The sequence below is a fragment of the Deinococcus aquaticus genome (genome assembly GCF_028622095.1).
In the GTDB taxonomy this organism is placed as follows: Bacteria; Deinococcota; Deinococci; order Deinococcales; family Deinococcaceae; genus Deinococcus; species Deinococcus aquaticus.
Genome location: NZ_CP115165.1, coordinates 111,221 through 166,844 on the forward strand (window position 1 = coordinate 111,221; position 55,624 = coordinate 166,844).

At 69.7% G+C, this 55,624-nt stretch carries 55 protein-coding genes, 1 tRNA gene and 1 riboswitch (2 of these 57 cut by a window edge); of the genes, 28 read left to right on the forward strand and 28 right to left on the reverse strand.

The genetic code is table 11. From position 1 onward, the window contains the following. Positions 1-173, reverse strand: the 5' portion of a protein-coding gene (locus tag M8445_RS00565; RefSeq protein WP_273988938.1) for a pyruvate, water dikinase regulatory protein. The gene continues 679 nt to the left of window position 1, outside the view; 173 of the gene's 852 nt are visible here — the first part of the coding sequence; the start codon lies at positions 171-173; the stop codon falls past the left edge of the window. 331 nt (positions 174-504) lie between these two features. On the opposite strand from M8445_RS00565, the gene ppsA reads away from it, so the two are divergent. Further along, positions 505-2,904, forward strand: a complete 2,400-nt coding sequence (gene ppsA / locus M8445_RS00570) for a phosphoenolpyruvate synthase (protein WP_273988939.1) — start codon at positions 505-507, stop codon at positions 2,902-2,904. 59 nt (positions 2,905-2,963) lie between these two features. On the opposite strand, the gene M8445_RS00575 is transcribed toward ppsA, so the two are convergent. Together M8445_RS00575 and dinB are read right to left on the reverse strand one after the other, a co-directional pair. Continuing rightward, positions 2,964-3,665 (reverse strand): HAD family hydrolase, encoded by a 702-nt coding sequence (locus M8445_RS00575; protein ID WP_273988940.1) that lies wholly within the window; start codon positions 3,663-3,665, stop codon positions 2,964-2,966. A gap of 30 nt (positions 3,666-3,695) precedes the next feature. After that, positions 3,696-4,781: a DNA polymerase IV gene (gene dinB / locus M8445_RS00580; RefSeq protein WP_273988941.1), complete on the reverse strand. Its 1,086-nt coding sequence runs from the start codon at positions 4,779-4,781 to the stop codon at positions 3,696-3,698. A 303-nt stretch (positions 4,782-5,084) separates the two neighbouring features. On the opposite strand from dinB, the gene M8445_RS00585 reads away from it, so the two are divergent. The 4 genes from M8445_RS00585 to M8445_RS00600 are packed head-to-tail and all read left to right on the forward strand — an operon-like array spanning position 5,085 to position 6,987. Further along, on the forward strand, positions 5,085-5,372 hold the full coding sequence (locus M8445_RS00585) for a hypothetical protein (protein ID WP_273988942.1): 288 nt from the start codon (positions 5,085-5,087) through the stop codon (positions 5,370-5,372). Then, on the forward strand, positions 5,372-5,953 hold the full coding sequence (locus tag M8445_RS00590; protein ID WP_273988944.1) for a hypothetical protein: 582 nt from the start codon (positions 5,372-5,374) through the stop codon (positions 5,951-5,953). The genes M8445_RS00585 and M8445_RS00590 overlap by 1 nt, the downstream gene beginning before the upstream one ends. After that, positions 5,946-6,512 (forward strand): YeeE/YedE family protein, encoded by a 567-nt coding sequence (locus tag M8445_RS00595; RefSeq protein ID WP_273988945.1) that lies wholly within the window; start codon positions 5,946-5,948, stop codon positions 6,510-6,512. The genes M8445_RS00590 and M8445_RS00595 overlap by 8 nt, the downstream gene beginning before the upstream one ends. Position 6,513: 1 nt before the next feature. Continuing rightward, positions 6,514-6,987: a DUF6691 family protein gene (locus M8445_RS00600; protein WP_273988946.1), complete on the forward strand. Its 474-nt coding sequence runs from the start codon at positions 6,514-6,516 to the stop codon at positions 6,985-6,987. A 249-nt stretch (positions 6,988-7,236) separates the two neighbouring features. Here M8445_RS00600 and M8445_RS00605 read toward each other — a convergent pair whose 3' ends face one another. The 11 genes from M8445_RS00605 to M8445_RS00655 all read right to left on the reverse strand — a co-directional run bounded on the left by M8445_RS00605 (position 7,237) and on the right by M8445_RS00655 (position 18,563). Then, complete coding sequence (locus M8445_RS00605) at positions 7,237-8,442, reverse strand: 23S rRNA (cytosine(2499)-C(5))-methyltransferase (RefSeq protein ID WP_273988947.1); 1,206 nt, start codon at positions 8,440-8,442, stop codon at positions 7,237-7,239. A gap of 52 nt (positions 8,443-8,494) precedes the next feature. Beyond that, positions 8,495-9,727, reverse strand: a complete 1,233-nt coding sequence (locus M8445_RS00610; RefSeq protein WP_273988949.1) for a cation:proton antiporter — start codon at positions 9,725-9,727, stop codon at positions 8,495-8,497. A gap of 319 nt (positions 9,728-10,046) precedes the next feature. Next, positions 10,047-11,240: a thiolase family protein gene (locus tag M8445_RS00615; RefSeq protein ID WP_273988951.1), complete on the reverse strand. Its 1,194-nt coding sequence runs from the start codon at positions 11,238-11,240 to the stop codon at positions 10,047-10,049. 12 nt (positions 11,241-11,252) lie between these two features. Next, on the reverse strand, positions 11,253-11,741 hold the full coding sequence (locus M8445_RS00620; RefSeq protein ID WP_273988953.1) for a hypothetical protein: 489 nt from the start codon (positions 11,739-11,741) through the stop codon (positions 11,253-11,255). A gap of 2 nt (positions 11,742-11,743) precedes the next feature. Further along, entirely contained in the window at positions 11,744-12,934 is a 1,191-nt protein-coding gene (locus M8445_RS00625; RefSeq protein ID WP_273988954.1) for an alpha/beta hydrolase family protein, read from the reverse strand. Next, complete coding sequence (locus tag M8445_RS00630; RefSeq protein WP_273988955.1) at positions 12,931-13,332, reverse strand: four helix bundle protein; 402 nt, start codon at positions 13,330-13,332, stop codon at positions 12,931-12,933. Before M8445_RS00630 ends, M8445_RS00625 begins: the two co-directional genes overlap by 4 nt. A 17-nt stretch (positions 13,333-13,349) precedes the next feature. Further along, a complete protein-coding gene (locus M8445_RS00635; RefSeq protein WP_273988956.1) occupies positions 13,350-15,695 on the reverse strand; it encodes a 3-hydroxyacyl-CoA dehydrogenase/enoyl-CoA hydratase family protein in 2,346 nt (781 codons plus the stop codon). Between the two features lie 44 nt (positions 15,696-15,739). After that, entirely contained in the window at positions 15,740-16,588 is an 849-nt protein-coding gene (locus M8445_RS00640; protein WP_273988958.1) for a phosphotransferase family protein, read from the reverse strand. A gap of 119 nt (positions 16,589-16,707) precedes the next feature. Then, positions 16,708-16,995 carry a hypothetical protein gene (locus M8445_RS00645; protein WP_273988960.1) on the reverse strand — a complete coding sequence of 96 codons (288 nt, stop codon included), beginning with the start codon at positions 16,993-16,995 and terminating at the stop codon, positions 16,708-16,710. Beyond that, positions 16,992-17,744 carry a sulfite exporter TauE/SafE family protein gene (locus M8445_RS00650; protein WP_380091542.1) on the reverse strand — a complete coding sequence of 251 codons (753 nt, stop codon included), beginning with the start codon at positions 17,742-17,744 and terminating at the stop codon, positions 16,992-16,994. The genes M8445_RS00645 and M8445_RS00650 overlap by 4 nt, the downstream gene beginning before the upstream one ends. A gap of 744 nt (positions 17,745-18,488) precedes the next feature. Beyond that, a tRNA-Ala gene (locus tag M8445_RS00655) sits at positions 18,489-18,563 on the reverse strand. A 94-nt stretch (positions 18,564-18,657) separates the two neighbouring features. On the opposite strand from M8445_RS00655, the gene M8445_RS00660 reads away from it, so the two are divergent. After that, on the forward strand, positions 18,658-19,965 hold the full coding sequence (locus M8445_RS00660; protein ID WP_273988961.1) for an HD domain-containing protein: 1,308 nt from the start codon (positions 18,658-18,660) through the stop codon (positions 19,963-19,965). 59 nt (positions 19,966-20,024) lie between these two features. Then, positions 20,025-21,491, forward strand: a complete 1,467-nt coding sequence (locus M8445_RS00665; protein WP_273988963.1) for a glycoside hydrolase family 13 protein — start codon at positions 20,025-20,027, stop codon at positions 21,489-21,491. Positions 21,492-21,548: 57 nt separating this feature from the next. On the opposite strand, the gene M8445_RS00670 is transcribed toward M8445_RS00665, so the two are convergent. Then, the gene (locus tag M8445_RS00670; RefSeq protein ID WP_273988964.1) at positions 21,549-22,745 is read right to left on the reverse strand and encodes a molybdopterin molybdotransferase MoeA; all 1,197 of its coding nucleotides are present in this window, start codon (positions 22,743-22,745) and stop codon (positions 21,549-21,551) included. Between the two features lie 62 nt (positions 22,746-22,807). Between M8445_RS00670 and M8445_RS00675 the strand changes: the two genes are divergently transcribed. Both M8445_RS00675 and M8445_RS00680 read left to right on the forward strand, forming a co-directional pair. Further along, complete coding sequence (locus tag M8445_RS00675; RefSeq protein ID WP_273988965.1) at positions 22,808-23,908, forward strand: CAP domain-containing protein; 1,101 nt, start codon at positions 22,808-22,810, stop codon at positions 23,906-23,908. Positions 23,909-24,004: 96 nt separating this feature from the next. Beyond that, positions 24,005-24,484 carry an FKBP-type peptidyl-prolyl cis-trans isomerase gene (locus M8445_RS00680; RefSeq protein ID WP_273988966.1) on the forward strand — a complete coding sequence of 160 codons (480 nt, stop codon included), beginning with the start codon at positions 24,005-24,007 and terminating at the stop codon, positions 24,482-24,484. 84 nt (positions 24,485-24,568) lie between these two features. On the opposite strand, the gene M8445_RS00685 is transcribed toward M8445_RS00680, so the two are convergent. The 3 genes from M8445_RS00685 to M8445_RS00695 form a co-directional block, all read right to left on the reverse strand. Further along, complete coding sequence (locus M8445_RS00685; protein ID WP_273988967.1) at positions 24,569-25,084, reverse strand: HDIG domain-containing metalloprotein; 516 nt, start codon at positions 25,082-25,084, stop codon at positions 24,569-24,571. Between the two features lie 99 nt (positions 25,085-25,183). Beyond that, entirely contained in the window at positions 25,184-26,170 is a 987-nt protein-coding gene (gene trxB, locus M8445_RS00690) for a thioredoxin-disulfide reductase (RefSeq protein ID WP_273988968.1), read from the reverse strand. Between the two features lie 57 nt (positions 26,171-26,227). After that, the gene (locus M8445_RS00695; RefSeq protein ID WP_273988969.1) at positions 26,228-26,767 is read right to left on the reverse strand and encodes a hypothetical protein; all 540 of its coding nucleotides are present in this window, start codon (positions 26,765-26,767) and stop codon (positions 26,228-26,230) included. Between the two features lie 31 nt (positions 26,768-26,798). Between M8445_RS00695 and M8445_RS00700 the strand changes: the two genes are divergently transcribed. The 7 genes from M8445_RS00700 to M8445_RS00730 all read left to right on the forward strand — a co-directional run bounded on the left by M8445_RS00700 (position 26,799) and on the right by M8445_RS00730 (position 33,764). Beyond that, complete coding sequence (locus M8445_RS00700) at positions 26,799-27,860, forward strand: CobW family GTP-binding protein (RefSeq protein ID WP_273988971.1); 1,062 nt, start codon at positions 26,799-26,801, stop codon at positions 27,858-27,860. A 114-nt stretch (positions 27,861-27,974) separates the two neighbouring features. Then, positions 27,975-28,232, forward strand: coding sequence for a 50S ribosomal protein L28 (gene rpmB / locus M8445_RS00705; protein WP_273988972.1), 258 nt, complete (start codon positions 27,975-27,977; stop codon positions 28,230-28,232). After that, positions 28,229-29,158 (forward strand): metal ABC transporter solute-binding protein, Zn/Mn family, encoded by a 930-nt coding sequence (locus tag M8445_RS00710; protein ID WP_273988973.1) that lies wholly within the window; start codon positions 28,229-28,231, stop codon positions 29,156-29,158. Before rpmB ends, M8445_RS00710 begins: the two co-directional genes overlap by 4 nt. Positions 29,159-29,286: 128 nt before the next feature. Further along, the gene (locus M8445_RS00715; protein WP_273988974.1) at positions 29,287-30,009 is read left to right on the forward strand and encodes a metal ABC transporter ATP-binding protein; all 723 of its coding nucleotides are present in this window, start codon (positions 29,287-29,289) and stop codon (positions 30,007-30,009) included. Between the two features lie 76 nt (positions 30,010-30,085). Beyond that, positions 30,086-30,895: a metal ABC transporter permease gene (locus tag M8445_RS00720; protein ID WP_273988976.1), complete on the forward strand. Its 810-nt coding sequence runs from the start codon at positions 30,086-30,088 to the stop codon at positions 30,893-30,895. Positions 30,896-31,001: 106 nt separating this feature from the next. Then, positions 31,002-31,814, forward strand: coding sequence for an SDR family NAD(P)-dependent oxidoreductase (locus M8445_RS00725; RefSeq protein ID WP_273988977.1), 813 nt, complete (start codon positions 31,002-31,004; stop codon positions 31,812-31,814). Between the two features lie 402 nt (positions 31,815-32,216). Further along, positions 32,217-33,764 carry an ABC-F family ATP-binding cassette domain-containing protein gene (locus M8445_RS00730; protein ID WP_273988978.1) on the forward strand — a complete coding sequence of 516 codons (1,548 nt, stop codon included), beginning with the start codon at positions 32,217-32,219 and terminating at the stop codon, positions 33,762-33,764. Between the two features lie 63 nt (positions 33,765-33,827). Here the strand turns inward: M8445_RS00730 and M8445_RS00735 are convergent, their stop codons facing one another. Together M8445_RS00735 and M8445_RS00740 are read right to left on the reverse strand one after the other, a co-directional pair. Beyond that, positions 33,828-35,516 carry a bifunctional metallophosphatase/5'-nucleotidase gene (locus M8445_RS00735; protein WP_273988979.1) on the reverse strand — a complete coding sequence of 563 codons (1,689 nt, stop codon included), beginning with the start codon at positions 35,514-35,516 and terminating at the stop codon, positions 33,828-33,830. Positions 35,517-35,701: 185 nt separating this feature from the next. Further along, positions 35,702-36,322, reverse strand: coding sequence for a nitroreductase family protein (locus tag M8445_RS00740; RefSeq protein ID WP_273988981.1), 621 nt, complete (start codon positions 36,320-36,322; stop codon positions 35,702-35,704). An 87-nt stretch (positions 36,323-36,409) separates the two neighbouring features. Here M8445_RS00740 and M8445_RS00745 point away from each other — a divergent pair, with 87 nt between their 5' ends. The 3 genes from M8445_RS00745 (at position 36,410) to M8445_RS00755 (ending at position 37,697) form a co-directional block, all read left to right on the forward strand. Beyond that, the gene (locus M8445_RS00745; protein ID WP_273988982.1) at positions 36,410-36,808 is read left to right on the forward strand and encodes a winged helix-turn-helix transcriptional regulator; all 399 of its coding nucleotides are present in this window, start codon (positions 36,410-36,412) and stop codon (positions 36,806-36,808) included. 64 nt (positions 36,809-36,872) lie between these two features. Continuing rightward, positions 36,873-37,100: a hypothetical protein gene (locus M8445_RS00750; protein ID WP_273988984.1), complete on the forward strand. Its 228-nt coding sequence runs from the start codon at positions 36,873-36,875 to the stop codon at positions 37,098-37,100. A 42-nt stretch (positions 37,101-37,142) separates the two neighbouring features. Continuing rightward, positions 37,143-37,697 (forward strand): hypothetical protein, encoded by a 555-nt coding sequence (locus tag M8445_RS00755; protein ID WP_273988985.1) that lies wholly within the window; start codon positions 37,143-37,145, stop codon positions 37,695-37,697. 33 nt (positions 37,698-37,730) lie between these two features. Here the strand turns inward: M8445_RS00755 and M8445_RS00760 are convergent, their stop codons facing one another. After that, on the reverse strand, positions 37,731-39,074 hold the full coding sequence (locus M8445_RS00760) for a hypothetical protein (RefSeq protein WP_273988987.1): 1,344 nt from the start codon (positions 39,072-39,074) through the stop codon (positions 37,731-37,733). A gap of 277 nt (positions 39,075-39,351) precedes the next feature. After that, positions 39,352-39,437, forward strand: a riboswitch (ZMP/ZTP riboswitch). Positions 39,438-39,487: 50 nt separating this feature from the next. On the opposite strand from M8445_RS00760, the gene purH reads away from it, so the two are divergent. After that, positions 39,488-41,089 (forward strand): bifunctional phosphoribosylaminoimidazolecarboxamide formyltransferase/IMP cyclohydrolase, encoded by a 1,602-nt coding sequence (purH, locus tag M8445_RS00765; protein ID WP_273988988.1) that lies wholly within the window; start codon positions 39,488-39,490, stop codon positions 41,087-41,089. Positions 41,090-41,179: 90 nt separating this feature from the next. Here the strand turns inward: purH and M8445_RS00770 are convergent, their stop codons facing one another. Then, complete coding sequence (locus M8445_RS00770) at positions 41,180-41,830, reverse strand: DUF4258 domain-containing protein (protein ID WP_414741780.1); 651 nt, start codon at positions 41,828-41,830, stop codon at positions 41,180-41,182. A 331-nt stretch (positions 41,831-42,161) separates the two neighbouring features. Between M8445_RS00770 and M8445_RS00775 the strand changes: the two genes are divergently transcribed. Together M8445_RS00775 and M8445_RS00780 are read left to right on the forward strand one after the other, a co-directional pair. Then, positions 42,162-43,022, forward strand: coding sequence for a GNAT family N-acetyltransferase (locus tag M8445_RS00775; RefSeq protein ID WP_273988989.1), 861 nt, complete (start codon positions 42,162-42,164; stop codon positions 43,020-43,022). 71 nt (positions 43,023-43,093) lie between these two features. Next, positions 43,094-43,399 (forward strand): hypothetical protein, encoded by a 306-nt coding sequence (locus M8445_RS00780; RefSeq protein WP_273988990.1) that lies wholly within the window; start codon positions 43,094-43,096, stop codon positions 43,397-43,399. A 59-nt stretch (positions 43,400-43,458) separates the two neighbouring features. Here the strand turns inward: M8445_RS00780 and M8445_RS00785 are convergent, their stop codons facing one another. Then, positions 43,459-44,067: a DUF305 domain-containing protein gene (locus tag M8445_RS00785; RefSeq protein WP_273988991.1), complete on the reverse strand. Its 609-nt coding sequence runs from the start codon at positions 44,065-44,067 to the stop codon at positions 43,459-43,461. Between the two features lie 107 nt (positions 44,068-44,174). On the opposite strand from M8445_RS00785, the gene M8445_RS00790 reads away from it, so the two are divergent. The 3 genes from M8445_RS00790 to trmFO all read left to right on the forward strand — a co-directional run bounded on the left by M8445_RS00790 (position 44,175) and on the right by trmFO (position 46,989). After that, positions 44,175-44,981 carry a YdcF family protein gene (locus M8445_RS00790; RefSeq protein WP_273988992.1) on the forward strand — a complete coding sequence of 269 codons (807 nt, stop codon included), beginning with the start codon at positions 44,175-44,177 and terminating at the stop codon, positions 44,979-44,981. 93 nt (positions 44,982-45,074) lie between these two features. Further along, positions 45,075-45,518: a hypothetical protein gene (locus M8445_RS00795; protein WP_273988993.1), complete on the forward strand. Its 444-nt coding sequence runs from the start codon at positions 45,075-45,077 to the stop codon at positions 45,516-45,518. A gap of 76 nt (positions 45,519-45,594) precedes the next feature. Further along, the gene (gene trmFO, locus M8445_RS00800) at positions 45,595-46,989 is read left to right on the forward strand and encodes a methylenetetrahydrofolate--tRNA-(uracil(54)-C(5))-methyltransferase (FADH(2)-oxidizing) TrmFO (RefSeq protein ID WP_273988994.1); all 1,395 of its coding nucleotides are present in this window, start codon (positions 45,595-45,597) and stop codon (positions 46,987-46,989) included. Between the two features lie 24 nt (positions 46,990-47,013). Here trmFO and M8445_RS00805 read toward each other — a convergent pair whose 3' ends face one another. Next, positions 47,014-48,234: a hypothetical protein gene (locus M8445_RS00805; protein WP_273988995.1), complete on the reverse strand. Its 1,221-nt coding sequence runs from the start codon at positions 48,232-48,234 to the stop codon at positions 47,014-47,016. An 81-nt stretch (positions 48,235-48,315) separates the two neighbouring features. On the opposite strand from M8445_RS00805, the gene murD reads away from it, so the two are divergent. Together murD and M8445_RS00815 are read left to right on the forward strand one after the other, a co-directional pair. Then, positions 48,316-49,623: a UDP-N-acetylmuramoyl-L-alanine--D-glutamate ligase gene (gene murD / locus M8445_RS00810; protein ID WP_380091240.1), complete on the forward strand. Its 1,308-nt coding sequence runs from the start codon at positions 48,316-48,318 to the stop codon at positions 49,621-49,623. Further along, complete coding sequence (locus tag M8445_RS00815; protein ID WP_273988999.1) at positions 49,620-50,726, forward strand: FtsW/RodA/SpoVE family cell cycle protein; 1,107 nt, start codon at positions 49,620-49,622, stop codon at positions 50,724-50,726. Before murD ends, M8445_RS00815 begins: the two co-directional genes overlap by 4 nt. 236 nt (positions 50,727-50,962) lie before the next feature. On the opposite strand, the gene mglA is transcribed toward M8445_RS00815, so the two are convergent. Together mglA and mglB are read right to left on the reverse strand one after the other, a co-directional pair. Continuing rightward, positions 50,963-51,553: a GTPase MglA gene (gene mglA, locus M8445_RS00820; protein ID WP_273989002.1), complete on the reverse strand. Its 591-nt coding sequence runs from the start codon at positions 51,551-51,553 to the stop codon at positions 50,963-50,965. A gap of 70 nt (positions 51,554-51,623) precedes the next feature. Continuing rightward, positions 51,624-52,109 (reverse strand): GTPase-activating protein MglB, encoded by a 486-nt coding sequence (gene mglB / locus M8445_RS00825; protein WP_273989003.1) that lies wholly within the window; start codon positions 52,107-52,109, stop codon positions 51,624-51,626. Between the two features lie 139 nt (positions 52,110-52,248). Between mglB and M8445_RS00830 the strand changes: the two genes are divergently transcribed. Beyond that, positions 52,249-54,222: a phosphodiester glycosidase family protein gene (locus M8445_RS00830; protein ID WP_420704097.1), complete on the forward strand. Its 1,974-nt coding sequence runs from the start codon at positions 52,249-52,251 to the stop codon at positions 54,220-54,222. Between the two features lie 64 nt (positions 54,223-54,286). Here M8445_RS00830 and M8445_RS00835 read toward each other — a convergent pair whose 3' ends face one another. Both M8445_RS00835 and uvsE read right to left on the reverse strand, forming a co-directional pair. Continuing rightward, entirely contained in the window at positions 54,287-54,829 is a 543-nt protein-coding gene (locus M8445_RS00835; RefSeq protein ID WP_273989004.1) for a 3'-5' exonuclease, read from the reverse strand. Between the two features lie 60 nt (positions 54,830-54,889). Beyond that, a protein-coding gene (gene uvsE, locus M8445_RS00840; RefSeq protein WP_345385059.1) for a UV DNA damage repair endonuclease UvsE crosses the window boundary here: on the reverse strand, positions 54,890-55,624 show its 3' portion. Its footprint extends 171 nt past the window's final position; 735 of the gene's 906 nt are visible here — the last part of the coding sequence; its start codon lies beyond the right edge, outside the window; its stop codon occupies positions 54,890-54,892.

The window sequence follows — 55,624 nt, forward strand, 5'->3', positions numbered from 1 at the left end:
GCGGCGCTGAGGTCGGCCGTGAACGGGCGGCGCAGGTAGCGCAGGGACTGGCCGGGAAAGTGCGCCAGGAGCGCGCGGGCGATGTTCTCGGCGGTCAGGCCGGTGTGGTCGCTGACGATGACGACGGTGCGGGGGTGGGGTGGGGGGCCGGGCGCGGCGTCTGCCTGGGTCATGCATTCAGGGTGACACGTGGGGGTGGATTCCAGTTGAATGGTTTTTACAAACCGTTCAACCCGGGCGGACTCGGAGAGCTGCGAAGCAGAGCGGGGAGGAGCGGGGCGGGTTCCGGGCGTGGGGTTGATGACCCGGCGATGTTTCCGGGTCGTTAACAAAACAGACGGCAGTTCGTATGGGGGTGGGTGGGGGCGGCTGCCCAGACAGGCGGCCCGTGTCACTGGACAAGTGGCGGGGCGCCGCGCTGCCCTCGGGTAAGCTGGCGGGGTAAGGCAACACTAATTCGCCCGCTTCCAGTCTTCTGGAACCCATCTACATCGGAGAAAATCAATGGATATGATTCGTGTGCTCCATACACTAAGGATGACCGACGTGGAGATCGTGGGCGGCAAGAACGCCTCCATCGGCGAGATGATTCAGGGCCTCGCGGGGGCCGGCGTGCGCGTGCCCGGCGGGTTCGCCACGACCGCCGACGCCTTCCGGCTGTTCCTGACCGAGAACCGCATCGAGGAGAGCATCAACGCCCGCCTGGGCGCACTGGACGTGAACGACGTGGTGGCGCTGGCCCAGGCGGGCCGTGAGATCCGCACGCAGGTGGAGGCCGCCGCGCTGCCTGCCACGCTGGAACAGGCCATCCGCGACGGGTACGCCGCGCTGGCCGCCGAGTCCGGCGTGACCGACCCGGACGTGGCCGTGCGGTCCAGCGCCACCGCCGAGGACCTGCCGGAAGCGAGTTTCGCCGGGCAGCAGGAGACCTTCCTGAACGTGCGCGGCATCGAGAGCGTGCTGCACCACGTGCGGCTGGTGTTCGCCAGCCTGTACAACGACCGCGCCATCAGTTACCGCGTGCACCAGGGCTTCTCGCACGCGGACGTGGCCCTGTCGGCCGGCGTGCAGCGCATGGTCCGCACCGACCTGGGCGCGTCGGGCGTGGCGTTCACGCTGGACACCGAGAGCGGCTACCGCGACGCCGTGCTGGTCACCAGCGCGTACGGGCTGGGTGAACTGGTCGTGCAGGGCGCCATCAACCCGGACGAGTTCTTCGTGTACAAACCCGCCCTGCAAGGCGGGAAGAAGGCCATCCTGCGCCGCACGCTGGGCAGCAAGGCGAAACGCATGGAGTACGCCCCGGAAGGCGGCGTGCAGACCGTGGACGTGCCCCCCGCCGAGCAGCGTGCCTTCTCGCTGTCGGACGCCGACCTGACCGAACTGGCGCGGCAGTGCGTGACCATCGAGGAGCACTACGGCCGTCCCATGGACATCGAGTGGGGCAAAGACGGCCGTGACGGCCTGATCTACATCCTTCAGGCGCGCCCGGAGACCGTGCAGAGCCGCGCCGGGCAGATCATGGAACGCTTCGAACTAACCGGCCGGGGCGACGTGCTCGTCGAGGGCCGCGCCGTCGGAAACCGCATCGGGACCGGCGTGGTGCGGGTCGTGACGGACCTCGCGCAGATGAGTCAGGTGCAGGACGGCGACGTGCTCGTGGCTGACATGACCGACCCCGACTGGGAACCCGTCATGAAACGCGCCAGTGCCATCGTGACCAACCGGGGCGGACGCACCTGCCACGCCGCGATCATCGCGCGCGAACTGGGCATTCCGGCCGTGGTGGGCAGCGGGAACGCCACCCGCGAACTGCGCAGCGGGCAGACAGTCACGGTGTCCTGCGCCGAGGGCGACACGGGCTTCGTGTACGCCGGGCAGGTGCCGTTCCGCGTGAACCGCGTGGAACTGGGGAACATGCCCGAGGTCGGCATGAAGATCATGATGAACGTCGCCAGTCCCGACCGGGCCTTCAGTTTCGCGGCCCTGCCGAACGAGGGCGTGGGACTGGCCCGCGTGGAGTTCATCTGCTCGAACGTGATCGGCATTCACCCACGCGCCCTGCTGGACTACCCCAACGTGCCGGAGGACGTGCGCGCCCAGATTGACGAGAAGACCGCCGGGTACGCCACGCCGCGCGACTTCTTCCGCGAGAAACTGGCCGAGGGGGTCTCCTCCATCGCCGCCGCGTTCGCGCCGAAACCCGTGATCGTGCGCCTGAGCGACTTCAAGAGCAACGAGTACGCGCACCTGATCGGCGGGGCCGCCTACGAACCGCACGAGGAGAACCCCATGATCGGCTTCCGGGGTGCCAGCCGCTACCGCTCGCCGGACTTTGCGGCCTCATTCGCGCTGGAGTGCGAGGCCATCCGCGAGGTCCGTGACGACATGGGCCTGACGAACGTGCAGGTCATGATTCCCTTCGTGCGCACCGTCGGCGAGGCCGCGCAGATCATCGAGATCCTGGGCCGAAACGGCCTGAAACGCGGCGACAGTGCTGTTGATGGAGATGGGGGCCTGAAGATCATCATGATGTGCGAGATTCCCAGCAACGCCATCCTGGCCGACCAGTTCCTGGAGCACTTCGACGGCTTCTCCATCGGCAGCAACGACCTGACGCAGCTGACCCTGGCCCTGGACCGCGACTCGGGTCTGGTCGCCGACCTGTTCGACGAGCAGAACGAGGCGGTCCTGACCCTGATGGCGCAGGCCATCGCCGCCGCCAAACGCGCGGGCAAGTACGTGGGCATCTGCGGGCAGGGCCCCAGCGACCACCCGGACCTCGCCCGCTGGCTGATGGAGCAGGGCATCGACTCGGTCAGCCTGAACCCCGACAGCGTGCTGGGCACCTGGCTGCACCTGGCCGGTGAGGGCGCCGAGGCGCGCGCCACCGTTCAGGGCTGAAGCCGGGCGGGGCGAGGGGCGGAACGGGCATCGTGTTCCGTCCCCCGCCCCGCCTGCTGTCAGGCAGGTACGAGGCCCAGCGCGGCGGGCAGGTCCACCAGACGGGACACGACCGGCACACCGGCGTCCTGGGCAGGCAGCCCGGCCCGGCTGACCCACACGGCCCGCAGTCCGGCAGCCAGGGCGCCCTGCACGTCCTTCTGCCAGGAGTCCCCGACCATCACGGCCTGCGCGGGCGTGACGTTCAGCGCGGCGCAGGCGGCGTGGTACGCGCGGGAGTCAGGCTTGGCGGCGGGCACGTCCTCCACGCACAGCACGGCGTCCACCAGTGCGTCCAGCCCGAAGTGCGCGAGTTTCTGGCCCTGCACCTCACGCACATAGTTGGTCAGGACGGCCAGCCGCAGTCCGGCGGCCCGCAGGTCGCGTAGCACTTCCGGCGCGCCGGGCAGCAGTTGCCAGTGCTTGCGGTACGCGGCGCGGTACGTGAGGGTGGCGGCCTCGCCGTCCGGGTGGGCAGCGCCCAGTTCGGTCAGCAGGCCCGCGAAGCGCCGCACCCGCGCGCCGTGGGCACTCAGCTGACCGCTGAACAGCAGCGGGTCGATGGCGCGGATGTGCGCCGCGTGCCGCGCGAACAGGTCGGCCGGGTCCACGCTCAGGCTGTGCGCGTGCGCCACGGCGCGCAGGCCCGCGTGCGTGCAGGCCGAGTCGTCGAAGAGGGTGTCGTCCAGGTCCAGAATCACGGCGCGGATCGGTGCGTTCACCGCCCGACTCTACCCCCTCGCCGCTGCGCGCTAGCCTCCCAGCAGCAGCGGTTGCGCGGGCCGCTGCCCGGCGGGAACGAGGCTGGCAGCCGTGATTCCGGCCAGTCTGACGCTGCGGCCCATCAGCAGGTCCGGGGTCAGGAGGCGGGTGGCGGCGCGGGTCAGGTCCGGGGCGGCGCTGACCGGTTCCGGCAGCGTGATGCGCCGGGTCAAGACGCTGCGGTCCTCGAATTTCAGTTTCAGGATAACGGTGCGCGCCGCGAGACCCGCCCGTTCGAGGCGGCGCTCGACCCCCTGCGCGAGAACTGGCAGGCGGGCCGTGACGGCTTCCAGGCCACGCAGGTCGTGCCCGTAGGTCTCCTCGGTCCCGACGCTCTTGTGCGGTCGGTCCGGCTGCACCGGGCGGTCGTCGAGGCCGCGCGCGATGCGTGAGAAGTACGCGCCGTGCGCGCCGAAACGGGCGATGAGGGACTCGGGCGCAGCGGCGCGCAGGTCCGCGCCGGTATGAATCCCCATGCCCGCGAGTTTCGCGGCGGTGGCCGGGCCGATCCCGTGAAAGTCCGCCACCGGGAGCGGCGCGAGCAGGTCATCCACCGCGCCCGGGAGGATGACAGTCAGGCCGTCGGGTTTGTTCAGGCCGCTGGCGAGTTTCGCCAGGAACTTGTTCACGCTGACTCCGGCCGTGGCGCTCAGGCCGGTCTGCGCGCGGATCCCGGCGCGGATGGCCTGCGCGATGCGGGTGGCACTGGGGCCGCCCTGAAGGGGCGCGGTGACATCCAGGTACGCCTCGTCCAGCGAGAGCGGCTCGACGAGCGGCGTGAACGCGTGGAAGACCGCGCGGATCTGCGCGCTGACCTCCCGGTACGCCTCGAAGCGCGGTTCGACCACCCTGAGGTCCGGGCAGCGTTCCAGCGCGCGGTACAGCGGCATGGCGCTGCGCACGCCGAACGGGCGGGCCTCGTAACTGGCGGTCAGGACCACCGAACGCCGCCCGCCCCACGCGACGGCCAGGGGAACGCCGCGCAGGGCCGGGTGGTCGCGCTGCTCGACCGAGGCGTAGAAGGCGTCCATGTCCACGTGAATGATCTTGCGCGGGGGCACAGGCAGGTCCGGCACGCCCGCATGGTACGCCCAGGTCACGGCACGCGGAGTCAGAAGCTGGGCCGGGTATGGGGCGGCTTACTGGGCGGCCGGTTCGGGGGGAGATTCCCCCCCGGAGTCTTAAAAACCCCCGCTGGGTGCGTCCTCAGTGGGGGTGGCGTGTCATAACGCCGTAAGAGAGATTTTTCATACTTTGAGATCGAAGCACTCAGGTAGGCACCACTTCGGGTGCCGTGCTCATCAGCCTCCCCTGCCGGGCGGTCACGGTCGCCCACTGTCTTTTTCCGCCCTCTTCCGTTCGTTCAAGGAGCACCTCACATGACCATCGCACTCATCGCCGCCGGTTTTCTCATCATGGCCTACAGCACTTTCTTCGGGTACCAGCTGAAATCAAGAGCGTCCGGCGGGCTGATCGGCACGCGCCTCACGCAGCTGCTTGCCATGATCGCTGTATTTGCCCTGAGTTACCTGGTAGTGGGCGCCCTGGTGTTCGGCCGTCCCGCCGACAGCTCGCTGACGATCCTGTCCGTGATCCTGCTGCTGGGCGCGGTGTTCGTGATTCTGGTGCTGAACCTCGTGCGTGACGTGCTGGGAACCCTGGACTGATGATGATTTACGAGCGACTTCCCCGCCCGGACGGCCTTCAGTTGACGCGGGAACAGCTGCGGGTCTACATGATGTGCAACGGCCGCCGCGCCCTGGAGGAGGTCGCCGCGCTGACCCGCCTGCCGCTCAACGAGTTGCAGAGCGCCCTGAAAGACCTGCAGCAGCTGAACCTGCTGGCCCCCGCGGCCGCGCCCGCCGAGGCTGCCGCCCCCCTGCCCGCGCAGCTGCAGGAACAGCTGATGCGGGAAGCTCAGGCGGCCCTGAATGCCCTGCCAGACGACGCCCTGCCCACCCCGGTGACGGCCCCGGCGCCGACCGCCCCGGAACCCGCGCTTCCGCACACCCTGCCGGACATCACCACGTACCTTCAGGGCGTCCTGACCGAGCACCTGGGCGGCCGGGCCGCGCCGCACGCCGCGAAACTCTCGGCCTGCCGCGACCTGACCGAACTGGGCGCGCTGGTCCCGAAGATGGTCGTGAAGATCAAACTGACCATTCACGAGCAGGCCGGCAACGCCCTGAAAGACGCCTTCGCGCAGTGCATGGCCGCGCACGCGGCGCAGGAGACCGCGCGTGCCTGAGCTGCTGCGCCTGCTTCAGGAACCCTGGCCGTGGTACGTGAGCGGCCCCCTGATCGGCCTGACCGTGCCGCTGCTGCTGCTGCTGGGCAACCGCGCCTTCGGGATCTCCTCGAACCTGCGCCACGCCTGCGCCATCCTGCTGCCCGACTCCCTCAAGCCCTCGCTGTTCCGTCACGACTGGCGCGCGCAGAGCTGGAACCTGATGTTCGCCGCCGGCCTGATCCTGGGGGGCCTAGTGGCCGCCACGCTGATGCGTGACCCGCAGGCCGCGCAGCTGTCCGGCGCGGCCGTGCAGAGCCTCGGCGCGCTGGGCGTGACCGTGCAACCCGGCCTGCTGCCCGCCGAACTGACCGACCTGAGCCGCCCCGGCACGTGGGGACTGCTGATCCTGTCCGGCCTGCTGGTGGGGTTCGGCACCCGCTACGCCGGGGGCTGCACCAGCGGGCACGCCATCACGGGCCTCAGCACCCTTCAGCTGCCCAGCCTGATCGCCACGGCGTCCTTCTTCGCGGGTGGCATTCTCAGCGCCAACCTGCTGCTGCCCCTGTTCCTGAGGTGAAATGATGATCAGCACCACGCCCTCTGCCACCAGCAGTTCCGCCCCCGCCTCCACCGCGCACCTGCTGCTGCGGCAGTGGCCGTTCCTGATCACCGGGCTGCTGTTCGGCGTGCTGCTGATCAAATCCGAGGCGGCCAGCTGGTACCGCATTCAGGAGATGTTCCGCTTTCAGTCCATTCACATGTACGGCCTGATGGGCAGCGCCGTCCTGACCGGAGTGATCACCACCACGCTGCTGCGCCGCACCGGACGGCGCGCCCTGAACGGCGACGCCATCCACGTGCCCGCCAAGACCGGACCCACCAGCAGGTACGTGCTGGGCGGCCTGATCTTCGGACTGGGCTGGGGACTGGCAGGCGTGTGCCCCGGGCCGATCTTCGCGCTGCTGGGCAGCAGCCTGCTCCCGATGCTGATCGTGCTGGCCGCCGCCCTGGTCGGCACCTGGGCATTCGGCGCCGTGCAGAAACTGCTGTAAGGCACGTTCAGAAAGAGGGCGGGCCGTGGGAAATTCATCACGGCCCGCCCTCTGCTGCCGCCCGCACCCGCCCGGATTGAACGGTTCTGGCAAACCATTCAATTGGAGTCCGTCTCATACGGATTCCGTCTGTTTCGTTGACAACCCGGAAGAACGCCGGATTGCCAACTCCACGCCCGGAACCCGTTTCTCTCCTGCTCGCTCCGCTCGGGTGGAAAGGTTTTGCAAACCTTTCCACCGGAGTCCGTCTCAGTCGAGCTGAATGAAGATCGCCTTGAGGTACTGCGCCTCCGCGAAGGTCGCGTGGTGGTCCGGGGCGTGCTGGCTGGTGTGCAGTTCCTTCCAGGTGCGGCCGCTGCGGTCGGCGGCCTCGCGCACGGCCGCCCAGAACTCGTCGGCGCTGACGTGCGCGGAGCACGACGCGCTGACCAGAATCCCGCCCTGCGCGAGGCGGCGGATGCCGTCGGAGGCCAGTTTGCCGTACGCACGGATCGCGCCCGTACGTTCCGCTTCACGCCGCGCCAGTGACGGCGGGTCAAGGATCACCAGATCGAACTCGCGGCGCGTTTCGGTCAGCCACTCGAACACGTCGGCCTGCACCGTCTCGTGCGGCGCGGTGAGTTTCGGGTTCAGGGCGTAGTTGCGCTGCGCGCTGCGCAGGGCGTGGGCGCTGAGGTCCAGGCTGACCACGTCGGCCGCGCCGCCCCGCGCGGCGTACAGGCTGAAACCCCCGCTGAACGAGAAGGCATTCAGGACGCGGCGGTCACGGGCGTACCGCTCGACCCGGCGGCGATTCTCCCGCTGATCCAGGAAGAACCCGGTCTTCTGGCCGCGCAGCACGTCCGCCTCGAAGGCCAGTCCGGTCTCATGGAACACGACCGGGCCGTCCGGGACGGCGCCCGCCAGCACCTGACCGTCGTGCAGGCCGGCGGCGGCGGCGCGCACCTGAATGTTGCGGCTCAGGCGCAGCACGACCCCACTGCCGGGAAAGCGGGCTTCGAGCAGGTCCAGCACGCGTTCCAGGTGCGGGAACCACGCGGCGGTGTACAGCTTGAGCACCAGCGTGTCCGCGTAGCGGTCCACGACCAGTCCGGGCCAGCCGTCCGACTCGCCGTTCACGGCGCGGTACCCGTCGGTGTCCGGGCCGAACAGCGGGGCGCGGCGCAGCAGGGCGGCGTCCAGGCGGGCCGCCCACCACCCGTCATCCAGCGTGGCGGGCGGGCCGTGGTGCAGCACCCGCACACGGAGGGGACTGTCCGGGTCGAACAGACCGATCGCCAGGAAACGGTCGCGGCGGTCGTAGATCACGGCGAGTTCCCCGGCGTCGCCCTCGCGGTTCTGGTCCCGCAGGCTCGATTCGTACACCCAGGGGTGCCCGGCGCGGATGTGCGTTTCGGCGGCCGGAGAGACCCGCAGTCTCAGGCGGGAACGGGGGGGGGGAGCGGCGTCCTGCATCCCCCCAGCGTACCGCACAGGCCGCACCCCGCGCGTCCCGGCCAGGCTGCGCTCAGGCTTTCGCGGCGATGGCTTCCGGTCCAGCCCGGCGGGCCAGGACACGCAGGGCCAGCGGGGCCAGGACGGTCGTGAGCAGCACCATCAGCAGCACCTCGGCGTACACGTTCCCATTGATGATCCCGGCACCCAGGCCCAGGCTGGCGACGATCAGGCCGACCTCGCCGCGCGGGACCATGCCCACGCCGACCAGCAGCGCCTGCTGCCCGCCCATGCTGCGCGCGCCCAGCAGGCCACCCACGACCTTGCCGATCACGGCCAGCACGGTCAGGATCAGACCCGCGACGATCACGGTCGGCGTGCCCAGCACGCTCAGGTCCAGTTGCAATCCGACGACCACGAAGAAGATCGGGGCCAGGAACGCCTCCAGCGCGTGCACTTTCGACTCGAATTCCACTTCGTCCTTCACCTCGGCCAGCACCATGCCCGCCAGGAACGCCCCGATAATCGGCGCGAGGCCCGCCACGGTACTCAGGGCGGCCACGCCCAGGCCCACCACGATGGCCACGTTGAACATGCGCGCCAGACTGAGGTTCTGCAACCGGGGCTGGAAGCGGTGAATCAGGGGAATGCCGACCGCGAGGACCAGCGCCACGAAGCCCACGCTGAGGCCCAGGATCAACGCGACCTGCGCCGCGCCCATGCTCTCACCCGCACCCAGGCCGCTCACGACGGCCAGCAGAGTCAGGCCCAGAATGTCGTCGATGACGGCCGCGCCCAGGATCACCTGCGCGAAACGGGCGTCCAGCACGCCCATCTCCTGCAAGACCTTGGCGGTGATGCCTACCGACGTGGCCACCAGCGCCGTCCCCACGAACAGGGCGCTCACGTTCCCCTGCCCCTGGAACAACCCGAAGCCGAAGCCCAGCGCCAGCGGAATCACGATGCCCAGCACCGCCACCAGCAGCGCCTCCTTCCCCACGGCCAGCAGGTCCCGGAAACGGGTTTCGAGACCCACCATGAACAGCAGGAACACCGCGCCCAGTTCCGCGAGGCTCAGCAGGAACTCGTCCGGGCGGGCCAGATTCAGCAGACTCGGGCCGATCAGGATGCCGGCCAGCACCTGCCCCACCACGGCCGGCACGCCCAGTTTCGAGGCGATCATACCGAACACGGACGCGGCCAGCACCACCCAGAACAGACTGAACAGAAGATTGGCCGTACCGGACGAACTGGCCGCCAGGGCACTCCCGGACACCAGGGCCAGCAGCGGAACTACACGGGTCACATTCAACATCGATTACCTCCACGGAAACAGGGACTTTCATTCGGGGCACACGGCTGTGCCAGCACGCTGAACGCCGGGCGTCAGGCGGGTGAACAGCAACGAACAAATAGCAATGGAGACAGTTCGAATTGAACTGTCTCCACCAGGGCGACCTATGGGGGCCGTTCCCAGCCGCACGGACGCGACTTCGTTGTCTCACAGCATAGCGTGCCCGCCCCCGGAACGCGGCAACCCTAAAGGTCCCGGCAAGGCCCCACGCAACAGAGCGGGTGGGACAGAGGCCACACAGGCTCCTCCCCCACCCGCTCTGGTAGGCCGATCAGTCGGCGGCCTGCTCCTGCCCGTACACTTCCAGCACGCCGGCCGCGCCCATGCCGCCGCCGATGCACATGGTGATCAGGGCCTTCCCGCCGCCCCGGCGACCCAGTTCATAGATGGCGGTCGTGGCGAGTTTCGCGCCGCTACAGCCCAGCGGATGCCCCAGCGCGATGGCGCCGCCGTTCACGTTCATGATCTCCTGGTTCAGGCCCAGTTCACGCGCGACCGCCAGGGACTGCGCCGCGAACGCCTCGTTCAGTTCGATCAGGTCAATGTCGGCCAGGGTCAGGCCCGTCTGCGCCAGCACCTTGGGAATGGCCTTCACGGGCCCGATGCCCATCAGTTCCGGGTCCACGCCCGCCACCGCGAAGCCCACGAACTTCGCCAGGGGTTTCAGACCCAGCTCCTGCGCCTTCTCGGCACTCATGATCAGCACGGCGGCCGCGCCGTCACTGAACGGGCTGCTGTTCGCCGCACTGACCGAACCGGTTGCCTTGAACGCTGGGCGGACCTTCGCCATGTCTGCGAGGTTCGCGTCCCGGCGGATCAGTTCATCCTTGTCGAAGTTAATGGTCTCGGACTTCACCTTCGTGCCCTTGACCTTGTCCACGCGCACCGGCACAGGCACGATCTCGGCGTCGAACTTCCCGGCGTCCTGCGCCGCCGCCGCCCGCTGGTGGCTGCGGAACGCGAACGCATCCTGATCCTCACGACTGATGCCGTACTTCGCGGCGACATTCTCGGCCGTCATGCCCATGCCGATGTACGCGCCGGGACGGCTGTCCACGAGGTCCAGGTTCGGGCTGGGGTTATGGCCGCTCATGGGCAGCATACTCATGCTCTCCACGCCGCCCGCCAGCATCACGTCCGCCTGACCGGTCTGAATGGCGGCCGCCGCCATGGCAATCGTCTGAAGGCCGCTGGAGCAGAAGCGGTTGATGGTCACACCACCCACGCTGTCCGGCAGGCCCGCACGCAGCGCCGCCAGACGCGCGATGTTCAGGCCCTGCTCGGCCTCCGGAATCGCGCACCCGAAGTACACGTCCTCGACCAGCGCCGCGTCGATTCCGGCACGCTTCACGGCCTCGTTCAGCACCAGCGCCGCCAGATCGTCGGGGCGGGTGTTCGCCAGGGTGCCTTTGATACCACGCCCAACGGGCGTCCGAACAGCAGAAACAATAACAGCGTCACGCATTAGGGTTACTCCTTAGTAGAGCTGAGAGAGGTTTGAAATTTCGTAAGTGGGTGGCTTTTGAAACAAGTTGGCTTGCACAGGCCGCTCCGTTAGCGCGACATTGACTCTGGTCTGGCTGTATCTCCAGGTTTCCTCGTATACAATCCGCCCATTCCATTCAAACCTGACTGTTTCATTGAGAGTCAGAAGAGTAGGCTTTTCCATTCCAGACGGGTGGGGTGAGTGAGCCTGGACCTGAAGTCCCCGATGGTCAAGATCGAAGTACAGCTCCGGCGGATTGGCTGAATTTAACGATTCGTATTCAGAAACGCGCTCAGCTGCCTTCTCAAATCCATCCCAATCTGAGAGCCCCACACGTTGAATCATGGCAACAGTCTTCGGCTTGGGGAAAGGCAACGAACGCTCAAAGCGACCTATCGCCTGAACGCGCCGAGTGGCCATCTCTCCTCCTCTGGCCGCCTTGCCCCACTCAATGGAAATGACCTGAACGGCTACGAACATACTCACGCTTCCACCTCCGGCACCACGCGGGCGATGAAGGTTTCGAGCTGGGCGTCGTACTGTTCGGGGTCGATGTTCCACACGCGGATGTGCTTGCCGCCTTCCACGCGGTGGTATTCGATGAGGTCGGGGCGGGCGGCGGCCAGACGGTCGGCCTGCCCGATGGGGATGGTGCGGTCGCGGGTGCCGTGCCACAGGATCATGGGCACGTCGAAGGTGGGCGCGGCGGCGATCTGGTCGACAGTGTCGAAGTCCTGACCGCTGCGGCGCGTGACGATCCGTTCGACGAAGCGCGCCACGTGCCGCGCCATGAACGCCGGGATGCCCACGCGGACGCCCTGCGAGTGGATGGTGTCCCGCCAGTCCAGCGCGGGGCAGTCCAGCATGACGCCCAGGATCGGCAGCGGGTACGGACGGTGCCTGCGGCGCAGGACGCTCAGGGCGATGTTGCCGCCCATCGAGAACCCGTACAGCACGGCGCGTTTGTACCCGGCGTCCTGCGCCCAGTGCAGCGCGGCCAGCACGTCCTCGGCTTCCTGGTCGCCCAGCGTCAGGTATCCCTGCGGGGAGGCCGGAGCGCCGTGGGCGTTGCGGAACGTGACGAACAGGCTGGCGGACCCGGTGCGCTGAAGCGCCGGGAGCATCCGCAACGCCTGGGCGCGCTGCCCGCCGTGCCCGTGAATGACGATCACCAGCGTGTCCACGCGGCCCGGCACGTCCCCACTGGGCGGAATGTGCCACGCGGGCATGTCGCCCAGCGGCGTGTGAACGGCCGTGTGCTCGAACGCCACGCCCAGTTGCGCGGGCGTGCCGTTGTACACGAATGTACTGGCCCACGCGAGCGCCCCGTTCGGCAGCACGCCACGCTCGCCCGTCACCTCGCGGCGCACCAGCGTCCCCACGACCTTCCGCTCGCCCAGCACCGCGTGCCCCTTGTTCGGCAGGAGTGGCACGATCCCGATCGGCCCGCGCGAGAGCGTCTCGGCACTGGCCGGCAGGAACACGCTGTTCCCCCGCCGACCCACCGGCACGATCACGCCCTTCACGCGGCGCGTCTTGCTGCGCAACGTGATCTCCGCACCCAGGAACGCACCCGCCAGCACCACCCCGGCGTAAGCCAGGGCGGCCCAGCCGAGATGCCGTGGGCGGAGTGTGCGGCGCGGATGGCGGATGGCAGATGGCAGATGGCTCATGTGGTTCCCAGCTTATTGATCAGGGCCGTGAGTTTGGCGGCAAGCACGCGTCCCTGCTCGTTGAGCTGGGTGGTGTCCGTCGCAGCGATGAATTCCAGTCGGGTGGACAGGTGGAGGCCGCTGATGGCCTCGTAGAGCGAGCCGCGTGCCTGGGTCAGGAACCGGGCGAAATCCCGGTCCGTTCCCCGGCCGCGTCCTTCAGCGATGTTGAGCGTGATGGACGTGGCGGCACGCCGGATCTGGTTGGTCAGCCCGAACCGTTCCTCGGCAGGCAGATGGCGGGTCAGGACGTAGATGCTCGCAGCGAACTCCACCGAGAGGTGGTAGACCTCAAGGTCCTCGAACGGGAAGAATCCCGCCGCGCTGAGAGCTGAGTTTTGCCTTCTGCCTTCTGCCATCTGCTATCCGCCTTCGCTCAGTTCCTGAGCGGTTTGCCGGTTTTGAGCATGTGCTCGATGCGTTGCTGGGTGCCTTTCTTGCCGAGGAGGGTGAGGAAGGCTTCGCGTTCGAGGTCGAGGAGGTGCCCTTCGCTGACTTTGGCGGTGCGGTTGTTGCCGGTGCCGCCGCCGAGGACGCGGGCGAGTTCGCCGCTGACGACGAGGTCGTAGTCGGTGACGTAGCCGCCTTCGTGCATGCCGTACAGGGCGCTCTTGATGGCGCCGATGGCGGCGTCGCCCATGGTGGGGATGTCCTGGCGGGGGGTGGGTTGCACGTAGCCGGGGGCCAGGGCGAGCACCTGGCGTTTGGCGTCACCCAGGATGTGGTTCTTGTTCATGGCGACGGTGTCGGTGTCGCGCAGGAACCCGAGCTTGCGGGCTTCGAGGGCGCTGGTGGAGACCTTGGCGGTGCCGATGAGTTCGAAGGCGCGTTGCACGGCGGGCAGCAGGGTAGCGCCGAGTTGCTGGCCGGGCTGCTGCATGTCGGTGAAGCGCAGCAGCATTTCCTTGGTGCCGCCGCCGCCGGGGATGAGGCCCACGCCGACTTCGACGAGGCCCATGTACAGTTCGGCGCTGGCGACGACGTGGTCGGCGTGCAGCGTGAATTCCGCGCCGCCGCCGAGGGTCAGGCCGAAGGGCGCGGCGACGGTGGGGTGGGGGCTGAAGCGCAGCGAGGTGGTGACCTGCTGGAACTGTTTGATCATGTCGTCCAGTTCGTCCCATTCTTCAGCCTGGGCCTGCGCGAGGATCAGCGGAAGGTTCGCTCCGGCGCTGAAGTTCTCGCCCTGGTTGCCGATCACGAGGCCGGCGTAGCCCATGTCCTGCACGAGCTTGTGGGCGTCCTGCACGGTGCGCAGCTGGTCTTCACCGAGGGCGTTCATCTTGGCGTGCCATTCGGCCAGCAGCACGCCGTCGCCGAGGTCGATGACGCTGGCTCCGGCGCGTTTCTTGATGACCTTCGTGGCGTCTTTTTTCAGGTCGGTGAGGATGAAGTACGGCGCCTCGTATTTGGTGGGCTGGCCTTCGGGGGTGACGGTCTCGTCGCCCGCGTAGAAGGCGTCCCGGCCAGACTCTTTCATGGCGGCCAGCAGGGGGGGCAGGGTGCGGCCCTCGGCTTCCAGGTTGGCGATGACGGTCTGCACGCCCAGGGTGTCCATGGTCTCGAAGGGACCCTGTTCCCAGCCGAAGCCCCATTTGAGGGCGTTGTCGATGTCCTGGAGGCGGTTGCTGACGTTGCCGGCCATCTTGGCGGCGTACCAGAAGCCGTCGTTCATGACGCCGCGCAGGAAGTCGCCTTCCTGGCCTTCGGCGGCGTACAGGGCTTTCACGCGGGCGGCGAGGGGCTGGCCCTTGACGGCGTCCACGGCGGCGACCTTGACGCGGCCCTGGTCCTCGTACTCGAAGGTATCGAGGTTCAGGTTCAGGATTTTCGTCTTGCCGTCTGCGCCCTTTGTTTTCTTGTAGAAGCCGCTGCCGGTCTTGTCGCCCAGCATCTTCTTCTCTTCGACCAGGGTGCGGAAGGCGGGCGTGAGGGTGAAGTCCTCGTCGTCGGGGGTGGCCTTACCGAGGTCGCTGGCGACGTGGTAGATGATGTCCAGGCCCGAGAGGTCGGCGGTGCGGAAGGTGGCGCTGCTGGCGCGGCCCAGCGCGGGGCCGGTCAGCTGGTCGACCTGCGCGGGGGTCAGGCCGGCCTTGACCATGTGGTCCATGGCGCGGACGATGCCGTACACGCCGATGCGGTTGGCGACGAAGCCCGGCACGTCGTTCGCGACGACGACGCCCTTGCCGAGGGTGGTCTGTGCAAAGGCGCTGAAGGTCTCGGTGACCTTCGGGTCGGTCTTGGGGGTGGGGATGACTTCCAGCAGGTGCAGGTAGCGGGGCGGGTTGAAGAAGTGCGCGCCCACGAAGCGGCGCTGGAAGTCCTCGCTGCGGCCCTCGATCTGGAGGTGCATGGGGATGCCGCTGGAGTTGCTGCTGATGATCGCGGTTTTCTTGGCGACCTTCTCCACGCGTTCCCACAGGCTGCGTTTGGCGTCGAGTTTCTCGATGATCGCCTCAAGGATCCAGTCAGCGTCCTTGAGGTTCTTGAGGTTGTCTTCGAGGTTGCCGGGCGTGATCAGGGCGGCGCGGGCGGGGTCCATGAAGGCGGCGGGGCGGGCCTTGAGGGCGCGCTGGATGCCGGCCTTGGCCAGGAAGTTCCGGTCGGGGTTGTCCGGCAGGACGATGTCCAGCAGCATCACGGGAATCCCGGCGTTGGCGAGTTGCGCGGCGATGGCGGCACCCATCACGCCCGCGCCGATAACGGCAGCTTTCTGTATCTTCATGCGACCTCCTGAGGGGCTCACTTAAAATTAGACTCGGTTCAAGTTTACGGCGCCATCGGGGCGTTTGTCCACCACGCCCGCAGCCCGTCCAGCGCGCGCCGTCCCGCCCGCAGGTACGCCTCCTGACCGCCTGCGACCCCACCGGTCAGACCGAACGCCAGATCCCCCAGCGCGCGGCACAGCGCGTACCACGCCGCACGCTCCCACACCGCCCCACAGGACTGGCCGGCCGCCGGATACGCCACGCGGGCCGCCGCCAGCAGCGCCGCGTCCCCCCAGTGAATCAGGCCCGCCAGATCCCGCGCCGGATCGCCCAGCGCCGCGTCCGACCAGTCCAGCACGCCCGAGAGCCGACCCTGCCCGTCCAGGGAGACGTGCTCGGCCGCGAAATCCCCGTGGATGGGCACTGGCATGACCTTCCGGAGATCGGGAATGTCGCGCACGCGGGCCGCCCAGGCGTCGGCCCCAGGAAGGACGCCCACCTCTGCCGCTGCCTCCAGATCGTCCAGCGCGGCATCCCGCCAGTCGTGTCCGGACGGGTCGAGGTCCACGGTCAGCCCCGACTCATGCGGGTTCAGAGCGTGCAGGTCGGCCAGCCAGCGCCCCAGCTCCCCGCCCAGCGCGACCGGATCGGTCACCGCGACCCCCAGACCCGACCGACCCGGCACACGCCGCGCCACGCTGAAGCCCTCCGGGACCAGCGGCGAGGCAGTCCCCAGGTGCAGCACCTCCGGCAGCGCCGCGCAGCCCAGCCAGGAAGTCAGCCACGCCAGCAGCCGGGCCTCGCGGCGCAGCGCCTCTCCCCCACCCGGCCAGCGGGGCAGACGCAGCACGCGCGCACGGTCCAGCGCGAAGGCGTGGTGATCACTGCCCAGGCCCAGCCACTCCGCCACTCCACACCGTCTGGTGCGTCCGGCAGCAGCGCCGCCACCTGCGCCGCGCTCAGGGCCGGGAGTTCCAGTCTGTTCACCCGCTCATTGCACCATACGGACCTCAAGCAGAGCCACGCGGGCTACCCGATGAACTGCTTGACTCCGAACACCAGCGCCAGCCCCGCCAGCGCCAGAAGCGCGGCCACGCTCAGGCGGCGGTCCACGCGCCACCCGGCCAGCGCCACCCACACGGCTGCCAGGACCGGCACCAACGCGATCCACACCACGCCCACCCACGCGTAGGCAGGCAGCAGCACCCCGCCCGCCAGCAGGGCCACGCCCACCCAGAAACCCAGCGGGTACAGCCACGCGGGCAGACCGGCCAGCTCGGTATCCGGCTTCTGTGGGGGCGGCTGGGAGGCGCTCACGCCTGCCCCCAGTACTTCCAGAGCAACTGCCCGGCCGTGAAGATCAGCAGCAGACTGAAGAACAGCTTTAACTGCGCGGCCGGAATGCGGCTCTGAAGGGTCGCACCGGCCCGCGCGCCGATCAGCACGCCCAGCGCGATCCCGGCCGCCAGCGGAATGTCCAGCAGGCCGCCCGCCTGATACACCAGCGCGTTCCCCACGGCCGTCAGGCCCATGATGAAGGTACTCGTGGCGATCGCCTGCCGGATCGGCACACCCGCCAGCAGATTCAGGACCGGCACCTGCACGGTGCCCCCGCCGATGCCCAGCAGGCCGCTCATGACACCCGCGAACGTCATGGCAGGTGGCACGAGACGCGAAGGCGGACGCTCGACCTCCACCCTTTTCAGACCCCGTAGCAGGTTGTACGCGGAGTACAGCAGCAGCAACGCGAACACCGTCGCCACCGCCCGCGCCGGCAGGATCAGGCCCAGGAAACTCCCAGCGGCCCCACCCACAATCGTGTACGGCGAGAGCAGATACCCGGTCCGGGCGCGCACCAGCCCCTGCCGTAGGTAACTGGCCGCGCCGCTCAGCCCGACCGCCAGCACCCCGATCTGACTGACCGCCACCGCCTGCCCGATCGTGATCTCCCGCCCAAAATGCGGCAGCACGAACTCCAGCGCCGGCACCACAATCACGCCACCCCCAAGACCCAGAATCGCGCCCAGCACCCCGGCCAGCAGGCCCACGCCAATCACGGCCACCATCATCGCGCTGATCACGAGGGAATCACACCCAGGAAAGTAGCGTATTTACAACAAGAGTGCGGCAGTAAGGTCCCGGCCGCTGAAGACAAGGGGAACGCGCCAACCTGACTGCCGAAGCCGTGCAGGACTTCGAGCGGGCCGCGCTCGCATCTGGGCAGCGCGTGCCGGAGCATCCCAAGACCTATGAGCGAAAGAGAGACTGGGAAGAGACTGGGAAGAGACCGGGGACGGGCTGCGCACTGCCCCCAGCAGACTTGAGGTGATACCTCGCGGCTCAGTCTCACGGCTGACCTCTACCGTACGGCGTACCAGAGCGAGCATGTAGAAGGGGCTGCGAACCTTTCTGAGCTAGTCAAGACGCAACCCAAAGTGGTGAGCTGATCGAAAGGAACTCTGCAACAATCGATCATGTTGCTGATATTCGAATTCCTAACGTCGTTCCTGTCGCCGACAGGTCTTGTAGCCCTGTTTGATTTATGGCGGCTTCCGTTTTCATCGGTATGGTGGTGGGCAATTCTAGCTGCCCAAGTGATTAGGTCAATGGGCACGAATGCCGCGGTGTACGCACAGAAAACCGGCGGCAACCCTCCGACTTGGATAGTACTGGCAGACACGCTGTCAGCTGTGTTCATATGGCTTACGGCCGCAATCATGCTTTACAGATGGATTTTCTGACAGCTGGTCACGCGTCCCGGCTGGGCGAAAATCGACAAAAGAAAACCGCGCACTAGACGCGGTTTTTCTTGGTGGAGGCTTGGGGATTCGAACCCCAGACCCTCCGCTTGCAAAGCGGATGCTCTCCCGCTGAGCTAAGCCCCCTCAGCGCCGTGAACTTTAGCAGCTTGCGGGGGGTTTGGCAAGTGTGGGCCAGATGGCTCAGGCGTGGGCGGCGGCGGGTGGGTAGCATGGGGGGATGTTTGGTCGCCGCGTGAAACTGCCTGTCTTTCCGCCTGGGGCGCTGCTGGTGGGTGGCGCGGCGCGTGACTGGTTGCGGGGTGTGCCGGCGAAGGATTTCGACTGGGCGGTGCCGGACCCGGCGGGCGCGGCGCAGGGGCTGGCGCGGGGGTCGGGTGGGGCGGCATTCCCGCTGGATGCGGCGCGTGGGTACTGGCGGGTGAGTGCGCCGGGGGGCGTGCAGCATGATCTGGTGCCGCTCCCGATTGATGTGACGGCGGACCTGCTGCGGCGGGATTTCACGGTGAATGCGCTGGGCGTGTGGGCGGACGGGCGGGTGCTGGACCCGGCGGGTGGCCGCGCGGACCTGCGCGCGCGGCGGCTGCGGATGGTGTCGCGGGAGAACCTGCGGGCCGACCCGCTGCGGGCGTGGCGCGCGGCGCGCTTCGAGGGCACGCTGGGCTTCCGGCTGGAGGCGGGGACGGAGGCGGCGGTGCGGGAGGTGGCCCTGGACCTGGGCGCGGGCCGCCTGCCCAGGCCTGCCCGGGAGCGGGTGCGGGATGAGCTGCACGCGCTGCTGGGGTCGCCAGAGGCGGCGCGGGGCGTGGCACGCCTGGAGGATCTGGGCCTGCTGGCCCTGACCGTCCCGGAGGTGCGGGAGGGGCTGGGGGTGGCGCAGGGGGGCTTTCATCACCTGGACGTGTTCGGGCATAGCCTGGAGGCGCTGCATCAGTTGCTGGCTCGCCGGCCGGACGCGCCGCTGACGCTGCGCTGGGCGGCGCTGCTGCACGATGTGGGCAAGGCCCGCACGCGCGCGGTAGACCCCGTGACGGGCCGCGTGTCGTTTCACGGGCACGAGCGGGTGGGGGCCGAGCTGAGTGCCGGGATCCTGACCCGCCTGAAACTGCCGGGGGACGATGTGCGGCGCGTGTCGGCGCTGGTGGGGGCGCACATGCTGCCGCTCCCGGCAAACGAGCGGGAGGCGCGGCGCTTCGTGCACCGGCGGCGGGACCTGCTGCCGGACCTGCTGACTTTGATGCTGGCGGACCGGGAGGCGGCGCGCGGCCCGTCGAGCAGTGAGGCGTCCCGGCAGGCGTACGCGCGGGGCTTCGAGCGGGTTCTGGCGGCGCTGGAGGAGCAGTCCACGCCGCCGCCGCCGCTGCTGGATGGGCAGGCGATCATGGCGCTGCTGGGGGTGCCGCCCGGCCCGCGCGTGGGCATGGCGGCGCGCGCCCTGGCCGAGGCGGCCGCGCTGGGCGAGGTGACCACGCCGGACGGGGCGCGGGCGTTCGTGCAGGCCTGGGCCGGCGGGGATCCCACAACCTGATGTGAGCGCGGTCCGCTGTCAGGGGATTGCCAGGGAATCCCCGCTATGCTGCCGCAGAGATGAATCCGCTGCGCCCCGACCATTCCCGCGACACGCATCCCATCACGCCCGACTGGGTGGCGGACGCGGTGTTCTACCAGATCTTCCCCGACCGTTTCGCCCGCTCAGGCCGCGTGACGGGCCTGAACCTGCAGGCCTGGGGCGACACGCCGCACTTCCATAAGTACATGGGCGGTGACCTGTGGGGAGTGATCGAGCGGCTGGATCACATTCAGAGTCTGGGTGTGAACGCCATCTACTTCTGCCCGGTGTTCCAGTCGGCCAGTAACCACCGCTACCACACGCACGACTACTACCGCGTGGACCCCATGCTGGGCGGGAACGAGGCCCTGCGCGCCCTGATCGACGCGGCGCACGCGCGCGGTCTGCGCGTGGTCCTCGACGGCGTGTTCAACCACGCCAGCCGGGGGTTCTTCCAGTTCAACGACCTGCTGGAGCAGGGCGAGGCGAGCGCGTACCGCGACTGGTTCCACGTGGACGGCTGGCCGCTCCAGGCGTACGACGACACCCGCCCCGCCAATTACGCCGCGTGGTGGGGCAACCGCGCCCTGCCGAAGTTCAACACGGGCAACCCGGCCGTGCGGGACTTCCTGTGGGACGTGGCCGAGTACTGGATGCAGTTCGGGATTGACGGCTGGCGGCTGGACGTGCCGAACGAGATCGACGACGACTCCTTCTGGCAGGAGTTCCGCCGCCGCGTGAAGGCCGTGAATCCCGAGGCGTACATCGTCGGGGAGATCTGGGGCGACGCGCACCGCTGGTTGCAGGGCGACCAGTTCGACGCGGTCATGAACTACCACTTCACGCGCCCCTGCCTGGCGTTCTTCGGGGCGCGCACCCTGGACCACCCCATGAACGAACGCAGCGGCACCGGCCGCGTGGACCCCATGACGGCCGAGGCGTTCGCGGCCCGCATGACCGACGTGACGCGCATGTACCACCCGGACATCGTGCGCGCGCAGCTGAACCTGCTGGACTCGCACGACACCGCCCGCTTCCTGACAGCCGTGAGCGGCGACGCGACCGCGTACCGGCTGGCAACCGTGTTCCAGATGACGTACGTGGGCGCGCCCTGCATCTACTACGGTGACGAGATCGGCCTGCCCGGCGGGCCCGACCCCGACTGCCGCCGCGCGTTCCCGTGGAACGAACAGGAGTGGGATGGGGACACCCTGGCCCTGACCCGCGCCCTGACGGCCGCCCGGCACGCCACGCCCGCCCTGACGCGCGGTACCTTCGAGGTCACGCACGCCCAGGGCGAGGGCGTGGTCTTCATGCGCCGTCATGAGGCGGGCAACGCGCACATTGCCCTGAACACCGCGCCGAACGAGGCGCACCTGCCGGTCACGGGGGTCACGCCCGGCCAGTACCGCGACGTCCTGACAGGCCGCACCCTGACCCTGACCGCCGACACGCCCCTGAGCGTCCCGGCCCGTGGGGCGCTGGTCCTCGTTCCGCTGGGGTAAGGGACGCGGGGCGCGGGCGGCGGTTCACTGCAACCGGCCGCCCGCGCCCCGCATCCTTTACAGCAGGATCACGTCCACATCGTCCCCAGGCTGGACGGGCTGGCCTTCAGGCACGATGACGAGCGCCCCGGCCTCGCTGAGCGACCGGAGGATGCCGCTGCCCTGCTGGCCGTAATCGCTGACCCGGCCGTCCTGAATGGACGCGCGCCAGAAGGCGGTCTTGTCGGGCAGGGCGCGGAAGGGCGTGGCGGCGCGCAGGCGCAGCGTCTGCGGGGGCTGGCCGGTCAGGGCGGGCCGGACGATCACGTGGAACACCACGAGACTGCTGACCGGGTTGCCCGGCAGGCCGAAGACAGGCAGGCCGTTCCAGCCGCCCAGGATGGCGGGACCGCCGGGGCGCATGCGGACTTTCCAGAAGCTCACGCGGCCCTGCTCGATCAGCAGGTCGCGCATGAAGTCGTATTTGCCCATGCTGACGCCGCCGCTGGTCAGCAGCGCGTCCGCGCCGCCCGCACGGTCGATGGCGGCCTGGAGGGCCTCGGGGCTGTCCGGGGCGTGCCCGAGGGGGATGACCTCGCACCCGGCCTCGATCAGCATGGCGCGCAGGCCCACGCTGTTACTGTCGTACACCTGCCCGGCCGTGAGGGGCTGACCGGGCGGGACGACCTCATCGCCGGTGGACAGCAGCGCCACGCGCAGCGGCGCGAGCACCGGCACCTGCGGGTGCCCGAGCGCGGCGGCCAGGGCCAGCCGGGGCGCGGTCAGGAGCAGCCCAGCAGTCATGACGACCTCCCCGGTGCGGAAGTCGCCACCCTCGTGGCGCACGTCGCCGGGACTGGCGGGGCGGCGCAGGTGCACCCCGTCCGGCCCGTCGTCGAGCAGCTGTTCGACCGGGCAGATGGCGTCCGCGCCGGGCGGCAGGGGCGCGCCCGTGTAGATGCGCACGCACTCGCCCGCGCCGACCGTGCCGGTGAAGGCCGCCCCGGCGCGGCTCTCGCCGATCACACGCAGGCGTACCGGGGTAGGCGGCGCAGCGCCCAGCGTGTCGGCCTCGCGGGCGGCAATGCCGTCCAGGGCACTCTCGGTGGCGCTGGGGTGGCTGACCAGGGCGCGCAGGTCGCCCGCCAGGGTCCGCCCGGCGGCCTGCGCGAGCGGCACGGTCTCGGTGCGGCGTTCGGGAAGCAGCGCGGCCAGCAGGGTGCGGGCCTCCTGCACGCTGACGTGCATGGGGAACGGGGGGAGCGGCGCAGTCATGAAGGCAGGATAGGGGTCGGATGGGCCTGCGGGCGTGCGGGCGTCCGTACCATGAGGTATTCATGGACGGTTTTTCCTGGCGGTGGGCAGCGCGGCGGGCCGCGTGGGCGCTGATCTGGCTACTCGTGCTGCTGGTTCTGGCGTGGGCGGGCCTGCGGGTGGCCGGGTGGCTGCCCGGACAGCAGATGCCCGAACAGCAGACCAGCGCAGCCCCACCGTCCGGCGCGGCCTCATCTGCCCCGCTGGCGGCACCCCTGCCGACCTCGCCGGCTGAACCGTCACCTGCCCCGGCCCGCCTGCCCGACCCGGTTCCACCCGGTTCTGTCCCACCCGACTCGGCCACGCCCCAGCGTGCGCCGGAACCAGCGGCTGCCGTGGCGCCGGCCTCAGGGGCGCTGGCCGCCCTGAACAGTCTGCGGGCCGGGGCGGGCGTGGGGGCGGTGCAGGCCGAGCCGGACTGGCAGGCGGGCTGCGCGGCGCACGCGCGGCACCTGGTGCGCGCCGACCGCGCCGAGCACCGCGAGGACCCCGCCAGTCCCTCCCGGTCGGCGGCGGGCGAGGCCTGCGCGCCCGGACATTACTTCGTGTCGTCGCAGCCGGGCAGCGACCTGCGGCGGGCGCTGTCGTACTGGGTGGGCGGCGCGTTTCACCTGCCGCAACTGCTGGACCCGCGCCTGACCCGCGTGGCGTTCGGGGAGGCGCACGACGCGGGCGGGGCGTTCCAGTCGGCGGCCGTGCTGGACGTGAGGCGTGGCCTGAGCGCGCCGGACGGTCAGACGTACCCCGTGCGCTACCCCGGCCCGGAGGCGGGCCTGGATCTGGCGGTGGCCCCGGCGGGCGCGTCCGCGTCCGAGTGGCCGGACCCGCTGGTCCACTGCGGTCTGAATGAGGCAGGCGCGCCGGTTGCGCTGCTGATGGGGCCGGGCGTCACGGTGCGCGGCGCGTCCCTGAAGGTGAACGGGCAGCCTGTCCCGGCGTGTCTGCTGAGCGCTGCTTCGTTCCGGGGGGACTCGACGGGCGACACGCAGGTGGGGCGGGGCGTGCTGGGCGCGCAGGGGGCCGGGGTGCTGCTGCCGCACGCGCCACTGCGGGCCGGGGACCGCGTGCAGGTGAGTTTCGGCACGACGGCCGGGCGGGTCGGGTGGTCTTTCGGCGTGCGGTAACGGTTGACCGCCACGCCGAGAGGGTACACTCCTTGGGCAGCAGAACCTGCCCGGCGTTCCCTGACCTCCAGGGACGGGCGGGGAAATGGAGACCGCATGAATATTACCCAGGACAAGGTTGTTGAACTCGACTACAAACTCACCGTGAACGGCGAAATCGTCGACCAGAGCGAACCCGGCGAGCCGCTGGTATACCTGCACGGGCACAGCAACATCATCCCCGGACTGGAAAAGCAGCTGGAAGGTAAGGCCGCCGGCGAGAGCATGAGCGTCACCGTGCAGCCCGAGGAAGGTTACGGCCCGCGCGACGAGGACAACATCGACGACCTGTCCCGTGAGGACTTCGAGGACGACATCGAAGTGGGCCAGACATACTACGCGCAGGCCGAGGACGGCAGCGTCATTCCGTTCACGGTAATGGCCGTGGAAGGCGACACCGTCAAGGTGGATTTCAACCCGCCCCTGGCCGGCATGGTCCTGGATTTCGACGTGACCGTCCTGGCCGTCCGTGACGCCACCAGCGAGGAACTCGAGCACGGTCACGCGCACTCCGGCGACGACCACGACCACGAGTAACCCGTACCGGGGAGCCTGACTCCCTGAACCGGCGCCGCCTTTCCCGGCTGGGAGAGGCGGCGCTGTCCGTGTGCCTTGAGCGGCCTATTCCTGGTCGTCGTAGTGGTGCAGCAGTTCGGCTTCGGGGTCGCCGCCCGGGTGGTGGTGGCGGGCGACGAGGCGGGCCACGCGGGGGCGCGCCCCGGCGTGCGCGAGGAGCCGCGCGCCGAGTTCCGGGTGGTGCGCGCGGATGCCGACCGCCCCCACGGGCGGCAGGACGCGGGCCACGCGGTTGGGAATCAGGCCGACCAGCACGCGTTCCCAGGCGTGGTAGGGGCGCAGGCTCTTGCCGCAGTCGTGCAGGAGCGCGGCGGCAATCAGTTCGGGCGGGGCTTGCGGGTGGTCGCGCAGCAGGTGGAGGGTGACGCGGCAGGCGTGTTCGCGGTCGCGGGGGTCCATGGCGGTGTACACGCGGGCTTCTTCGGGGGTCAGGTGGGTCCGGGCCCAGGGGTCGTCGGGGTGGGCGTCGCTGGCGCGCAGGCTGCGCTGAAGGCGGCGCACCTTGGCCGCGTACCCGGTCGCCTTGCGGCGAAGGCGGCTCATGAAGGTGCGGTGAGGCATGACCCGAGCATAAGGGAGCGGAACGCCGACCGGGTGGTCATGCGTTCCGCTGGAGGCAGAGGTGTTCTTCATGCTGCGCGCCGTGAGGGCGGGCCGGGTTCAGTCGGCAGCGGTCTCGGCGGTTTCGAGTTCCAGGGCGGCCAGGGCGCGTTCGGCGCTCATGGCGGCGCGCGTGCCGGCGCCGACGCTGGTGCCCAGCTGGCGGTAGATGTAGTCGCTGACGTCACCGGCGGCGAACAGCATGGGGACGCTGGTGTAGATCTCGTCGGTCACGTCCACGTACCCGTCGGGGCGAAGTTTGACGGTGTCCTGCACGAATTCGGTGTTGGGGGTGTGACCGATGAAGATGAACACGCCGTCGGTGGGCATGTCGTATTCTTCGTTGGTTTTGAGGTTCTTCAGGCGCACGCCGCTGACGGCCTCGTCACCCTGGATTTCGACGGGGGCGGTGTCCCAGACGAATTTCATCTTGGGGTTCGCGAAGGCTCGGGCCTGCGCGACCTTGTTGGCGCGCAGGGTGTCGCGGCGGTGGATCAGGGTGACCTCGTCGGCGAATTTGGTCAGGAACAGGCCTTCCTCGACGGCGGCGTCTCCTCCGCCGATCACGACGACTTTCTTGCCACGGTAGAAGAATCCGTCGCAGGTGGCGCAGGTGCTGACGCCGCGGCCCCAGAAGTCCTGCTCGCCGGGGATGCCCAGGCGTTTGGGGTTGGCGCCGGTGGCGAGGATCACGGCCTTGGCGTGGTAGGTGCCGCTGTAGCCGGTGACGGTGAAGGGGTAGGCGTGTTCGCGGTCGTCGTCGGTGCGGACGATGCTCTGGACCTCGTCCATCTCGATCTTACCGCCGAACTTCTCGGCCTGCTGCTGCATGCGGCTGGCGAGTTCCATGCCGCTGATGGGTTCGGGGAAGCCGGGGTAGTTCTCGACTTCTTCCGTCTGGGCGATCTGGCCGCCGGGCAGGCCCTTTTCGAGGATCAGGGTGCTGAGGCTGGCGCGGCCGGTGTAGATGGCGGCGGTCAGTCCGGCGGGGCCGCCGCCGACGATCACTACGTCGTAGTGCTGGGTGCTGGGAGTGTTGCCCGTCATGTGTGAAGCGTACCACCGGGCACCTTTGTGGATGGTCAGCCACGCACACTTTACTTTTTAAAGCATGCCTGCGCCCGAGAACGCCAGCCGGGTCCGGAACACGCCCGCCAGGGAGGCGTCGGCCACGCGCCCCCCGGCGACCACCGGGACCAGGGCCGGGCACCCACCGCCCAGGGACTCCCCCCCGGCCCGCAGGTAGGCCCGCCAGGGCTCCAGCGCGCCCACGACCGGGCGCGGCGGGCGGTGCACCTGCACGAGGTCTGTGCGGTAGCGCTCGCCGTGGCGCGCGGCGATCCAGGCCTCGTGATCGGCCAGGGCGGCGCGCAGGTGCAGGCGTCCCTGCGGGGGCGGCACGGTGCGCCCGCACCGGGTGAAGGTCTGGGTGCGGCGGTTGAAGTGCAGCGCGCCGCCCGGCAGGTCGAGTGTCAGCCCAGCGGAGTGCAGGGTCAGGTCACCCAGGGTGTACAGGCTGCTGCCCTGCGGGCTGGGGCTCTTGCGAAAACCGCGCAGGGTTAGGTCGCCCTGGCGGGCGTCGAGACCCAGGAACCAGAACTGGGCGGTCAGGGGGCAGCGTCTGAGGGTATAGAACCTTGCCATAAAATTGATAATAGAATATCATTATCAATCTATGGTGACTGTCCCCCCCGTCCGCCCCTCCGTGCCCATCACCGTCCTGTGCGGTTTCCTGGGTGCCGGGAAAACCACCCTCCTGAACCGCCTGCTCACCCAGACGGACGGCCAGCGCGTCGCCGTGATCGTCAACGAATTCGGCGCCGTGAACATCGACGCCAGCCTGGTCGTCAAGACAGACGAACAGACAGTCGAACTCAGCAACGGCTGCATCTGCTGCACCCTGCGCGGCGACCTGCTGCACGCCGTGAACGACCTGCTGGAAACACGCGAGCTGGACGCCATCCTGATCGAATCCACCGGCATCGGCGAGCCGCTCCCCATCGCGCAGAGTTTCTGCCTGACCCCCGAGGAACTGGAGATCGAACCGGAAGACGGTCAGGCCCCCATTCCCAACCTGCTGGGCCGCGTACACGTGGATGCCATGATCACGGTCGTGGACACCGCGCAGTTCTTCACGCTCTGGAACCGTCAGGACGCCATCCCCGGCGACGATTTCGAGCGCGGCTTCGGGGAACTGCTGGCCGAGCAACTGGAATTTGCGGACATCGTCGTGCTGAACAAACTCGACCTGGCCCTGCCGGACGACGTGACGGCGCTGCGTGAACTGGTCGGCATCACCAACCCGCGCGCCCGCGTGCTGGACGCCACCCAGGGCCGCCTGCCCGCCGCAGAGCTGCTGAACACCGGCCTGTTCGACTTCGACCACTCCAGCCAGCTGGACGCCTGGATGACCGAACTGGAGAAGGAGCACACCCCGGAATCCGAGACGTACGGCCTGGGCACCCACATCTACCGCTCGGAGCGTCCCTTCGACCCGGACCGCCTGAACGAGGCCCTGACGCTGGGCCTGCCGCGCAACGTGATCCGCTCGAAGGGCTGGGTGAACCTGGGAGGCGGCGTGGCGACCCTGTGGAATCACACCGGGCGGCAACTGGCGCTGGAAACGGCGGGCGAGTGGCTCAGCCCGGACGAGGCGTTCAGCGAACTGGTGTTCATCGGCCGCGACCTCGACGGGGCCGCGCTGGATCACCTGCTGAACGGCGCCCTGCGAACCTGACCCGGATTGAGCTGGTATTGCACACCACTGCGCCGGAGTCCGTATGACATTCCGCCCGGAACGTGCGCCACCGAACCTTTGCCCCGCCCCCCAACGTGATAAGGAGATATCAATATGAGTCGTGAATGCTACCTGACCGGCAAGAAGAACCTCGTGGTGAACAGCGTGACCCGGCGCGGCAAGGCCCGCGCGCAGGGCGGCGTGGGCCGCAAGGTCACCGGCGTGACCAAACGCGTGCAGCGCGCCAATCTGCTAAAAAAAGCCATCCGTGAAACCGTGAACGGCAGGAGCACCGTGAAAACCGTGTGGCTCAGCGCGAACGCCCTGCGCACCCTCAGCCGTGGCCCCTACCACGGCATTGAGCTGCTGTGAAGCGTCCCGCACTCCTGATCCCTGCGCTGCTGCTCGCCGCCTGCGCCGCGCCCACTGCCGGCGCCGCGCCCCTACAGGTCAGCGCCACCACCACGATCATCGCGGATTTCGTGCAGGCCGTCGGCGGGAGCCGCGTGCAGGTGAACGTCATCGTTCCCGCCGGGGCCGACACGCACTCCTTCCAGCCGACCACTGGCGCTATCCGCAGCCTCGCGCAGAGCCGCACACTGTTCGCCAACGGCGCGGGCCTGGAACCCTGGCTCCCCAAACTGAAAGCCAGTGCCCCGAGGGTCCCGGTCCGCGAACTGACCGCCGGCCTGAAACTTCATGAAGCCGGGCACGATGCCCACGGGGACGATCATGGGGACGAGCACGCCGGAGACGACCACGGTCCCCTCGACCCGCACGCCTGGTGGGACCCCACCCTGGCCGCCGGGTACGTGAAGAACGCCCAGGCCGCCCTGACGCAACTGGACCCCGCCGGGAAAACCACGTACGCGAACAACGCCGCCGCGTACCTGAAGAAACTCACGGCCGCCGACGCCGCCGCCAGAAAACAGTTCGCCAGCATTCCCGCCGCGCGGCGCGTGATCGTCACCAACCACGACAGTCTCGGGTACCTCGCGGAACGCTACGGCCTGCGCGTCGTCGGGGCTGTCATCCCCGGCGTCGGCACCGAACGCGAACCCAGCGCCCGTGAACTCGCGGCCCTGGCGCAGGCCATGAAGAAGGCCGGGGCGACCACCATCTTCACCGAGAACACCGTCAACGCCCGCCTTGCCCAGACCCTCGCCCGCGAAACCGGCGCGCGCGTCGCCCCGCCCCTGTACACCGACGCCCTGGGCCCCAGGGGCAGCAGCGGCGACACGTACCTGAAAGCACTGACGGCCAACGTGAACATCCTCGTCAAGGCCCTGAAAGGGTAAGCGGTGCGCGGGAAGCGGGACGCAGGAGAGAGATCTCTGCTGCGTCCCGCGTTCCTCATCCCGCCACCCACACTCCCCTTTTGATTCTGCGCTCGCAACATCAAGGCCACCGGAGGTATGCTGTTCTGATGCTGGGCGTCGAGAACCTCACCGTAAAATATGGCCCGCAGACGGCCCTGGAAAACGCCAGCGTGCGTTTCGAGGCGGGAACGTTCAGCGCCATCATCGGCCCGAACGGCGCGGGCAAGAGCACGCTGCTCAAGACGCTGGTCGGCCTGCTGCCCGACCACGCGGACGCCGTGAAATTCGACCCCGGCCACAGCGCCCGCTCGTGCATCAGTTACGTGCCGCAGCAGCAGACGCTCGACTGGGGCTTTCCCGTGACCGTGTGGGACGTCGCCATGATGGGCCGCACCGGCCGCCTGGGCTGGCTGCACTGGCCAGGACGCAAGGATAAACAGATCGTGGAAGGCGCCCTGAAAGAAACCGGGGTGTACGACCTGCGCTCGCGGCACATCGGGGCACTGTCCGGCGGGCAACGCCAGCGGGTGCTGCTGGCCCGCATGCTGGCCCGCCAGGGGCACCTGCTGCTGCTGGACGAACCCCTGACCGGCGTGGACGCCGCCACGCAGGAAACCCTGATGGCCCTGCTGCGCGCGCAGGCCGACCGAGGCCGAGCCGTCGTGATGGTCACGCACGACCTGGAACAGGCGCGGCGCTGGTGCGACCACCTGGTCCTCGTGAACCGCCGCGTGATCGCAGACGGCACGCCCGAGCAGGTGTACACCACGCAGAACATCGAGGCGACCTTCAGCACCAGCTTCCTGGGCCATACTCACGCCGAGGCGTGAGGCGGATAGGTGATGGTTGATAGTTGATGGAACACATACCCGCGCCGACCACCTTCCTGCACCTCCGAGGCTTCCCTTGCACCTGCTGACCGACCCCCTCCAGTTTGCCTTCTTCAACCGCGCGCTGATCGCCGTGGTCCTCGTCAGCGTCCTGTGCGCCCTGGTCGGCGCGTGGGTGGTCCTGCGCGGCCTGAGTTACATCGGGGACGCCATGAGCCACGCCGTGTTCCCCGGCATCGTCGGCGCGTTCCTGACCGGCGGGAACCTGCTGCTCGGCGCGCTGATCGCCGCCGTCCTCACGGCCCTGGGCATCGGCGCGGTCGGGCGGCAGAGCGGCCTGAAACAGGACAGCGCCATCGGCATCGTGTTCGTCGGCATGTTCGCCCTGGGCGTCGTGATGCTGTCCCGCGCGCCTACCTTTACCACCGACCTCAGCAATTTCCTGATCGGCAACCCGCTGGGCGTCACGCCCGCCGACCTGTGGGGCGCGCTGGCCGTCACGCTCGTCGTGGGCGGCATCCTGACCGCCGTGCAGAAGGAACTGCTGCTGGCCTCCTTCGACCCCACCGAAGCCCGCGCCGTGGGCCTCCCGGTGCGCCGCCTGGAAAGCCTGCTGCTGATCCTGATCGGCCTCGTCGTCGTCCTGACTGTGCAGCTCGTCGGCACGACCCTCAGCGTCAGCCTGCTCATCACGTCCAGCGCCGCCGCGCGCCTGCTGGCCCGCAGCCTCAAGAAAATGATGATGCTCGCCGCCGCGCTCGGCACCGTCGGCGGCGTGACGGGGCTGTACATCAGCTACTACGCCAACACCGCCCCCGGCGCGACCATCGTCCTCGTGAACACCGCCATCTTCCTGACCACAGTGGCGTTCCGGCGGCGGGAGTAGTCCCCCACCCCCGGCGCGGCGCGGCCCCCTTCCGAACTGGCAGGGGGCCGTGTTCATGCCCGCGCGGTATTCATGACCTCCCGGTTCCTGCCGTACCCTGTGCGTCATGACGAACTTGCAGCGTTTCACGGGCCGGACGGTACTCATCACGGGGGCGGGGGGCGGCATCGGCGCGGCCCTGGCGGGGCGGTACGCGGCCGAGGGAGCGCGCGTGGCCGTGAATGACCTGAACGCCGAGGCAGCGCAGGCGGTCGTGTCGGCCATCACGGCGGCGGGCGGGCAGGCGGTGAGCGTGCCGGGGGACGTGTCGGTGCGCGACAGGGTGGAGGCGATCTTCACGGCGGCCGAGGTGGCGCTGGGGCCGGTGGACGTGCTGGTGAACAACGCGGCCCTGACGAGTGACCAGCGGCACTTCCTGAAGGCCGATGAGGACTGGTGGGATCTGTTCCTGCGCGTGAATCTGAAGAGTGTGTTCCTGTGCTCTCACCGCGCGGCGACCGGCATGACGCGCCGCCGCCGGGGCGTGATCCTGAACGTGTCGAGTGGCGGCGCGACCCGCTCGCACCGGGGGTTCACGTCGTACGACGCAGCCAAGGGGGGCGTGGAGGCGTTCACGCGGGCGCTGGCGCTGGATCTCGCGCCTTACGGGGTGCGGGTGAACGGCATCACGCCGGGCTTCGTGAACACCTACGGCCTGGAAGGCGAGGACCTCGCGCAGCGCGAGAAAACCGTGCCGCTGGGCAGGTACGGCACGCCAGAGGACATGACGGGCGCGGCGGCGTTCCTGACCTCGGACGACGCGGCGTACATCACGGGGCAGTTCGTGGTGATCGACGGGGGCGTGCTGGTACAGCAGCGCAGCGCGAACGTGGACACCTTCCCTCTCAGCAACTTCCCGGACGTACCCGCCGAAGGGTGAGGGAGCCACTGGGCAGCTCTGACTGGTGTGGAATCAGTTGAATCCCACATGAGCGGAGCAGAACACCCCTCACCCCAGCCCTCTCCCCAAGGGAGAGGGAGTCGCAGACCTGCGAAGCAGTGAAGCACAGCGCCGGAAGGGTGAGGGGTTCCTCCGCCATCCGGCGCATGCTCCGGCCGCGCCACGCGTGGTACGGTCTGCTCTGACCGCCGGGGTTGCCCGGCTGCTCTGCCCTCCGCTCATTCAAAGGACCCCCCTGCCTTGCGTCTGTAACCCCTGACTGCCGTGTTCCGAGTTGCCGCCTGCCGCGTGTGGGCTGGCCTGTCCCGTCGGGGGGATCAACTGATGCTGATGTTGAGTGGGGTCGCGCGTTCATTCGCGGACCGGGTGGTGTTTTCGGGTGTGGAGCTGACCGTGGGGGCCGGGGAGCGGCTGGCGCTGGTCGGCGAGAACGGCAGTGGCAAGAGCACGCTGCTGCGCGTGCTGGCAGGACTGGACGTGCCGGATGTGGGCGTGGTGACACGCGCAGGCCGGGTGGCATTGCTGGCGCAGGCGCAGTCACTGGGCGGGTCAGTGCTGGAGGCGGTGACGCCCCCGGCGCTGGCCGGGGCACAGGTGGCGTTCGATGCGGCGTCGGCGGCGCTTTCGGACGGCTCGGAGGCGGCGCTGCTGGCCTTCGCGGACGCCGAGGAAGCGTTCCGGCTGGCGGGCGGGTACGACTTCGCGGGGCGTGCGGCGGCGGTGCTGGCCGGGCTGGGCCTGGACGCCCCGGCGCGGGCGGACCGGCTGTCGGGTGGGCAGGCGCGGCGGGTGCTGCTGGCGGCGCTGCTGCTGTCCCCGGCGGACGTGTACCTGCTGGACGAACCCACGAATCACCTGGATGCGGACGGCGCGGCGTGGCTGCGGGACTGGATTCTGGCGTCGGGCGCGGCGTTCGTGCTGGCCAGTCACGACCGGGCGTTCCTGGATGAGGTGGCGACCGGGGTGGCCGAACTGGAGCGCGGCACGCTGAGCGTGTACCCCGGGAACTACTCAGAGGCAATGGCGCTGAAGGCCACGTTGCGGGAAGCGCAGGCGCGCGACTTCGAGGCGTACCGCCGCAAGCGGACGGCGCTGGATGAGGAGCGGGCGCGGCGGGCCAGCAAGGCCCGGAGTGCCGGGCGGTACAACCACCGGCGGTCCAGTGACGGGGACAAGCTACTGGCGAAGGGCAAGGCGCAGAACGCGCAGGGAGTGAATGCCTCGGTGGCCCGGCGGCTGGAACGGCAGATCGAACGGGCGGCCGCGTCCGCCACGCCGAAACCCCACGAGGATCACCGCCACGTGCGGCTGACATTGCCGCCGGTCGTGCCGGGGCCGCTGGAGGTGCTGACCGTCCGCGACCTGAGCGTGGCGCGGGGGGCAGAGGCGGTGCTGTCGGGCGTGACCCTGCATGTGCGCCGGGGGGACCGGGTGGCCCTGACCGGCCCGAACGGTGGGGGCAAGAGCACGCTGCTGCGCGCCCTGCTGGGCGAATTGCCGCACGCAGGGTCGGTGACGTGGGGCGCGGGCCTGACAGTCAGTCTGATCGGGCAGCACGGCGAGGAACTGCTCGGGCTGGGCACGGTGGGGGACGCACTGCTGGATGCGAACCCCCTGCTGACGCCGCATCAGTTGCATGAGGTCGCGGCGGCGCTGGAGGTCCCAGGCGGCCCGGTCTTGCCCTTGTCTGGGCTGTCGGGTGGGCAGCGCACCCGCCTGAGCCTCGCGCGATTGAGCGTGACGCGCGCGCAGGTGCTGCTGCTGGACGAACCCACCAACCACCTGGACGTGCGGGCCATCGAGGCGCTCGAAGCGCTGCTGCTGGACTTTCCGGGCACAGTGCTGCTCGCCAGTCACGACCGGCGGCTGGTGGGGCGGGTCGCCACGCGCGAGTGGCGTGTGGGGGGCGGTGGGGTGCGGGAAGACTGAATTCGCAGACATGAAAAAGAGGCCGCCCGCACGCGGCCTCCCCTTCTCGTCCTGCGTCTGGGTTCAGTTCAGGCGCTTGACGCGTTCGGTCGGGTCGGGGGTGACGGTGCTGCTCGTCAGGAACGCGCGGAAGGCGTCGATGTCCAGGTCGCCGCCCAGGCGGTTCGTGCCCTTGGCGAGCGCGGTGAAGCCGTCGCCGCCGTCGGCGAGGAAGTTGTTCACGACGACGCGGTAGCTGGCGGCGGGGTCGAGGGCCTGCCCGCCAAGTTTGATGTCGCTGACCTTCTCGCCCTTGGGTTTGGCGTTGTCCCAGGTGTACGTGAAGCCCCGGCTGACCTGCAGGATGCGGTTGCTGCCGGCGGAGGGGTTGTCGAACTGCTGCTCGAGCGCTTCCTTGATCTGCGCGCCGGTCAGGGTGATGACGGTCAGGATGTTCCCGAAGGGCTGCACGGTGAACGCGTCGCCGTACGTGACCTGCTTGCTGGCGTTGGGGACGTTCACGGGCAGGTCGGCGCGGATGCCGCCCGGGTTCATGAAGGCGATCACGGCGCCGCCCTTGTCGGCGGGCGCGGCGGCGGCGAGCTGGCTGTCGGCGATGACGCGGCCCAGCAGGCTCTCGCCGTTGGGGGCGGCGGCGCGGGTGATCTGCTCGACGCCCAGCGTGGCGATCACGGTCTTGGAGATCGGGTCGGTCAGGCCCCTGGCTTTCTGCACCAGGGCGGTCATGGCGGCGTCCTTGGGGGCCTTGGCGGCGTCCACGACGACGTTGCTGGCGCGGATGGCGGTCACGCGGTTGGCGCGGGTGTCGATGGTCATGTCGAGGCGCTGCAGCAGGTGGCCCAGGGCGTCACCCTGGATCACGGTGCGGTCCTTGCCGTCCGGGCCGGGCACCAGGCAGTTGTAGCCGCGGTGGGTGTGGCCGGTCATGATGGCACTGACAGCCGGGTCGAGGTTCTTGGCGATGTCCACGATGGGGCCGGTGAGGGTCTTGCAGTTCACGATGTCGAAGGCGTCGCCGCTGGTGCCGCCCTGGTGGACGAGCGCGACGATGGCGTCGGCGCCCAGGCGCTTGATGGCGGGGATGGCGGCGTTGATGCTCTTGACCTCATCCTCGAATTTCAGTCCGGCGACGCCGGCGGGCGTGATGACGGTGGGGGTGTCCTTCAGGACCGCGCCGACGAAGGCGACCTTGGCCTTGCCGACCTGCACGATCTTGTAGGCGGGCAGGGCGGGCTGGCCGGTCTTCTCGTCGAGGACGTTCGCGGCGATGTAGGGGAACCTGGCGCCCGTGAAGGTGTTGTTGAACTTGCAGGCCTTGGTGGCGTCGTTGCTGTTGCAGCCGCCCTTCTGGTAGCGCTGGAGTTCCGCGAAGCCGTAGTCGAATTCGTGGTTGCCGACGACGTTCACGGCCATGCCCAGGCCGTTCAGGGCGTCGATGGTGGGTTCGTCGCGCAGCAGGCCGCTGATCAGGGGGCTGGCGCCGGTCATGTCGCCCACGCCCACGAACACGGTGTTGGGGTTGGCCTTGCGGGCCTCGGCCAGGATGCCGCCGATGGCCTCGACACCGCCAGCCTGGACGGTCAGGGTCTTGGTGCGGTCGGCGGGGTCGGGCACGCGGAAGCTGGTGGGCAGCAGGTTGCCGTGGAAGTCGTTCACGCCGATCACGGTGACGTCCACGGTGGACGGCCCGAGGATCATGGAGCAGCTGCTGAGGCTGAGGGCGGCGCCGATCAGGAGGAAATTGTTTTTCATGCGCCGTTCATTCTAACGGGCGGGGCGTCTGGGCGCGGTCAGCTACGGCCCGGCCCTGCACCGGCCCTGCACCTGAACGGGCAGGTACAGCAAGGCCCGGCCGTCCTGGGAAGGAACGACCGGGCAGTGTGGGTGCGCCCGCGAGCGCGGGCCCAGCACCCCTATGATTCACTCTCTGGCGGGGTTCAGTAGAACTTGGTGATGCGCTCGACGCTGTGGCGGTGGTGGGGGAAGCCGTCTTCGGCGCGCTTGCCGACGGGCAGCAGGCCGGCGAACTGGACGTGCTCGGGCAGGCCGAGGATTTCCTTGACCTTGTCGGGCTGGAAGCCCAGCATGGGCACGGTGTCGTAGCCGAGGCCGCGGGCGGCGAGCATGACGAAGCCGAAGGCGATGTTCGCCTGGCTCAGGCCCCACTGGCCGCGCTGGGCGACGTCCTGGCCGCCGAAGGCGCCGTCGAAGGTCTTGCGCTGGCCTTCGCGGCCCTGCTCACCCATGCCGGGGTGCGCGGTTTCCTCGACGGTCTGCAGGGTGTCTTCCATGTCGCTGTACACGACGATGACGGCGGGGGCGTTGGTGACCTGACCCTGGCCGTAGGCGGCGTCCTGAAGCTGCTGCTTGATGGCGGCGTCCTGCACGACGGCGAAGCGCCAGGTCTGGGCGTTCCAGGCGCTGGGGGCAAGGCTGGCGAGGCGCAGGATTTCGTGCAGGTCGTCCTGGTTCATGGGTTCCTGGACGTACTTGCGGATGCTGCGGCGGGTTTCGATGGCTTCTTTGACGTCAAGCACTTTGGGGGTCGTAGCGGTCATGTCGAGAGGTTATCTCCATCACTTTGAAAAGTCAAGCGGTGTGAGATTCGTCATGATCTGATCAGCCCCGCAGTGTAAACTCTGGTCATGAGCGAACACACTGGATTCTGCCCGGTCTACCGGGCCATCGGCGTGTTGCAGGAAAAATGGGTGCTGCACATCGTGCGCGCCCTGCTAAACGGTGAAAAAGGGTTCAACGAGCTCGCCCGCGCCGTCGGCGGATGCAACAGCGCCACCCTCACGCAGCGCCTCGAACACCTCGAAACCCTCGCCCTGATCAGCAAACGCACGGAAGACAGCCAGGGCAAACTGGCCCGCAGCGTCTACACCCTCTCGCCCGCCGGGCTGGAACTCCAGAGCGTCATCAACGCCATCGACACCTGGGCCGTGGCGCACCTGAACATGCCCGCCCCCGCACCCGCCATCACGGGCAGCGAAGCCTCCGCCCCGGGCGCAGACGCGCTCGCCAGGGACTGCGCCAGCTGAACCCGTCTGGCGCTCCGGCACCGGACGCCACACGACCGCCCTTCCCCCACGGCCGGAGACGACCATGCTGATGTTCCTGCTGTTCATCGCGCTGCCCACTGCTCTGATCGTGCTGTCGTTCCGCATCAAACCGCTCGTACCGGCTGACGAGTCGCCGCACGACGCGCTCGGTGGCAGTCTGGCCGCCGGGGGCCTCTTCGGCGGTCACGGTCTGCCCGCCGACCCGCGCAGCGTGCCCGAGGACACGGACCCCGTGCGCTTTGACCTGAGCGGCCTGCCGGAACGTGAATGAACCCCTAACCTGCGCGCCCGGCGCGGCCCGTACGCTGGGGGCATGAGCATCAAGGATAACTTCACGCCCGACGAGTGGTTCAAGGTCATGACCGGTCCCGGCCGCGCCGGAGCCGCCGTCGTGGCGTCCAGCCCCAGCGGCCTGACCGGCCTGGTCGCCGAGGCGAAAGCCCTGAGTGACGCCATCCGCGACGGCGTCAGCGCCGACACGCGCACGCCGCTGCTGGAAGCCATCGCTGCCGACCTGCTGCGCACCGCGCCGGACCCCGCCGTGATGCCCCACCAGGAGCGCGCCCGCACCATGCAGGACGCGCTGGAGCAGAGCCTAAAGAACGTCCGGCAGGCTGCGTGGCTGGTGAGCGCCAAGACCAGCCCCGAAGACAGCGCCGCGTACCGCCAGATGCTGATGAGCGTGGCTGAACGCACCGCGAACGCCGCCAAGGAAGGCGGTTTCCTGGGCTTCGGCGGCGAACTCGTGAACGACAAGGAACGCGCCGTGCTAGATGACCTGCGCCGCCTGCTGAGCCTGGACAGCACTGCACCCGCCTCCACCCCCGCCGACGCACCATCCCCGGACGGCAGCGGCAACAGCGGCTGAGTAGCCGCACCCGGCTTGCCCCTCCTGGTCCGGTCACGTCTCTTCACGCGTCCGGGCCTGGAGGGGCTTGCTGTCAGGCCTGTGGGTTCCAGCTGGCTGGCCGGCGAGGGTCTGCGCCTGCGTCTCCCCGATGCGTTCGTTCATCAGGTCGCGGAAGGCCTGTTCGTGGGGGTTCCCGGCGTTCAGCTGGGTACCCGTGGACGCCATGACGTGCGCCTGCCCGTCCCCCCGCAGGTACACGGCTCCGCGCTCGCGGTGACTGACTCGCCAGCGGGTCAGGTCGTTCAGGGAGGCCTCGAAGGCGTCCTGCGCGGCGCTGCCTCCCCAGTCACGGGCGGCGTTGCGGATCACCTGCCGGTGCGGTTCCCAGGCGTGCAGCAGCGCACGCTGAGGGGGCGTCAGGGAGCGGCGGGAGTGCCGGAGGGCCTGACCCAGGTTCGAGTCGAACGGCACGCCCAGCGCCAGGTCCGCGACCTGCGTGCCGCCCAGTTGCAGGCCGCTGGCCCCGTCCAGGGGCGCGCCCCCGTCCTCTGGCGGCAGGCCCCACCCGAAGGTCGGCTGGATGAACACCCGCCACAGGTCGCTGCGCACCACCCGGAAACGCATCAGGGCGTTGATCTGCCGGGTCATGGCGCTGATCGCCGCGTGCAGGTCGGCCAGGGCAGCCTCCAGCGCGGGCCGGTCGTGGTGCTGGACGGCCGTCAGGGCCTGCGCCGAGGCGGTCAGGACGGCCTGTCCGCGCGCCTCGGCCAGCACAAACGTCTGAATCCACAGGTCCAGCTGCCCCGCGAGGTCCCGCTCGTCTCCGGCGGGCGAGGCGTGCCAGTTGTGAGCAATCCGCACCTGACCGGCCTGCACCTGACCGGCGTGGTACGGCTCGCCGGGCGTGAGGGCGTCAGAGCGCCAGTTCAGGTACTTCAGGGTGTGCATCGTGCCACAGGCCGGCAGGTGATGCGCGGCACTCAGGTCCCGGAACAGAGCGTGCAGGTGCGGCGGGAAGTCCGGCCGCTCGGAGAACCGGACGGGCGCGACCGGCACGGCGTTCCAGCGGTACAGGTGCATCAGGATCGCCGTGGCCGAGAGCAGCGCCTCCTGCTGCGCGGTGCCCAGCTGCCGGGCGTCGTCCCGCCGGTCCCCCAGGGCCGCGTCGAGGTCCAGCAGGGCCGCGCGCACGCCGTTCCCCTGGTACGCCGGGGCCAGCGCCGGAATGGCGTCCAGCAGTGGCTGGAACGGACCGGGCAGTCTCAGCAGGGGCGCGGTGGGCGGCAGGAACCCGGTGCGGGCCAGAGGCCGGAATAGCGTCAGCAACTGCGGCAGCCCGGCGGGCGGCGCGACTGGTAAGGGCGTGTCAGCTTGGGCAGGAGAAGTGGGCGGCAAGGGAATCTCCGGTCAGGCAGCCGACGAGCGGCCGGGAGGGAACAGAGGTCCGGAACGCCCTTCACGGCGGGGCGGCCGGGGACCGCCGCTCAGGTGTCAGTGTATCCGGGCCGCGCCGGACGCGGGACGCACTTTCGACTGGTGCGCGGCTGGCCTCCCCTCCGGGCCGCCGCCTCTCTCCCACACGGCCTTGCTGTAGCGCCTTCTCTCACCGGCTGCGCCGCGCCCTGTCTGAGACTGCCGAACCCCGCAGCGGGTGAACCCGGTATGCTGCGGCGAGTGCGGGGGCGACTGGCGCTGAACGTGGGCTGACCACGGGGGAGCCTCCGGGAAAGTGGATGATCGCGCGCCTGGGTCGAACGGCTCCCTGTCGGTGGGAACCGTTCGCGTTTCTGGTTCTGGGAGGAAGGCACATGACGCAGCAGGGCAAAGGGCAGGGCAGTCAGCAGGGCGGGGCGCAGTCCAGGAAACGGGCGCTGATCTCGGTCAGTGACAAGACGGGCGTGGTGGAGTTCGCGCGGCAACTCGAGGCGCGCGGCTGGGAGATCCTGAGTACCGGCGGCACGTACGCCAGCATCGTCGCGGCGGGCGTCGCGGCGCGGCAGGTGAGTGACGTGACGGGCTTCCCGGAAATGCTGGACGGCCGCGTGAAGACGCTGCACCCGGCGGTGCACGGCGGGATTCTGGCGCGGCGTGAACCCGGTCACCTGGGGCAGCTGGACGCGCACGGGATCGGCACCATCGATCTGGTGTGCGTGAACCTGTACCCGTTCCGGGAGACGGTGGCGCGCGGCGCGGCGTTCGACGAGGCCATCGAGAACATCGACATCGGCGGGCCGGCCATGATCCGCTCGGCGGCGAAGAACCACGCGGGCGTGCTGGTCCTCGTGGACCCCGCAGACTACGCGGTGGCGCTTCAGGACGACGTGAGCCCCGCCGACCGGCAGCGGCTGGCCGCCAAGGCGTACCGGCACACCAGCGAGTACGACGCGGCCATCACCGCGTACCTGGAAGGCGGCAGCGACGAACTGCCCACCGCGCTGCCCGGCACGCTGACCCTGAACCTCAGCCGGGCCGCCGAGGTGCGGTACGGCGAGAACCCGCACCAGCCGGGCGCGATCTACCGTCTGGGCGGCGCGGTCGGGCCGGTCATCGACGCGCAGGTCGTGGCGGGCAAACCCATGAGCTTCAACAATTACGCCGACGCGGACGCCGCGTGGGCGCTGTGCCAGGAACTCGCGGCGCAGGAAACGCAGGCGCAGGCGGGCGACCCGGTAGCCGTGTGCGTGGCCGTCAAGCACGCCAACCCCTGCGGCGTGGCCGTCGCGGACGACGTGAAGACCGCCTGGGAACGCGCCCGTGACGCCGACACCCTCAGCGTGTTCGGCGGCGTGGTCGCCGTCAGCGCGCCCGTGACGCTGGAGGCGGCGCAGGCGACGCGCGGCACCTTCCTGGAAGTGCTGATCGCACCCGAGGTGACGCCCGAGGCCGCCGCGTGGTTCGCGGAGAAGAAGCCGGACCTGCGGGTGCTGGTGGCCGCCGCGCCGCAGGGAATCAGCGTGCTGGACGTGCGCCCCCTGACCGGCGGGTTCGCCGTGCAGGAACGCGACGCCCGCCCCTGGGACGACCTGTGCCCGGAGGTCGTCACGGCCCGGCAGCCCACCGATCAGGAGTGGCATGACCTGCGCTTCGCGTGGGCGGTCGTGAAGAACGCCCGCAGCAACGCCGTGGTCCTGGCGCGCGGCGGCGTGACGGTCGGCCTGGGCGCCGGGGCGGTCAGCCGCATCTGGGCGGCCGAGCGGGCTGTGGCGAACGCCGGCGAGCGCGCGCAGGGAGCCGTGCTGACCAGCGAGGCGTTCTTCCCCTTCGACGACGTGGTGCGGCTGGCCGCGAGCGTGGGCGTGACGGCCATCCTGCAACCCGGCGGCGCCAAACGCGATCCCGAAGTGATTGCCGCGTGCAACGAACTGGGCCTGAGCATGGTGTTCACGGGCAGCCGCCACTTCCGCCACTGACCGCTGACAGGCAGGGGGGCCGGGATAACGTGTGTCCCGGCCCCCCCTGCTGTCTCCCCTACCGGTCGTGCGTGCCCGCTTCGCGTGCCGTCAGGCGCTCTTCTTCCAGCGGCCCTTGCTGCGGTGCCCGACGCGGTTCCCGGCGTGCGCGGTGCGGGCGCGGATGGTCTGATCGTCGTAGCGGAGCATCACGGCCAGCCGGGCGCGGCTGATGATGTGATGCGGCTGCTTGGGCACGAACGCCGTCACGATGTCCACGAACCCGTCGCGGGCGTGCTCGGCGACCACATGCAGCGGGAGTTTCACGCCGCACGCCTCGAAGTACCCGCAGACCAGCCAGCGGCGGTCCTCGGTGTACACGGCCCGGACCCGGCCGGTCAGGAGGACGTTCATCACGTCATGTTCCAGGAATCCCTCGGCGCGGGCGTGCCCGATGGCGTGGTCGCACAGGTGGTAACGGCCGTCGTACACGGCGTCGCGCAGGCGGGCGTGCGCGCGGCCCAGGCTGAAGTCGTCGGTGCTGATGCCGGCCAGGTCCGCTTCCCGCTGGGGTTTCACGGGGGCCTGCGCGGCGGGCCTGGGGGGAGGGGCGGCCTGGGCGCGGCGGGCGGCCTTCTCGGCGCGGGCCAGCTGGGCGCGGAGGGCCAGCAGGTCCGTGCCGGTCTGCACGTCACTGGCCGGGACGCTGTGGGCGGCGCGTGGGGGGACGTTGACGCCCGGTTTGCTGGACTGTCTGGTCACGGCGAAACACCTCCGGTGAACTGCGCCGCCCCGCCTTCCCTGCCGACCAGAGGCCGTCCGAGCCTCCTTCAAAAAGGAAAACGCCCCTCAAACACGGCTTCGTGTCTGTGGGGAGGCAGGCGGCGTACCCTGTTCAGGGCATGCCCTGAGCATAGCACGCGCGGGGCGGCGGGCGGGGTGAAGCGCACGGCAGACAGACAGGCTCGCCGCTGACTAGGCTGAAGGTCAGCGTACCGTCAACCCTGTCGCCCTGGTCCTGCCGTTTCCCCGCTGCCCACGCCCCGTCCCGCCCGCCGGGATGAGAGCGCAGCCGCCACTTCCGGAGGTTCCCATGATCCGACCCATGCTGCCCACTGATGTCCCGGACGTTCTCGCGCTCCTGAACTGGATGGACGACGCCCCGGAACGCGAGGTGTTCTCCCCGGACGCCCGCGACCCCCGCGAACTGCAACTGGAATGCGAGGACAGCACCTGCCTCGTGGACACCGACGACGAGGGCGTGCGCGCCTACTGCGCCCTGTCGCCCTTCCGGGACGGACTGGTGCTGGAAGGGCCGGTCAGTGACGGGGGGCACCTCCCGGCCCTGCTGCGCCGCGCGCTGGAGCACGCCGACGGGCTGCCCGTGTACGCCTTCAGCGCCCGCGACAACGCGCCCGTGCGCGACGCGCTGGAAACGGCAGGATTCGCGGCCATGCACACCACCGACTTCTACAGCGGGCCACTGGCGTTGCTGACCGCGCAGGCCTGCGCTCCGGCGGGCACGCGCATCTCACGCCGCCTGCCGTTCGCGGAGTACCGGGCGCTGTACCGCAGCAGCGAGGACGCCTGGGCCGGACGCCTGAACTGGACGCCCGAGCAGTACGACGAGCACTTCGCGCAGGACGACGTGCGCCTCGTGGCCCTGCTGCGCGGCGATCAGGCCCTGGGATTCGCGGAACTGGAATTCTGCCCCGAAGACGCCCGCGCCGACGTGACCTACGTGGCCGTGCATCCCGCCGAACGCGGGCAGGGACTGGGCCTGAAACTGCTGGCCCTGGCTGCCGCCGAGGCCGACACCCACCCGGAAATCCGCACCCTGCGCGTCCGCGCGCACGACCACATGAAACCCGCCCGCGCCCTGTACACCCGCGCCGGCCTGAAGCACAGCCGCAGCGTCGTCACGTACATGAAAGACGGCGACGAGGACGTGTAGGCCGGGCAGCCCTGACCGGAACGCCATGCCCGCCACAGACTCCGGCCTGGGCGGGCGCTACTCTGCGCCGCATGGCGAAGAAGGACCGACGCACCCCCCAGCAGGCCTTCGTGACCCTGCGCGACATGCCCGGCACCCGCGTGATGTTCTGGGTCGTGGACACCTGCCCGTACTGCGGCGAACGGCACCTGCACGTCGCCGGGAACATCCGCAGCGACCCCGGCGAGTCACTGGGTGAACACCCGGCCCCCTGCCAGCCGGACCGCACCTACGAACTGGCCCTGCCACCCCAACCAAAAAAGAAGGGCGGCAAGGACGCCCGCCGCAAGGCCCGCCGCGACGCCAAGACCGACGCCTGGGACGAGGACACCTGGTAAGCCCAGATTGAAACGCAGCAGATAGAACGGCTCCGTAAACCATTCAATCCGAGTCCGTGTCAGTGCTGCATGCCGTCCATGTCGCCGTGGCTGCTGGCAGGCGTGGGGAGCGGCTGCGCGCCCCGCTCCCGCAGCAGGCGGGTCATCAGGGTCACCTCGGCCGACTGGGTCGCCTGAATCTGGCGGGCCAGGGCCTGCACTTCCGGGCGCACGCCGGGGTTCAGGGCCGGGCCGACCATGCCCAGCGCGCCCTGGTGGTGGCGGGTCATGAGTTGCAGGAAACTCACGTCGGCGGCGCGGCCCTTCAGGGTGCTGAGGTTCTCGACCTGCGCCTGCGTGGCCATGCCCATCGCGCGGGCGTGCCCGGCGCTCATGCCGGCCCCCGCCCAGGGGCGCTTCCAGAGGGTCAGCCAGCCGCGCATCTGCCCGATCTGCTCCTGCTGCGAGAGCATGATGTCCAGCGCCAGCACCCGCACCTCCGGATCACCGCTTGCCTCACGGACGCGGGTGGCCATGTCCACGGCCTGCGCGTGATGCTGGATCATCTCGCGCACGAACCGCACCTCGGTACTGCTCTCGGCCGGGCCGCCCAGGCGCGGCAGCAGCAGCAGGCCGCCCAGCACGGCAGCGAGAACGACCAGCAGGGGCAGGGCGAGACGGCGCAACATGCCCGCGAGTATAGGCACCCCCGCGCCCGGAGCGTCAGGGGGAAGTGTCCCCCATCTCTGGGTCCCTGTCCCTCACCTGCGGGCCGTTGCCGCTACACTGCCCACCGATGACCGCACCGGACCGCAACGAGCAGATCAGGGGCGCGCTGGGGGGCGCTGCCGTGGGCGCGGCCCTGGGCGTGCTGGCCGCCTTTCTGGGAGAGGTGCGCACGACCACGCCTCTGCTGTGGGGCCTGCTGATCCTGGGCGCACTGGCCGGAGCCTTCCGCCCATCCCGCCGCTCCCTGCACGCCGCCGCCGCTAGCGTGGCACTGGCGCTGGCCGCGTGCCTGCTGACGCCCGCGCTGCGCGCACCGCTGGCCGCCCTGACCCTGGACCAGCCGCCCGGCCGGGCCGACGCGATCGTGGTGCTGGGCGGCGGCCTGCAATGCCAGTCCCGGACGCTGGAATCCGCCAGTCTGGCCCGCCTGACGCGCGGCCTGGAACTGTGGGGACAGGACTACGCACCCACCCTGACCGTCTCCGAGCAGTCCGGGCTGATCGGGCCGCGCGACTGCCCGAAAATCAGCACGCTGGAACGTCAGATCATCACGCGGCAACTCGGAACGGACGGCCCGGAAGTCCTGACCCTGAGCAACGTCACCACCACCCGCGACGAGGCTGCCCGCGTGCACGCACTGGCCCGCACGCGCGACTGGACGACCGTCCTGCTGGTGACCAGCCCCAGCCACAGCCGCCGCGCCGCCGCCCTGATGCGCACACCCGACCTGCGCGTGATCAGCGTGCCCGCACCCGAAACCCGCTTCGACACCACCCTGCCCCTCCCCCTGGACCGCCTGTGGGCCGTGCGGATTCTGGCCTACGAGAGCCTGTCGCGCGTGAAGGCCGCGCTGGGCGGCACGCCGGAACGCTGAGGCTGCCGGAGGGGCAGCGGTCGGTCGCGTTGCGTCAGGTGCGTTCACGGGAACGGGTCGGCGCGGGTAGGCTGCCGGCATGGTGCTGCTGGCATGGTAGAGACGCTGATTCGCCTGCTCACGCTGGCGGCGCTGATCCTGGCCCTCGGCCTGCCAGTCAACCGCGCGCGTCCGGCCACCGGTCCTGCCCCCGATCCAGGTGATGCCAGGATGGCGCGGATGGTGTCGTACCGCTACCGGGGCCTGTACGTGGCGTCGCCAGGGGGCAGGGAATTCGGCTGGGGTGTCCTGCTCCGGTCCTGGTTCCGCACGGTCCTGCTGTGCGTGCTGAGTGCCGTGGTCCTGCCATTCAGTCCACTGGCAGGCGTGGCGATGCTCTGGGGGATGTATTTGTACGGAGAGGAGGCGGCATCGACCTCATTCATGATCTTTCTGTACGCGGTACCGCTGGGTGGCGCGGCGCTCGGGTTGCTCGGGAGTGCCCTGTGGGAACTGCATCTGGTCAGGTCGGGCCGCCGCCTGAAGGCCGAGGATTGACAGGCTGGCCGCGAACCATCCGGCACCGTGACGTCCCACAAACGTGCAGACAGGTCTGCCCTACACTGCCGTCTTGATGAGCGAGCGAATGATCACGGTGATTGGTGCGGGACTGGCGGGGTCCGAGGCGGCCCTGGCGGCGGCGCGGCTGGGCGTGCGGGTGCGGCTGTTCGAGATGCGGCCGGTGAAGATGACCCCGGCGCACCGCAGCGGGAATTTTGCGGAGCTGGTGTGCAGCAACTCGCTGGGCGGCGAGGGTGAGTTGCAGAGTAAGGGCCTGCTTCAGGCCGAGCTGCGGAGTGTGGGGGGCGCGATTGTGGGCGCGGCGGACGCCTCCAAACTGCCGGCTGGGAACGCGCTGGCGGTCGAGCGCGACGAGTTCAGTGAGCGGGTGACGCGCGCGGTGCGGGAGCATCCGCTGATCGAGGTGCGCGGGGAGGAGGTCACGCAGGTGCCGGAGGGCATCGCGGTGATCGCGTCGGGGCCGCTGACGTCGGATGCGCTGGCGGCGGACATGGCGCGCTTGACGGGCAGTGAGCGCCTGAGTTTCTATGACGCGGCGGCGCCCGTGATCGAGTTCGACTCCATCGATATGGACGTGGCGTGGCGGGCGGGGCGGTACGAGCAGAGCGCGGATTACATCAACTGCCCGTTCACGAAGGACGAGTACCTGGCGTTCTTCGGGGCGCTGGAGCAGGCGCGCGCGCACACGCCGCACGACTGGGAGAAACTGGAGTTCTTCGAGGGCTGCATGCCCATCGAGGAGATCGCCCGGCGCGGGATCGACACGCCGCGCTTCGGGCCGATGTCGCCCAAGGGGCTGGATGATCCGAAGACCGGGCGCTGGCCGTACGCGGTGGCTCAGCTGCGTCAGGAGGACCGCGAGGGCCGCATGTGGTCGCTGGTGGGCTTCCAGACGGGCCTGAAGTGGGGGGATCAGAAGGCGGTCGTGAACCTGATTCCGGGCCTGGGGAACGCCGAGATCGTCCGGTACGGCGTGATGCACCGCAACACGTACCTGAACGCGCCGCAGGTGCTGGAGTCCACGCTGCAACTGAAGGCCGATCCGACCAAGCTGGTGGCGGGCGTCCTGGCCGGCACGGAAGGGTATCTGGAGTCGGCGGCGACCGGCTGGCTGGCCGGGACGAACGCCGCGCGCCTCGCGCTGGGCCTCGAACCCCTCACGCCGCCCGCCGAGAGCATGCTGGGCGGCCTGACCCGTTACCTGGCGAGCGCGAACCCCAAGGGGTTCCAGCCCATGAACGTGAACTGGGCGCTGGTGCCGGAACTGCCCGTGCAGATCAACGAGAAGACCGGCAAGCCCCGCAAGCTGGGCAAGCGCGAGAAACGCCCGGTGATGTTCCGCCGGGGCCTGAATGCCTTCATGGAGTGGGCGCAGACCGAGGCGGGCCTGACGGTCACGCCGCCCCCCGTCCGTGAGCCTGAAGTAGCAGAGCCCGCCGGAGCGTAAGGCGCTGGGCAGCCTGAACAGGATTCAGAACTGCCGTAGCTGAATCTGCCGTATCTGAATCTGATAGACGCCGGACACGTCTTCCCTCCAGGCGAGGGTGGTGCGTCCGGCGTTGTCGGTGGTGACGCTGGGGCTGCGGGCGTCGCGGCGCGGGTCGCGGTTCTGCACGCCCAGCGCCTGCCAGTGCCTGCCGGTCCAGCGGGCGGCATGCACCTGCCCCAGGCCGCCGCGTTCCTGCACCCAGGCGAGGACGGCGTGCCCGGCGGGGTCGGTACTCAGGGTGTGGGCCGAGGCGAAGGCGGCACTGACCGGGCCGCCCAGCGGTTGCCAGCGGTGTCCGTCCCAGCGGGCAGCGTACAGGGTGTCCTGGCCGCCGTTGTCTTCAAGCCACGCGGCGGTGGGCTGGTCCTGCCCGTCCAGCACGAGGCGGGGGGAGGCGACGTAGCCGGGCTGGTAGCGGTTCAGGGGGCCGCCGATGGGCTGCCACGCCTGCCCGTCCCAGCGGGCGGCGAGGACGCGGCTGGAGGTCACGTCGCCCTGAAGCCACGCCACGACGGGTTGCCCGGCGCGCGTGAGGGTCAGGGCAGGCGCGCGGGAGTAGGCGCGGCGGTCGTTGAAGACGGGGCCGCGCACCCAGCTGCGGGCCGCGTCGTTCCAGCGGCGCACGGTGAGCTGGCTGCCGTCGGGGCTGCGCAGGAATTCACCCCAGGCGAGGACCGCCTCGCCCTTCCAGGCAGCGACGGCGCGGGTGCGGGCGGCGTAGGGCAGGTCGTCGCCCAGGTAGCGCTCGGGCCAGTCCGTCCAGCCGCCGGGCCGCAGGGCGCGCAGGTGCACGATGTCGTTGTCGCCGTAGTTCTCGTTCCAGGCCAGGACGGCGCTGCCGTGACGGTCGGCGCTGAGGTTCAGGTTCGCGGCGGGGCGGGGGTGGCGGTCGTTCAGGCTGCCGGGGCCTCCCTGCTGGCCTCCGTCCTGGCGGGGCAGCGGCGTCCAGGGGTGGCCGGGCGCGGCCTTCCAGGCGCGCAGCGTGCGGGCCGTGAAGGTGCCCCGGCCACTGCTGAACTGCCCGCTGTCGCTGAGGGCCGCGAGGAACACGGTGCCGTCCGGCGCGGCGGCCACCGCGACCTCCCGCACCGGGGCGCTCAGGGGCGGGGGCGTCCAGGGCGTGCCGGTCGGTGGGGCATTCCCTCCGGCCAGCGCGGCGCCGGGCAGGAGCAGGGCAGACAGCAGGGCGGGGCGGATCAGCATCGGGAAGTACCTCCGGGCGGGTCGGGTCCCTGTGATTGTCCTCTCCGGGAATCGCAGAACACAAGGGCGCGGCGCTGTTCTATGGTGGGTGGCGTGAAGCTTGACGGGGTGCTGGTGTACGGGTTGGGGCGAAGTGGGCGCGGCGCGGCGCGGTTCCTGGCGCGGGAGGGCGTGCGCGGCGAGTGGCTGGACGCGCGCCCGGCGGCAGAGGACCTCGCCCTGATGGACGAACTCGGCTGGGCGCAGGGGGACGTGACGCGGCCTTACCGGACGGTGGTGGCCGCGCCGGGCGTGCCCATCGACCACCCGGACCTGACGGCCCTGCGGGCGGCGGGAGCCGAGGTGATCGGTGAGGTGGCGCTCGCGGCGCGGCTGCGGCCCGCGTTGCCGATGGTGGGCGTGACCGGCACGGCCGGGAAGGGCAGCACGACGGTCCTGATCGCGCACCTGCTGCGCGCGTGCGGCCTGAACGCCCGCGAGGGCGGGAACATCGACCCGCCGCTGCTGGACGTGGTGGACGACGCCGGGGTGGCGGTCGTGGAACTCAGTTCCTTTCAGCTGGAGCGGGTGCCGGGCGTGCGGCTGCCGGTGGCGGTCATCACGAACCTGGGCGTGGATCACATCGACCGGCACGGCACGGTCGGGGCGTACCACGCGGCCAAGTTGAACATCACGGCGGCGCAGGAGGCCGGGGACGTGCTGATCGTCCCGGCAGACCTGACCGTGCCCACGCGCGCCCACCTTCAGCCCTTCACGCCCGCAAAGCTGGCCCTGGCCGACGGGACGCCCGTGCTGGACGCCGACGCACTGCCGGACGGCATTCACCCGGCGAACGCGGCGGCGGCCGTCCTAGCGGCCGAGGCACTGCTGCGCCACCTGGGACGCCCGGTGGACGCGGCGGCGCTGGGCGCGGCACTCGGCACGGCCGCGCCCGTGAAGGGCCGCTTCGAGACGGTTGCCCGCGTGGGCGGCGTGCGGTTCATCGAGGACTCCATCGCCACGCGCACGCTGGCCGTGCAGGCGGCGCTGGAACGGGCCACGCCTCCGGTCGCGTGGCTGGTGGGCGGGCGTGACAAGGGCGCGGACCTCGCGCCGCTGCGGGAGGCGGCCGCCGGGCGGGTCGCGCAGGTCATCGCGTTCGGAGAGGACGGCGAGGCCCTGGCCCGCGAATTGGGCCTCCCCTACCGGGTCGTGCCGGGCGACACCGGCGACGAGAGCATGGACCGCGCCGTGCAGGCCGGCCTGGACGCCCTGAACGGCCAGGGAACGGTGCTGCTGGCCCCGATCGGGACGAGCTTCGATCAGTTCCGGGATTACCGGGCGCGCGGCGAGAGCTTCAGCCGCGCCGCGCGGGCCCTGGCCGACGCCAGCGCCGGAGGCCGCGCGTGAGCGTTCAGCTGATCATCGCGCAGATCATCCTGATGAGCCTGGGCCTGCTGGGCATCGCGACGGCTGAACCGGACAAGATCCTCGATCACGGCGGCAAGGCCCTCATCGCCATCGTGCTGACGCTCATGCTGGCCCGGCTGCGTCCCCGGGCGTTCCTGCGGGTCGGCCCGTGGTTCTGGGGGTTCACGCTGTTTCTGCTGCTGCTCGTGCCGTTCATCGGGGTCGGCACGGCCGAGAGTGAAGGCACGCGCCGCTGGCTGGAGTTCGGCCCGGTCCGCTTCCAGCCGTCCGAGCTGGGCAAACTGGGACTGGTGCTGATGCTCGCGTCGTTCTTCGCGCGGCGCGGCGTGCAGAAAAAGCTCATCAGCGCCACCGGCATGATCCTGCTCACCACCATCCTGGTGCTCGTCCAGCCGGACCTGGGCACCAGCGTCCTGATGTTCGGGCTGGGCATCATCCTGATGTACGCCGCCGGCGTGCGCATCAGCAACATCAGCGGGCTGCTGCTGGCGATCACCATGATGATCCTGCCACTGCTCGGCACGTACCTCGAACGCCACCCGTACATCATGTCCCGCCTCACCTCGCACAAGGACGCCGAGCAGATCCGCGAGATCGGCCTCGACCAGATCGGCATGGCGCACCGAGACCTGAACTTCGGCGGCCTGTGGGGCCAGGGCCCCGACGGCCTGCGCTTCAACTACTTCGGCGAGCACACCGACATGATCGTCGCGTCCATCGGCTTCACCTCCGGGCTGCTGGGCGTGGCCATGCTGCTGTTCGCTTACTGGCTCATCGTCGCCACCGCCCTGGAAGTCGCTCACCTCGCCAGCCGCGTGCGCCCCATGACGCCCGAGATTCACGGCGCCAGCATCCTCGCCATCGGCGCGATGTTCATGATCGTCGGGCAGGCCTTCGTGAACCTCTGCGTCGCCGCCGGCGTCTTCCCCGTCACGGGCGTGCCGCTACCGCTCGTCAGTTACGGCTTTTCCAGCATGCTGACCATGAGCCTCGCCATGGCCATCATCCACTCCGCCATGCGCGAGGTGCGCCGCCACCTTCCGGAAGAAAGCCCGGACGCCCTGCCCCTCAGCGCCGACTGACGGGGAGAAGAGAAAAGAGTCGTGGGCAGCGAAGGGAACTCCTCGCTGCCCACGATCCTCAGCTACCGCCCGGCCCTGGCCTGCTCAGCCAGAATCGGGTTATACGGATTCCGTCTGTTTCGTTCACAACCCGGCAGGGCACCGGGTTGCCAACTCCACGCCCGGAATCCTCTCTGCTCCTGCTCGCGTCCGCTCGGATGGAACGGTTTTTGCAAACCATTCCATCGGAGTCCGTATTACTTGTTCTGGGAGAGACGTTCCAGGACGAGGCGGCTGACGGTTTTCAGGGTTTCGAACACGCCCACGCCCTTGTCGGACATCGCCTCGAACAGCAGCAGTTCGCCGTGCGGGTCGATCACCGAGCGGATCATGGTGGTGGGGAGCGCGTCGGGCAGGTCGCGTTTGTTGATCTGCAGCACGATCGGCACTTCTTTCACGTCGATGCCGTGCTCGGCGAGGTTCTCGCGCAGGTTGCGCATGCTCTCGGCGTTGGCGCGCAGGCGGTTGGGGGCGCTGTCCGCGACGAACACGATGCCGTCCACGCCGCGCAGGATCAGTTTGCGACTGGCGTTGTAGAACACCTGCCCGGGTACGGTGTACAGGTGAAAGCGGGTCTTGAAGCCCTGCACGGTGCCCAGGTCAAGCGGCAGGAAGTCGAAGAACAGGGTGCGTTCGTCCTCGGTGGCCAGGGAGACCATCTCGCCGCGCAGGTGGCCGGGCACCTTACTGAACACGTGCTTGAGGTTGGTGGTCTTGCCGCTCATGCCGGGGCCGTAATACACGATCTTGCAGTTGATTTCGCGCGCGGCGAAGTTGATGGTGCTCATGGACGGGTTCTCCTGTGACGCCGGGTCAGGGTGAGGGGAGCGGGCAGGTCAGCCGGGGGCAGGAGCAGGTTCAGCCGAGCAGATCGTCGAGGAGCGCGCTGGCGCCCTGGCTGAAGTCCTCGCCGAGTTGCACCGGGGGGATGTCCTTGAGTTCCTCGAGAATCGAGGCGATCTGCGTGATGCTCTTCTTGGCGTACACCTTGACCTTGCCCAGTGGGACGCTGGCGTCGAAGATCAGGGTCAGCAGGGAGTCCGCGCCGACCGATTCGACGTACAGGGTGCCGTTCTCACCCTGGTGAATCTGCTCGCTGAACGTCCGTTCGCCCAGCATGTTCGCCAGGGCGGCGGTGGCGGCGGCGTTACTGGCGACCAGCGTGGCGACGCTGTCCAGCGCGGGCGGGCGCGGAGCCCACAGCGCCTCTTTGTGGGAGAGCACGAAGCCCTTGCGGTCGACGAGCAGGCCGTAGCGCACGCCCGTGGTTTCCAGCAGGTCCTGAATCACCTGGTCCACACGCTCGAAGGCGTCTCCGTACAGCGCCAGTGAAGGTTCGATCATATAGCTGCCAGTATATGAAGCTATTCACACAAGAGCCTGACGGTTCGGGTGGCAGGCGTGAATTAATCCGCGTGGGCGGGCCGTGAACCTGACGGGCTGCTCACCCGCAGGCGGGGGCGGCGGCGTTACACTCGCCCGCGTGAGGATCAGGGGCGTTCAGGGCAGGGACCGGCAGGAAGGCACGGAAGTTCAGGCGGGCAGGCGGCGGCTGGGATGGCTGGGCAGAGCGGCGCTGCTGTCGGCGCTGCTGGCGTCGGGCGTGGCGGCCGCGCGGCCCGTGGCCATCGGTGGGCTGCGGCAGAGCGCAGGCCTGGATTCGCGTCAGTTCGTGAGCGGCGAGGCGCTGGCCGTGTGGACCCTGCCGCGCCTGGGGGTTGCGGTCCGGAACGACCCGCAGGACCTGCGGCTGCAACTGGGAGGGCGGGAACTGCAGTTCTCGCCGCGCAGCGGGTGGCGCGCCACCGGGTTCACGCTGGGCGCGCGGCTGCCCGCGCCGGAACTGGCCGGCGGCAGTCTGTTCGTGCCGCTGGCGGCCCTGTCGGCGCTGGGTGTGCCGGTGCTGGCCGACACGCCGGACCTGCTGGACTTCGCGGCTCCGGCCCGCGTGCCCAGTGGGACCCTGCCTCCCAGCCCGGCCCCGTCCAGCGCCGCGCCGGTCACGGCTCCCGGGACGCCCGTTCCGGTCAGCCCGCGTGCCCCGGCCCAATCCGCTCCGGCCCAGTCGGCTCCAGCTCTGTCTGCCCTGCCCACACCGCCTTTCCTGCTGACCGCGAACCTGAATACCGTCCGGGTGAGCCGCAGCATGCACCGCAGCGTGGAGGTGCAGCGCGTGGTGCTGGAATTCAACGTGCCGGACCCGCGCGTGATCGCGTACAGCGTGACTCGTGAAGCGAACGGCCTGCGCGTCACGCTGCCCGGCGTGAGCGGCTCGCCCGTGCAGCAGACCCTGGAATCCGGGGACGCCCTGCAACTGGAACTCACGGGCACCGGCAGCGCCCTGTTCCTGGGCACCGGCGGCGGCCGCAGCGAGATCTTCACGCTGGACAGCCCGGCGCGCGTGGTGATCGACACGACCACGTACACCGATACCAGCGTGCCGCCGCCCGTGAACCCGGACACGCTGCCCGCCGGGGTCACGTACCGCCAGCAGGGCAAACTGCACCTGCTGAGCTTCGACCCGGCGCTGTACCAGACGCGGGTGGTGAGTGCCCCGGCCGGGCGGGCCAGCGGCGTGGCCGACCTCGTGCGCAGCGCGGGGGGAGTGGCGGGCGTGAACGGCGGGTACTTCGACCCGGCCTCGCAGTTGCCGGTGGACCTCGTCGCCACGAACGGCCTGATGACGGCCGGCAGCCTGGAGAAACGCGCCACGCTGGGCATCACCGCCCAGGGCGACACGCTGTTCGGTTACCCCCGCCCCCGCTACGTTCTGAGCGGCGCGGACGCCCTCGGCGCGCCGTACAGCGTCACCGTGAACAGCGTGCGCGCCCGGCCCGCCCCGGACCTGCTGACCGCGTTCGTCGGGGACGGCCGCAGCGGTGTCGGCGCGGACAACCTGACCACCCTGTACGTCACGCCCGGCGCGGGTAGCGTCCTGCGGGCCTTCACGGGGACTGTCGTTCCGCCCGCCGGCACGCTGGCCCTGACGTTCGACCACGCCCGCTTCCCGCAGCTGCCCCGCGCGGCCGGGGCGGCCCTGAACGTAGCCCTCGACTGGCGCGCCACCGACGCCCCCTGGGCCGGCGCGGTCGACGCCCTGAGTGCCGGGCCGCTGCTGGTGCAGGGCGGGAAGGTCGTGCTGGACCCGGCCCGCGAGGGGTTCAACACGAACGCCAGCATCTGGCGGCCCACCCGGCAGGTGGCGTTCGGCACGCTGGGCGGCCGACCCACCATCGCGTTCCTGGAGTACGGCAGTCCCGAGACCTTCGCGGCCGCGCTGGCTGGGGCGGGCGTGCGGGACGCCGTGCGGCTCGACAGCGGCAGCAGCGCCACCGCCTACGTCACGGGCGGGTACGCCGACCTGGGCGGGTACCTGAACACCGTCTGGAGCCGCACCGTGCCCAACGCGCTGGTGCTGGTACCGCGCCCCGGCACGGCCGCCGCCGCGAAGAAGTAAGTGAGGAGTGGGAATGGACTTCGGTGCACTGCCCGCTTCCCACTCCCGACTGCCTACTCCCCCTTCATACCCGCACGTTGATCAGTTCCATCAGGCGCAGGTAGGCCTGCGCGGTCACCTGCACGTCCCCGAACGAGCGGTGGCGGCCGCCGGGCGCGAAGTTCAGACCCAGGCGGTCGGCCAGGACCGTCAGGTTGTGCGCGCGCTCTTTCGGGAAGGCGCGGCGCGAGAGTTGCACGGTGCAGTGCTCGCTGGCCGGCGCCCACGTCAGGCCTTGCCGCTGGGCGTTGGCGCGCATGAAGCCGCCGTCGAAGCCGATGTTGTGCGCCACGACCGGCCAGCCATTCACGTACTCGATGAATTCCGGCAGGACTTCCGCGATGGTCGGGGCGGCGCGGACCATGGCGTTGCTGATGCCGTGCACCTGCTCGGCCCGCCAGGGGATCAGCAGGGTCTGGCCGTCCGGGGTGGTGGGGCGCACCAGCGTCTCGTACTTCAGGTGTTCCTGCACCTGACCGTCCACGATCCGCACCGCGCCGATTTCCACGATGCCGTCCCGTTCCGGTGAGAGGCCCGTGGTTTCAAGGTCGAACACGACAACATTCACGCCCCGCAGCGTAGCGCGTGCGGGGCGGAGCTTCTGTGGGGTGTGAGGTGTGCGTGGCGTTCAGGTGGGGGCAGTCAGGGCCGCCAGGGCTTCCTCCTTGCCCTTGGCCTCGACCTCGATCCAGGGAACGTCGTGGTAGGCACTGGGCAGGTGGGTGATCAGGTGACTGTGGCGGCGGTCCTGGGGGCCGTCGATGCCGTTGCTGAGGTGCACGACCTGCCAGTCAGGGGGGGTCCAGGTGCGGCGGGCACTCAGGACCCACTCGCGGACGCTGGGGTGTTCCTGGTCGGGCAGACGGTCGTGGATGACGTGGTGGTGCGCGTCGAACACCAGAGGGATGCCGGTGGCCTCGCAGACGGGCAGCAGGTCGCGGGGGCTGTAGGCGCGTTCGTCGTTCTCCAGGCCCAGGCGCAGGCGAACCGCGTCTGGGAGGTCGGGGATCAGGTCGCGCAGTTCGGCGGCGCGGCCGCCCTTGCCGCCGTGCAGCAGCAGCAGGTTCCAGGGGGTGCGGCTCAGGCCCAGGCTGTCCATGACGTGGGCGTGGGTGGTGATGGCCCGCAGGCTGTTCTCGCGGACTTCGGGGCGGTCGCTGTTCAGGACGATGAACTGCTCGGGGTGCATCAGCACGCGGATACCGGCGTCCGTGAAGGCCTGTCCGGCGCGGGTCAGTTGCGGGGCGAGGTGGGTCAGGACGGCCGCGCCCGTGTCGTCTCCGGCGAGGTCCAGCATGGGGAACAGACTGGAACTCAGGCGGTACAGCCGGATGCCGCGCGCCTGACAGAAGGTGGCGGCGGC

Coding starts and splice junctions, on each gene's coding strand:
- M8445_RS00745 (WP_273988982.1), top strand. CDS start 36,410: ATGAGCGAACACACTGGATTCTGCCCGGTCTACCGGGCCATCGGCGTG.
- M8445_RS00620 (WP_273988953.1), bottom strand. CDS start 11,741: ATGTTCGTAGCCGTTCAGGTCATTTCCATTGAGTGGGGCAAGGCGGCC.
- M8445_RS00585 (WP_273988942.1), top strand. CDS start 5,085: ATGACCATCGCACTCATCGCCGCCGGTTTTCTCATCATGGCCTACAGC.
- M8445_RS00665 (WP_273988963.1), top strand. CDS start 20,025: ATGAATCCGCTGCGCCCCGACCATTCCCGCGACACGCATCCCATCACG.
- purH (WP_273988988.1), top strand. CDS start 39,488: ATGACGCAGCAGGGCAAAGGGCAGGGCAGTCAGCAGGGCGGGGCGCAG.
- M8445_RS00695 (WP_273988969.1), bottom strand. CDS start 26,767: ATGGCAAGGTTCTATACCCTCAGACGCTGCCCCCTGACCGCCCAGTTC.
- M8445_RS00660 (WP_273988961.1), top strand. CDS start 18,658: ATGTTTGGTCGCCGCGTGAAACTGCCTGTCTTTCCGCCTGGGGCGCTG.
- M8445_RS00790 (WP_273988992.1), top strand. CDS start 44,175: ATGACCGCACCGGACCGCAACGAGCAGATCAGGGGCGCGCTGGGGGGC.
- M8445_RS00685 (WP_273988967.1), bottom strand. CDS start 25,084: ATGCCTCACCGCACCTTCATGAGCCGCCTTCGCCGCAAGGCGACCGGG.
- M8445_RS00740 (WP_273988981.1), bottom strand. CDS start 36,322: ATGACCGCTACGACCCCCAAAGTGCTTGACGTCAAAGAAGCCATCGAA.
- M8445_RS00715 (WP_273988974.1), top strand. CDS start 29,287: ATGCTGGGCGTCGAGAACCTCACCGTAAAATATGGCCCGCAGACGGCC.
- mglB (WP_273989003.1), bottom strand. CDS start 52,109: ATGATCGAACCTTCACTGGCGCTGTACGGAGACGCCTTCGAGCGTGTG.
- M8445_RS00755 (WP_273988985.1), top strand. CDS start 37,143: ATGAGCATCAAGGATAACTTCACGCCCGACGAGTGGTTCAAGGTCATG.
- M8445_RS00650 (WP_380091542.1), bottom strand. CDS start 17,744: ATGGTGGCCGTGATTGGCGTGGGCCTGCTGGCCGGGGTGCTGGGCGCG.
- M8445_RS00605 (WP_273988947.1), bottom strand. CDS start 8,442: ATGCAGGACGCCGCTCCCCCCCCCCGTTCCCGCCTGAGACTGCGGGTC.
- M8445_RS00735 (WP_273988979.1), bottom strand. CDS start 35,516: ATGAAAAACAATTTCCTCCTGATCGGCGCCGCCCTCAGCCTCAGCAGC.
- M8445_RS00635 (WP_273988956.1), bottom strand. CDS start 15,695: ATGAAGATACAGAAAGCTGCCGTTATCGGCGCGGGCGTGATGGGTGCC.
- mglA (WP_273989002.1), bottom strand. CDS start 51,553: ATGAGCACCATCAACTTCGCCGCGCGCGAAATCAACTGCAAGATCGTG.
- M8445_RS00615 (WP_273988951.1), bottom strand. CDS start 11,240: ATGCGTGACGCTGTTATTGTTTCTGCTGTTCGGACGCCCGTTGGGCGT.
- M8445_RS00675 (WP_273988965.1), top strand. CDS start 22,808: ATGGACGGTTTTTCCTGGCGGTGGGCAGCGCGGCGGGCCGCGTGGGCG.
- M8445_RS00600 (WP_273988946.1), top strand. CDS start 6,514: ATGATGATCAGCACCACGCCCTCTGCCACCAGCAGTTCCGCCCCCGCC.
- ppsA (WP_273988939.1), top strand. CDS start 505: ATGGATATGATTCGTGTGCTCCATACACTAAGGATGACCGACGTGGAG.
- murD (WP_380091240.1), top strand. CDS start 48,316: ATGGTGGGTGGCGTGAAGCTTGACGGGGTGCTGGTGTACGGGTTGGGG.
- M8445_RS00590 (WP_273988944.1), top strand. CDS start 5,372: ATGATGATTTACGAGCGACTTCCCCGCCCGGACGGCCTTCAGTTGACG.
- M8445_RS00795 (WP_273988993.1), top strand. CDS start 45,075: ATGGTAGAGACGCTGATTCGCCTGCTCACGCTGGCGGCGCTGATCCTG.
- M8445_RS00785 (WP_273988991.1), bottom strand. CDS start 44,067: ATGTTGCGCCGTCTCGCCCTGCCCCTGCTGGTCGTTCTCGCTGCCGTG.
- M8445_RS00670 (WP_273988964.1), bottom strand. CDS start 22,745: ATGACTGCGCCGCTCCCCCCGTTCCCCATGCACGTCAGCGTGCAGGAG.
- M8445_RS00725 (WP_273988977.1), top strand. CDS start 31,002: ATGACGAACTTGCAGCGTTTCACGGGCCGGACGGTACTCATCACGGGG.
- M8445_RS00680 (WP_273988966.1), top strand. CDS start 24,005: ATGAATATTACCCAGGACAAGGTTGTTGAACTCGACTACAAACTCACC.
- M8445_RS00775 (WP_273988989.1), top strand. CDS start 42,162: ATGATCCGACCCATGCTGCCCACTGATGTCCCGGACGTTCTCGCGCTC.
- M8445_RS00805 (WP_273988995.1), bottom strand. CDS start 48,234: ATGCTGATCCGCCCCGCCCTGCTGTCTGCCCTGCTCCTGCCCGGCGCC.
- rpmB (WP_273988972.1), top strand. CDS start 27,975: ATGAGTCGTGAATGCTACCTGACCGGCAAGAAGAACCTCGTGGTGAAC.
- M8445_RS00750 (WP_273988984.1), top strand. CDS start 36,873: ATGCTGATGTTCCTGCTGTTCATCGCGCTGCCCACTGCTCTGATCGTG.
- trxB (WP_273988968.1), bottom strand. CDS start 26,170: ATGACGGGCAACACTCCCAGCACCCAGCACTACGACGTAGTGATCGTC.
- trmFO (WP_273988994.1), top strand. CDS start 45,595: ATGAGCGAGCGAATGATCACGGTGATTGGTGCGGGACTGGCGGGGTCC.
- M8445_RS00780 (WP_273988990.1), top strand. CDS start 43,094: ATGGCGAAGAAGGACCGACGCACCCCCCAGCAGGCCTTCGTGACCCTG.
- M8445_RS00625 (WP_273988954.1), bottom strand. CDS start 12,934: ATGAGCCATCTGCCATCTGCCATCCGCCATCCGCGCCGCACACTCCGC.
- M8445_RS00700 (WP_273988971.1), top strand. CDS start 26,799: ATGGTGACTGTCCCCCCCGTCCGCCCCTCCGTGCCCATCACCGTCCTG.
- M8445_RS00630 (WP_273988955.1), bottom strand. CDS start 13,332: ATGGCAGAAGGCAGAAGGCAAAACTCAGCTCTCAGCGCGGCGGGATTC.